This is a genomic window from Pseudoalteromonas sp. SR44-5 (assembly GCF_014163675.1).
Classification (GTDB): domain Bacteria; phylum Pseudomonadota; class Gammaproteobacteria; order Enterobacterales; family Alteromonadaceae; genus Pseudoalteromonas; species Pseudoalteromonas rhizosphaerae.
The window spans coordinates 6,233-57,623 of sequence record NZ_JACJDT010000030.1 but is presented as its reverse complement, the minus strand read 5'-3'; the positions used below and the strand labels follow the sequence as shown (position 1 = coordinate 57,623).

39 protein-coding genes are annotated in these 51,391 nt (G+C 38.7%); 19 read left to right on the top strand and 20 right to left on the bottom strand.

Annotation, left to right across the window (positions count from 1 at the left end; translation table 11 throughout):
• The 9 genes from H5154_RS15315 to H5154_RS15275 form a co-directional block, all read right to left on the bottom strand.
• On the bottom strand, positions 1-667 hold a 667-nt coding region (locus tag H5154_RS15315), incomplete at its 3' end, for a PepSY domain-containing protein (RefSeq protein WP_182718832.1).
• A 144-nt stretch (positions 668-811) separates the two neighbouring features.
• Positions 812-3,202, bottom strand: a complete 2,391-nt coding sequence (locus H5154_RS15310; protein ID WP_182718831.1) for a TonB-dependent receptor — start codon at positions 3,200-3,202, stop codon at positions 812-814.
• Positions 3,203-3,486: 284 nt separating this feature from the next.
• Positions 3,487-4,482 (bottom strand): FecR family protein, encoded by a 996-nt coding sequence (locus H5154_RS15305; RefSeq protein ID WP_182718830.1) that lies wholly within the window; start codon positions 4,480-4,482, stop codon positions 3,487-3,489.
• Positions 4,483-4,626: 144 nt separating this feature from the next.
• The gene (locus H5154_RS15300) at positions 4,627-5,163 is read right to left on the bottom strand and encodes an RNA polymerase sigma factor (RefSeq protein WP_182718829.1); all 537 of its coding nucleotides are present in this window, start codon (positions 5,161-5,163) and stop codon (positions 4,627-4,629) included.
• 152 nt (positions 5,164-5,315) lie between these two features.
• Positions 5,316-6,623 (bottom strand): DEAD/DEAH box helicase, encoded by a 1,308-nt coding sequence (locus H5154_RS15295; protein WP_182718828.1) that lies wholly within the window; start codon positions 6,621-6,623, stop codon positions 5,316-5,318.
• 337 nt (positions 6,624-6,960) lie between these two features.
• Entirely contained in the window at positions 6,961-8,112 is a 1,152-nt protein-coding gene (locus H5154_RS15290; protein WP_182718827.1) for an MFS transporter, read from the bottom strand.
• Positions 8,113-8,117: 5 nt separating this feature from the next.
• Complete coding sequence (locus H5154_RS15285; protein WP_259398521.1) at positions 8,118-9,722, bottom strand: ABC-F family ATP-binding cassette domain-containing protein; 1,605 nt, start codon at positions 9,720-9,722, stop codon at positions 8,118-8,120.
• Positions 9,723-10,154: 432 nt separating this feature from the next.
• Positions 10,155-10,769, bottom strand: a complete 615-nt coding sequence (locus tag H5154_RS15280) for a hypothetical protein (RefSeq protein ID WP_182718826.1) — start codon at positions 10,767-10,769, stop codon at positions 10,155-10,157.
• 361 nt (positions 10,770-11,130) lie between these two features.
• On the bottom strand, positions 11,131-11,835 hold the full coding sequence (locus tag H5154_RS15275) for a type 1 glutamine amidotransferase (RefSeq protein ID WP_064435637.1): 705 nt from the start codon (positions 11,833-11,835) through the stop codon (positions 11,131-11,133).
• Between the two features lie 211 nt (positions 11,836-12,046).
• On the opposite strand from H5154_RS15275, the gene H5154_RS15270 reads away from it, so the two are divergent.
• A complete protein-coding gene (locus tag H5154_RS15270; RefSeq protein WP_310736621.1) occupies positions 12,047-12,727 on the top strand; it encodes an AraC family transcriptional regulator in 681 nt (226 codons plus the stop codon).
• A 77-nt stretch (positions 12,728-12,804) separates the two neighbouring features.
• Here H5154_RS15270 and H5154_RS15265 read toward each other — a convergent pair whose 3' ends face one another.
• Complete coding sequence (locus H5154_RS15265) at positions 12,805-13,995, bottom strand: alpha/beta hydrolase-fold protein (RefSeq protein WP_182718824.1); 1,191 nt, start codon at positions 13,993-13,995, stop codon at positions 12,805-12,807.
• Between H5154_RS15265 and H5154_RS24050 the strand changes: the two genes are divergently transcribed.
• The 5 genes from H5154_RS24050 (at position 13,982) to H5154_RS15240 (ending at position 18,240) form a co-directional block, all read left to right on the top strand.
• Complete coding sequence (locus H5154_RS24050; RefSeq protein ID WP_310736620.1) at positions 13,982-14,635, top strand: excisionase family DNA-binding protein; 654 nt, start codon at positions 13,982-13,984, stop codon at positions 14,633-14,635. The genes H5154_RS15265 and H5154_RS24050 overlap by 14 nt on opposite strands.
• On the top strand, positions 14,635-15,117 hold the full coding sequence (locus H5154_RS15255) for a PIN domain-containing protein (protein ID WP_182718823.1): 483 nt from the start codon (positions 14,635-14,637) through the stop codon (positions 15,115-15,117). The genes H5154_RS24050 and H5154_RS15255 overlap by 1 nt, the downstream gene beginning before the upstream one ends.
• A gap of 254 nt (positions 15,118-15,371) precedes the next feature.
• Positions 15,372-16,262: a sce7726 family protein gene (locus H5154_RS15250; RefSeq protein ID WP_220493410.1), complete on the top strand. Its 891-nt coding sequence runs from the start codon at positions 15,372-15,374 to the stop codon at positions 16,260-16,262.
• Positions 16,263-16,289: 27 nt separating this feature from the next.
• Complete coding sequence (locus H5154_RS15245) at positions 16,290-17,219, top strand: sce7725 family protein (protein ID WP_182718821.1); 930 nt, start codon at positions 16,290-16,292, stop codon at positions 17,217-17,219.
• Positions 17,220-17,232: 13 nt separating this feature from the next.
• Entirely contained in the window at positions 17,233-18,240 is a 1,008-nt protein-coding gene (locus H5154_RS15240) for an RES domain-containing protein (RefSeq protein WP_182718820.1), read from the top strand.
• A gap of 496 nt (positions 18,241-18,736) precedes the next feature.
• On the opposite strand, the gene glmS is transcribed toward H5154_RS15240, so the two are convergent.
• The 4 genes from glmS to H5154_RS15220 all read right to left on the bottom strand — a co-directional run bounded on the left by glmS (position 18,737) and on the right by H5154_RS15220 (position 24,563).
• The gene (gene glmS, locus H5154_RS15235; protein ID WP_182718819.1) at positions 18,737-20,557 is read right to left on the bottom strand and encodes a glutamine--fructose-6-phosphate transaminase (isomerizing); all 1,821 of its coding nucleotides are present in this window, start codon (positions 20,555-20,557) and stop codon (positions 18,737-18,739) included.
• Between the two features lie 106 nt (positions 20,558-20,663).
• Positions 20,664-21,422 (bottom strand): DeoR/GlpR family DNA-binding transcription regulator, encoded by a 759-nt coding sequence (locus H5154_RS15230; protein ID WP_145240141.1) that lies wholly within the window; start codon positions 21,420-21,422, stop codon positions 20,664-20,666.
• A 117-nt stretch (positions 21,423-21,539) separates the two neighbouring features.
• Positions 21,540-22,181: a helix-turn-helix transcriptional regulator gene (locus tag H5154_RS15225; RefSeq protein WP_259398520.1), complete on the bottom strand. Its 642-nt coding sequence runs from the start codon at positions 22,179-22,181 to the stop codon at positions 21,540-21,542.
• 312 nt (positions 22,182-22,493) lie between these two features.
• Complete coding sequence (locus H5154_RS15220) at positions 22,494-24,563, bottom strand: winged helix-turn-helix domain-containing protein (protein WP_182718817.1); 2,070 nt, start codon at positions 24,561-24,563, stop codon at positions 22,494-22,496.
• Between the two features lie 188 nt (positions 24,564-24,751).
• On the opposite strand from H5154_RS15220, the gene H5154_RS15215 reads away from it, so the two are divergent.
• From H5154_RS15215 to H5154_RS15165, 11 genes are all read left to right on the top strand, one after another.
• Positions 24,752-24,946, top strand: a complete 195-nt coding sequence (locus H5154_RS15215) for a hypothetical protein (protein ID WP_182718816.1) — start codon at positions 24,752-24,754, stop codon at positions 24,944-24,946.
• A complete protein-coding gene (locus H5154_RS15210; RefSeq protein ID WP_182718815.1) occupies positions 24,946-26,058 on the top strand; it encodes a hypothetical protein in 1,113 nt (370 codons plus the stop codon). The genes H5154_RS15215 and H5154_RS15210 overlap by 1 nt, the downstream gene beginning before the upstream one ends.
• A gap of 92 nt (positions 26,059-26,150) precedes the next feature.
• Positions 26,151-26,339 carry a hypothetical protein gene (locus tag H5154_RS15205; RefSeq protein ID WP_182718814.1) on the top strand — a complete coding sequence of 63 codons (189 nt, stop codon included), beginning with the start codon at positions 26,151-26,153 and terminating at the stop codon, positions 26,337-26,339.
• A 61-nt stretch (positions 26,340-26,400) separates the two neighbouring features.
• Complete coding sequence (locus H5154_RS15200; RefSeq protein ID WP_182718813.1) at positions 26,401-27,435, top strand: radical SAM protein; 1,035 nt, start codon at positions 26,401-26,403, stop codon at positions 27,433-27,435.
• Positions 27,436-27,439: 4 nt separating this feature from the next.
• Positions 27,440-28,135 carry a hypothetical protein gene (locus H5154_RS15195; RefSeq protein ID WP_182718812.1) on the top strand — a complete coding sequence of 232 codons (696 nt, stop codon included), beginning with the start codon at positions 27,440-27,442 and terminating at the stop codon, positions 28,133-28,135.
• A gap of 10 nt (positions 28,136-28,145) precedes the next feature.
• Positions 28,146-30,260, top strand: coding sequence for a peptidase domain-containing ABC transporter (locus tag H5154_RS15190; protein WP_149982300.1), 2,115 nt, complete (start codon positions 28,146-28,148; stop codon positions 30,258-30,260).
• A gap of 36 nt (positions 30,261-30,296) precedes the next feature.
• Positions 30,297-31,523 carry an efflux RND transporter periplasmic adaptor subunit gene (locus H5154_RS15185; protein ID WP_182718811.1) on the top strand — a complete coding sequence of 409 codons (1,227 nt, stop codon included), beginning with the start codon at positions 30,297-30,299 and terminating at the stop codon, positions 31,521-31,523.
• 11 nt (positions 31,524-31,534) lie between these two features.
• The gene (locus tag H5154_RS15180) at positions 31,535-32,269 is read left to right on the top strand and encodes an ABC transporter ATP-binding protein (protein WP_149982302.1); all 735 of its coding nucleotides are present in this window, start codon (positions 31,535-31,537) and stop codon (positions 32,267-32,269) included.
• Positions 32,263-34,656: an ABC transporter permease gene (locus H5154_RS15175; protein WP_149982303.1), complete on the top strand. Its 2,394-nt coding sequence runs from the start codon at positions 32,263-32,265 to the stop codon at positions 34,654-34,656. Before H5154_RS15180 ends, H5154_RS15175 begins: the two co-directional genes overlap by 7 nt.
• Complete coding sequence (locus tag H5154_RS15170) at positions 34,649-37,018, top strand: prolyl oligopeptidase family serine peptidase (protein ID WP_182718810.1); 2,370 nt, start codon at positions 34,649-34,651, stop codon at positions 37,016-37,018. Before H5154_RS15175 ends, H5154_RS15170 begins: the two co-directional genes overlap by 8 nt.
• A 1-nt stretch (position 37,019) precedes the next feature.
• Positions 37,020-37,550 (top strand): sugar O-acetyltransferase, encoded by a 531-nt coding sequence (locus H5154_RS15165; protein WP_182718809.1) that lies wholly within the window; start codon positions 37,020-37,022, stop codon positions 37,548-37,550.
• Between the two features lie 365 nt (positions 37,551-37,915).
• Here the strand turns inward: H5154_RS15165 and H5154_RS15160 are convergent, their stop codons facing one another.
• The 5 genes from H5154_RS15160 to H5154_RS15140 form a co-directional block, all read right to left on the bottom strand.
• The gene (locus tag H5154_RS15160) at positions 37,916-40,333 is read right to left on the bottom strand and encodes an ABC transporter permease (protein WP_182718808.1); all 2,418 of its coding nucleotides are present in this window, start codon (positions 40,331-40,333) and stop codon (positions 37,916-37,918) included.
• 92 nt (positions 40,334-40,425) lie between these two features.
• Positions 40,426-42,855 carry an FtsX-like permease family protein gene (locus H5154_RS15155; protein WP_182718807.1) on the bottom strand — a complete coding sequence of 810 codons (2,430 nt, stop codon included), beginning with the start codon at positions 42,853-42,855 and terminating at the stop codon, positions 40,426-40,428.
• Positions 42,856-42,940: 85 nt separating this feature from the next.
• Positions 42,941-45,337 (bottom strand): ABC transporter permease, encoded by a 2,397-nt coding sequence (locus H5154_RS15150; protein ID WP_182718806.1) that lies wholly within the window; start codon positions 45,335-45,337, stop codon positions 42,941-42,943.
• Between the two features lies 1 nt (position 45,338).
• The gene (locus tag H5154_RS15145; protein ID WP_182718805.1) at positions 45,339-46,043 is read right to left on the bottom strand and encodes an ABC transporter ATP-binding protein; all 705 of its coding nucleotides are present in this window, start codon (positions 46,041-46,043) and stop codon (positions 45,339-45,341) included.
• An 11-nt stretch (positions 46,044-46,054) separates the two neighbouring features.
• Positions 46,055-47,308, bottom strand: coding sequence for an efflux RND transporter periplasmic adaptor subunit (locus tag H5154_RS15140; RefSeq protein ID WP_182718804.1), 1,254 nt, complete (start codon positions 47,306-47,308; stop codon positions 46,055-46,057).
• Positions 47,309-47,533: 225 nt separating this feature from the next.
• On the opposite strand from H5154_RS15140, the gene H5154_RS15135 reads away from it, so the two are divergent.
• Positions 47,534-48,952 carry a sigma-54 dependent transcriptional regulator gene (locus H5154_RS15135; RefSeq protein WP_182718803.1) on the top strand — a complete coding sequence of 473 codons (1,419 nt, stop codon included), beginning with the start codon at positions 47,534-47,536 and terminating at the stop codon, positions 48,950-48,952.
• Between the two features lie 2 nt (positions 48,953-48,954).
• Positions 48,955-50,271, top strand: coding sequence for a PAS domain-containing sensor histidine kinase (locus tag H5154_RS15130; protein WP_182718802.1), 1,317 nt, complete (start codon positions 48,955-48,957; stop codon positions 50,269-50,271).
• 90 nt (positions 50,272-50,361) lie between these two features.
• On the opposite strand, the gene H5154_RS15125 is transcribed toward H5154_RS15130, so the two are convergent.
• Positions 50,362-51,391, bottom strand: a 1,030-nt coding sequence (locus tag H5154_RS15125; protein ID WP_220493409.1) for a tetratricopeptide repeat protein, incomplete at its 5' end; no start/stop codon positions are given.

Here is a 51,391-nt window from a genome sequence, read left to right as displayed (position 1 = left end):
AATAGACTTGTTGTACAATAATCAACCCTGACAAAGTTATAACAAGAGTAAATGGTAGTAACACAACACCAGTTAAATTGTGCAGATCTAAATTAGCTCTGCTGAACTTACGAAATAAACGTAAAGAAAAAAAATCGGTAAATATTCGCCGATGAATAACAATGCCTGAAACTAACAGACAGAGCATTGCAATACTTGCAACCCCTACCAGCCATGCACCTAAATCATCTTTACGCAGCGTCAAGTTATGATGAAAAGGGTAAATAAAACTACTAGCATTAGGTCTATTCGCTTTTGTTAATGGTGCAAGCGTAACTGGATGAAAATACTCCCGAACATGGCGACGAGGCTTTTTATATGAAGCCGCTTTGATTACATATGGTATACGCTCACGCGGTAACACAATTGTCCAGTAAGCAGCTCCATTTTGCTGCTCACTCAATGGCTGAATAATATCTTTATCTACCGATAACGAAGATGTCACTTTCATTAAGTTAATGCGAGTATCTGGCATCATCCAGCGGTCTATTTCTTTGTCAAATACAGACAAAGTGCCAGTCCAAAATATTGCAAAAATAAGCCCACTTAAAATCAGCCCCACCCATGTATGAACAGGACCCATTCTTACTCGTATGTTAAGCTTTGCGTTTACTGCTTTTCTACTCATGCGCAAGACCAATTAATCAACCAGTCTCTAAACCATGTCGTTGTTAATGTGCAAGTAACGTCACATGGCATATTCAATAAAAAAGATGGAGTGTTTAAAAAGCTTACAGCCATAATCATTTTTCCAATTCGCTATAAGCCGTAATCAAAACAACACTTTCATGTTCATGAAGTAACTACGTCCACGCTCTGAAAACCTAAAAGCGCCAGTGTCTTCACGTACTTTAAAACGCTTTGCATCTGTAAAATTATCAATTGTGAAATTTAGACTAAGCCACTTATTAACGTCATAACTCAATCCAATATCTAAAGTCGCTAAATCTTTTTCACTTTTATCAACCGAGTTACGATCAAAATCAACTCGGGTAATTTGCCCTTCATAATTCGCTCTTATGTAACTAGATAACTTATCGGTTGGATAATAATTAAGGACAACGGAACCGGTGTGATCAGGAACACCAACTAACGAATTACCATCTAATTGCGCCAGAGTATCGCCAAAAGGGCGCGCGCCTGCAGGTGTATTAATAACAACATTACTGGCATCTATGGAAGAATCGGTATAGGTATAGTTAATTTTCAGCGCCAACTTTTCAGCTATATCCCAATTTCCCTCTAACTCAATACCTTGAATTGTTGCTCCATCAGCATTAAGCCACGTAGCCCAAGCTGGACATTCCTGCGAACCGACACTCCCAGAGTCGCAATACGCTGCAATAACGCCGTCATTGCCATCACTAAAGTAGTAAGATTGCGTGCTGAGTATTTTATTGGTGAAATCGTTGTAGAAAAAAGTTGTGCCAAAACTCAGGTTTTTATTGTTGTTATACATAGCACTAACCTCATAGTTGGTGCTTTTTTCTGGTTTTAAGTTTGGATTACCCATGATCACAAATTGATCATTACCGCCGCCGCGTGATGAGCCCGTAGTTTCATCAATTTGAGTGATTTTTGGACTTTTATAGCCCGTTGCAATACCGCCTTTAAAAGTTAAGTTTTCACTATAATTAAAAACAAAATAAGCACGTGGGGAAGTATGTTTGCCAAAAAATTCATTGTCAGTTAATCGAGCGCCTAACGTTAAATATAACTTTTGGCTAATAAGCTCCCACTCATCTTCAGTAAAAATAGCCCAATCAGTGACCTTTCTTGTGCCAAAACTACCTGAATGACCTCCGCCCAAATCACTATTGGCTTGTTCATCGTTAGTCCACTGCAAACCCGTAGTTATAAGGTGACGACCAAAACCGGTTAAAAAGCGCGCATCGGCAACTTTATTTTCCGAACTTGTGGTAAATTCGTAAGTTTTTGGATAACGATATCTTTCATAACTTTCTTGGTAATATTTGACTTCTAAATCACCCAGCTCAAAACGCTTATTGTAGGTTATACCCCAAGAGTCTCGTGTCCACTCTCGATCAACAGCGGACCGACTTGTTTGTTTTAACACGCCACCAGGATTGCTGGTATAACGCTGCTTTGAGGTTGAAAAATCAAATGTTAAATCGGTATCTTGATTGGCTATAAGGTTTAACTTACCGCCTAAAGTACGCTTTTGAGATTCTTGGTAACCGCCTAAATATTTATCCTCATCTTGCAGTATTTCACTACCCCATAAAGAAACACCCATAGTGTTTTTAATAATCGGCCCAGATAAGTAAAAATCCGCTTGGCGTTTATTCGACATCACACCACTATCAGGCGCTTGAAAGCCATACCCTACGCTGCCGCCCCATTTTTCAGGCGTTTTTTTGGTAATAATATTAATTACCCCACCCATAGCATCACTACCATATAGCGAGCTCATTGGCCCGCGAACAACCTCAACACGGTCAATAACTGATACCGGTGGTATGAAACTGCTATCTAGATCTTCATTATTTAATTCTCTTGGGTTAGCTGTTTCTGAGCGAACGCGTTTTCCGTCAACCAATACCAATGTGTACCCTTTAGGCATGCCCCTAATTGATATACCACTATTAGCACCTGAGCCAACAACGTTAACACCTGGCACTTCATTAGTAATATCTTGTAAAGAACTAAACGGGCGCTTTTCCAGAGTATCATTTGAAAGCACGCTAATACTTGCCGGTGAATTTTTGATTTCTTGAGAATATCCTGCAGCAGTCGTTACCGTTATTGGCCCTAAAGACAACGGCTGACTGTTAGTTTTGGCCTTTACTTTCTCTAACGTTACCGCATTTGTAGTGACAAACCGGTAACGTATATTAGTGCCAGACAATAAAACATTAAGCGCTTGAGCTGGGGTCAAATCACCTTTAACTTCAGCAGACATATACTGTGCTGTCGGTATCCCCGTGTATAAAACCTGAACGTTAGTAATAGCAGAAAAATCAGTAATAGCCTTTGACAATACTTTAGCTTCAAGATCAAATTGATAGCGTGCTGCGTGCTGGTGAGCAGTATTTTCAACTTGCGGTTTAACTGCAGTATTAGCCTGCAGTGAATGACTGGCTATGAACGCCAAGGTTAGTATTGAAAACAACCCAATACGTTTATTAACACGAAAATCCATTAAGCGCCCTTTAGTAAAAGTAATACGAATAATTTACACCTACAATTAAGACGTATCTCACTCACACTTTCCCCCAGTGCGGTTAAAAAAAATTATGCAGCTATTACAGCCAGAAAGAATTTAACTAGGGTGTGCGCTATTTGAAAGGTAAGAAAGAGGAGAAAAACTAACGCTTATTTAACCTGATCTTTAGTCAAGTTATTCACTCACACATTAATTTATTGTATTAATATTCGTTTTACTCTCAAGCCGGAGATAAATTTATTATTCGAAGTTCAGGTTCTTTAGTGCAACATGACTAAATAATCAGTTAGGCGAGTTTGTTTTAACGCTAAGGTTTCAGTGATCATTTCCAACGCAGCATCGGGGTCATTAATAGAAAACACACCACTAATCTGCAAATTATTAACTGAATCATCAGTAATAATTATTTTCCCTTTACGATAACGATTCAGTTTAGCAACAACCTCACTAAGCGCAGCGCTGTAAAAAACAAGCTGCCCACGCTGCCAAGCATTAACCACTGCTGCATCAAATTCACTAACGGCGCCAATGCCCGTTGAAAAAAGCTTAGCTTGTTGATTTGCAGATAAGTTTTTCCTAAGTTTTCTAGCTTGATTCGACGTCAGTGCAACGCTTCCTTCAAACAGACTGACAGTGGCTGAGTCGCTATACAAACTAACATTAAATTGAGTGCCAGTAACAGTGACCGTCCCTTGTGTTGTATTTACCACAAAAGGGCGTTCACTATTTTTAGCAACATTAAATCTAGCCTCGCCTTGAAGCAATACCACTTCCCGTAACTGTTTGGTATAATTAACTTTAATTGCGCTATTAGTATTAAGGATAATTTCGCTATTATCATCCAGTTGCACAACTTTTTGCTCACCAACGTTACTGTAATAGTCACTTTGTAAGCGCAGCGGCCAGTTTTGTTGCCAACCAACACCTGCTATAGCAACAAAAAGCGCAACACTTGCAACGGCTGCATAAAATGGCCGTGATACACGCTTAATGAAGGTTTTTTGAACGGTTGGCTCTAATATTAAATCGTTTTCAGATAGTTCCGAGTGCGTCAGTACATCCCATAACGAACTCATATCATCGTATGCTACCCGATGTAAAGGGTCTGCAAGTAGCCAAGTATTGAACTGTGCTTTTAACTGACAGCCTTGTGATTCTTGAAGATCACTGTCGTGCATGCGGGCATGCCATACTGAAGCTTGCTCTAAGATAGCCTCCGGTATCTCAGCTGTATACTTACTTGCCATCTCAACCATACTGATTAAGCCTTACAAAAATACAACTTAACAAAAAGCAAATACCAATCAGAAAGTTTATTATAAAAATAACTTTTACTTGGTTGACCAACTTGATAAATGCGTAGTTAAAAATCGTTAAAATGGGTGAATAAATAAAAAAACTCAAACCTGTCGCCCCGCCTCTCGCAAGCATTGACGACAATGAACCATAGCTTTTGCAATGTGCTTTTCAACCGTTTTAATACTGATACCCAATATCTGCGATATTTCTCGCATTGTTAGTCCTTGCCTGCGATAAAGTATAAATACTTCTCGGCATTTGTCTGGTAATTCGGCTATGGCCTGCTCTAATACAGCCAGTTGTTGTTTAGAAATTAATACATCAGTATGTGTAGGGGAAGGGCAAGCCACTTGCTCACATTGCCTTTGCTCTTGAGGCGACACTATTTGCGCTTGCCACTGCTGGGCTGTTTGTTGTTGACGAAATTGATCTACCAGCAGATTACTAGCCATGCGATATAAGTAAGCTTTTGGGTTACTGGGTAACTCAATATGCGTATTAACAGCACGTAGCCATGTTTCCTGAACGACTTCCTCTGCAACGTCAACAGAACCCGCACGCAAGCGAATGTGTTTTACAAGCTCACCATAATAAGTCTCAACGGCTTGTGCTAAGGTTTGAAAAGGAAATGAAGCCAAGGTCTACTACTCACCTTAAATGCAATGTTTCGTCAATAAACGCTAATAATAACTTTTTGCATTAGCAGATGTAAAGAACTCCAGCAATTAAAGGCCATACATAAGCAACAGTAGCTTACCCACTTATGCTTATGTATTTAACTATTTTGGCATTACTTACCTTTGCCTCGCCAGCCGCTCCATACATCATCTATATCATCGGCTTTATTTCTGTTCTTTTTCTTACCAGTACCTTCAGGCTTGGCCATTGGCTTGTCATTTTTAAGCGCCTCGGCGGCATCAAGGTTGGCTTGGTTTACGGCAAAGCCTGTTACTTCTTCACGCTCTAGGCGTAGTTTGTTTTTCTTTTCGATAATTTTAAAGTGATGAAAGTCTTCATAATCAATCAGTGATAACGCTAAACCTACTTCACCAGCACGGCCACTTCGGCCAATGCGGTGCATGTAATCAGCAGGGCTACGCGGTAAGTTAAAGTTAATCACTACTGGCAGTTTGGCAATATCTAAACCACGGGCCGCAATATCCGTGGCTATTAGTACTTCTATTTCGCCATTTTTAAACTTTTCGATTACCCGAGTACGTTCACTTTGGCCTTTATCGCCATGGAATACTTGCGCATTAACGCCACGTTTTTCGAGCTTACTGGCTAAGTGCTCACAATCTTTTTTAGCGTTTACAAAAATCAGTGCTTGGCGCCATTGCTGCTGTTTAATTAAATGCGCTAAAACCGTAGTTTTCTCGCCTTTATTAACCGTAAATACGCGCTGTACTAAGGTGCTTTCGTCTTTACTTTGAACTTGTATTTCAACCGGATTATTTAACAGCTCTTGCGTTAAAAGCGTTACTTGCTCTGGGAAAGTCGCAGAAAACAACATGGTTTGCTTTTTAGCAGGCATAAGCGCTAATAAATTAGCCAATTCTTCGGTAAAGCCAAGGCTTAACATGCGATCGGCTTCATCAAGCACCAATGTACTTACTTTATCGAGCTTAATCGCATTGCTTGAGATTAAATCGAGCAAGCGACCTGGGGTTGCCACAATAATATCGGCGCCACCACGAAGTGCCTGCATTTGGGTATTAACCGACACACCACCAAATACCGCCACGGTTTTAATCGCGCCATTAAAGTTTGCAGCGTATGATTTAACGCTATCAGCCACCTGCACTGCCAGCTCGCGTGTAGGCACTAAAATAAGCCCCGTTACAAAGTTACCTTTACTCGCTGCTTTTTTAGCGCCTTGCTCTAAAAATAGGGTTTGTAGCATAGGCAAAGCAAAGGTCGCTGTTTTACCAGAGCCGGTATTCGCCCCTGCAATTAAGTCACTGCCCGCCAAAATACTTGGAATTGCTTTTGCCTGAATCGGCGTAGGCTGGGTGTATTCAAGATCAGACAATCGAGCAATTAGCTCTGGGATAAGGCCAAGTTCGTTGAAATTACTAGGATTTGCGGCTGAGGTCATAAAAGGTGCGGGCTCATTACTAAAAATAGCCTGCAATTTTAGCGTATTTATTGCCCGTTAAGTAGAGATTAGTGATTTAAATGTAGTTTAGGTAACAGCTGAGCGCTTCGAGCTACAAATTACGAGCAGGTTTGTGATTTTTGTAAACTCGGATTTATCCCGCGCTTTTATTATTATGTTTAGAATAATCTTTTTAAACAAAGTATTTGGCTATGTTCCCAAGCTTTGTTGCAAAATAAAATCTGTAAGCCAGTAATTTGAAATTCCAGCCCCTTTAGAGCGGAGCTGGATTAAGTTTATTGATCTTTATTTATGTTAACTCCAGCGAATATCATGCTTACTTTTGGGCTTTGCTAATAGGGCGCAACACGACAATGGCCATTCCGAATAATAAGGTAGCAAGAATTACCATTCCTATTGCTCCAAAACTGTAAGCAAACCCTGCGATTCCAGACCAAATAGCGACACCAATATGCATCATGGTGATTCCCATAGACATTAATACGCCACGATGAGTTACCGATAATTCAGCGATATAGCTTTGTAAGGCCGGCGATCCGATCCCACCTGCCATCGACCAAAACGCTAACAACAAAAGCAGAATAGCCCAATGCTCTGTGGGATAAGAATAAAACCCGACACTAACAAGCAAACATACAATCAAAGCAACTCTCATTATTTGACGTCCATTGCCAAAACGCTGCATCAAACGGGGCATCAACATATTGCCAATCACACTTATTACCCCCAAAATGGCATATAAGCTCCCCACTAACCACATTGATACATTTAAGCTGTCACGTAAGTGCTGGCCAATAAGATTAAACAAACCAATACCGCCACCGAGACCAAAGCACATAGCAAGCAAGGCGCCTGCCGCACCTGGAATCGCCCATATTTTAACAGGTTGCTCTTTACTTATGTTTTGTGGACTCACCTTTTCAACTGGTAATTTGTTAGCAGCTAGTATTCCAAGTAAAGCAGCTACACACCAAGCACAAACTCCAAGAACGATAAATGCAGCGCGCCAAGAAAGCCATTCAGCTAAAATAGCTCCCACTGCAGGGCTCGCTATCATACCCAGAGTAAGGCCAGCTTGAACCCAAGCAATCCGTTTTACAGCATCTGCACCTGAAGAATCAGCGGCAATTGCAAAGGCAATAGGTAGCATACCTGCACTGGCAAGCCCTGTAAGTACTCGGGTCGTTAATCCCCATTCAAATGTATCTACTAATCCGGTCGCAATCGACGCAGCACCAAATAGCAATGCCGCAGGTAATAGCACCCACAAACGACCATGGCGATCAGATAATGCTCCCAATACAGGTGCAACCATTGCCAAAGCCACACTGTAAGCTGTAATAAATAAAGTGACCCGCTCTGGCTCAACTCCTAAATCGTTACCGATTGGAATCAAGATTGGCCCTAGCATCAGTTCATCCGCGCCCACTAAAAAAGCAATAAAGAATAATAATATTTTTAATAACATAGCATTTAACCTTTCACTACTTCTGCATATTGGGTATTAATAATAGATTGAATGTCCACTATTCGGTCTGGCCAATCAGCAACAAAGCTCTGCTCGTGTGAAACGATAATCACTGTTCCAGTGTATTCCATCAAGGCTTGTTTAAGTGCAGCTTTTACTTCCATATCTAAATGTGTTGTCGGTTCATCAAGCACTAATAAATTAGTCGGTTTTAATGCTAAACAACATAGCTTTACTTTAGTTTGCTCACCACCACTTAGCGATTCAATGGGCTGTATTGCTAATTTCCCCGCCACACCAAAACGCGCAAGCTGCTCTCTTGCGGTCTTATCATCCAACCCATCGCACACCGATTTGAGCAAATTTACCGGTGTCGCTTCAGGATAAGACCAATACAACTCTTGCTCAAAATAACCCAACTGCAAAACAGGTGATAATGCAATCACTCCCGATAATGGTGCTAATTCTCCGACTAAGGTTTTTAATAACGTTGATTTACCAATACCATTAAAACCTGTAATCACCACTTTTTCGCCACGCATAATAGTAAGAGAAATCGCTGGCAATAATGGCCTAGAGTAACCAATTACCAGATCCAATGTTTTAAGCATCTCTTGCGCATTAGAGGTTGAGCTTCTAAACATAAACGTTATTGGCTTATTTTGCTTAGGAGGCACCAGCCGTTCGATACGTGTTAGTTGTTTTTTGCGCCCATTAGCAATGCTGGCATTCACTCCAGCTCCATTTTTTGCAATGAACAGCTCCAACTTATCGATATGCTTTTTTTGAGCTTGGTATTGCTTAATATAAGCCGCATCATCATTGGCTTTCTGAGCCATAGACTTTGCCACATTACCTTTGTATTTTCGGATAGTTTGTCTATCTATATCGCATATATTAGTTGCGATACTATTCAAGAAGGCTTGATCGTGTGAAACCACCATAAACGCACCTTCAAACTCATTTAAGTACTCTGTTAGCCACTTAATATGTATAACATCTAAATAGTTAGTAGGCTCATCCAACAAAAGCACATCAGGTAAAAGTAATAATATCCTCGCCAACATCACCTTATGACGCTGTCCACCACTTAATTTAGCAAGTTGAGTCTGCATTCCAAATGCCGTGATCCCGAGCCCTTCAGCCATAGCATTAATTTTATTATCGATCACATAAAATGACTGACTTTCTAACTTTGTCTGGATCATTGCAGCTCGATTAAGCTGGCTTTGCTGAGTACTTTTTTTTGAGCAAGCATAAATATCTAACATTTGCGCTTCGAGTAAATACAGCTCAGAAAATGCTGTTCGCAAATAATCATATACCGAGAGCAAATCATTCATTTGAGCATGCTGATCAAGATAGCCAATTTTAATTGCAGGTTGCCAAATAATATCGCCCTCATCAGGTAATAACTCTGCTTGAAGCAGTTTAAGTAGGGTGCTTTTACCTACACCATTTGCACCGGTTACACCAACATGCTCACCAGCTAAAAGAGTAAACTCAGCATTTTGATATAAAGCTTTATCACCAATGTGGTAAGTAACACTTTTTAAATTTAATAAACTCATTGTTTTTACACCAAAAAAACGAGGGGCGGTATATGACATACCGGCCCCTCGTTTCAAGAATCATCGAAACTTTGTTTATGATTTTTTCTAACCATCAAAAACAAAAAAGGCCGACGATGAAGTTCATCGTCGGCCTTTTTCTGTAATGATCAGATACAACTACCCCTCCCTTATTTTAGAGGGATCACGTTATACCTGATGAAGATTCAGAAAACATCAAGCTCCGAGCAACACTTCATCGTGATAGTGCGCGGAGCAAAGCCTCCTGACAAAGTTCTTGAATAAGATGTAAAACATTACAGATAACTATAAAATTGAATAGTGCGGATTCTAGCTAAATATCTTTTTTCGGTCAATAGTTGAGCTGCGACGTATCCAAAGTATGCCTCTTTTACAACTGCCGGCTTTGGTTGATCCCGGTTCATTTTTGCTAATTTACTTTAAAATAAGACATACAAGCTCACACCAATGCTAGGCCTGCGTTTTTATCAATGGGGTATCTTGGCTTTTTAAGAACTCAACGGCCTTTGCTTGATATTCTTTAATAAAAGATTCTGAGGTTAATTTTTCTACCGTTGACAAAGAAGACCGCGCATATCCAACAACTTTACTAAAAGAGCGAGGGTGCTCTTTTCGCATTTGTTGTGCTTCCTTAACACCAAGTTCAAAAAATGCTGTTATATCGATTTTATCACTTGAAGAAAAACCTCTGTTCTGGAAGTTGATCCCTTCAAGAGAGCCCTTTACATCCATAACATCCCCCCAAAATGTTCCTCTGAGGCTTTCTGTGTTACCGCTTGCTCTTTGTGTATCCGACTCAAGTTTTCTCACCGCATCGACTATCCCTTTAAATTCATTGATCGACATATTACTAAAATCAAAGCCTTCAGGATTAAGCAGCGCACTATAGGGTGAGCTTTTTTGTGCTTCGCCAGTAAATGCAGCAATCGCTTCTGGCTCTGCCTCAGCCTCAGCCTCTATTTTAGCATCAGTATCTGTCACTTGCTGCTGAGGGGCTATCTGCGTTTTGGGCTGATTTATAGTAGTAAGACTTACCGCTTGATGGATATTAAAGTTAATAGTCATAAAAGTTCCTTTTTAGTTGTTCTGCATTCAAGTATTTCTGTATCGGCTGACTTACTTATTAGTTTAGGACTTATTTTGGGTACTTCACCTAAATCATTTTGCTAGACAGATATCGCCATATATACATTGTAGCCATGACGAAAAAAGCCTGTATTTCTGGCACGTTTATTAGCTACTCTGTAGGGGTTAGTGGTTTTAAAAATGGCTTTGATGAAAATATTCGACCCACTAGTTAGAACGAAGCGACGTTGTTCATTGATTTAGCTAGATAAAAACCATAGCACGACGGCTAAAGTAACTCTATCTGACTTCAGGTTAGAGAAAAACGATAGAAACAGGCAGCGCAGCACATACTTTTGAGCTAATAGGTATTTACTAATTTATCTAAAAATAAATAGATCTTTTGGTTCATAGCATCATAGTCATGAGCAAGTAATACTTCTGGCTCCTCAACAAAGCGGTATTTTGCAGTTTCACTAAGATCATCATGCTCAATTAGCAAGGCTACAACCTCTTTAGTTAGCTCCATATGACATTGAAAACCAAATACTCGCTCATTATAAGCAACGATTTGCCTTGGGCAGCCCTCGCTATATGCGATGATCTTTGCATCAGGTGTCAGCCCCGGCATATCATTGTGCCAATGACCGACTTCTAACACTTTATCGAAGTGCTCAAACAAGGGGTGCACTAAACCTGCTGGTGTTAAAGTAATTGGAAATTTACCAATCTCACGCTCAGGACTATGTTCATAATGAGCACCTAATGCTTCACCAATCAACTGAGCCCCTAAACAAACGCCAAGTACAATTTTCCCAGCAGCAATCGCTTTTAAGATTAGGGCTTGCTCACCTTTTGCATCAAAATAAGGGCATTGTTCAATTGTTGTATTAGGACTTTGAGGGCCACCCATTACAATTAAAATATCAATATCTTTAATCGCATCTAACAGAGGGCTACCTTCATACACCTTAGAATAACTAATAGTATAACCCTGCATTCTAGCCCAAGTTTCGTATGCACCTGGCGCTTCAAAATACTCATGGATAATAAAGTGAATATGCATTTTTTTGCCTTTTAAATAACAGAGGCTCACGATGATATACCAAATCAGAGCTATGCGTTTTATACTAACAGACACAAAACATCGATAAACCGCCACCATGCAAGCTAACGAGCTAATCCAAAGTTATACTCATAAACAGCTAATAACAAAAACAATTCATATGCCTGCTGGTTACGTTGATGATTTTCACTCACACCCATGGCATCAAATAGTGTTCCCATTTAAAGGTTTACTACAATCAAGCATTGGTGGTAAAAGCATAATCGTGCCTCACAATGCAATGCTATACATACCCGCAAACACGTCTCATAAATCTGTAGCAGTCACGAATACTGAGTTTTTAGCCGTTTATCTTAATCCTGATGTATGGGTAGAGTATGCAAGTGAAGCTAAATCCTGCCTTGTAACTCCATTCATTAAACAGCTCATATTGCTCTTGTTTGAAAATGATATGAGCCAACAATCAGAATCCAATACTACTCATTTATTACTCGTGCTCAGAGATCAAACTGTCATGGCTAATAGTTATGACATCCCATTATTACTGCCAACCGATAAACGCCTGCTAGCAATTTTCAAACAACTCAAGCAACAACCTGATTTGTCATTCACGCTAAAAGAATGGGCTAAAAAAGTAGGGGCATCAGAACGCACTTTATCGAGAGTTTGCGCAAAAGAATTTAATCAATCTTTCTCATTGTGGCGGCAAAATATAAGACTCGTTTTATCTTTACAACTTTTGGATTCAAAGAGGTCGATTCAAGATATTGCATTAGAGTTAGGCTATACCTCTGATTCAGCTTACATTTACGCATTTAAGAAATTATTTAATCAGACCCCGAGTAAATATCGTCGCGATAGCTTAGCTCATAACTTAACGTTGAAAATTTAAAAAATCATTTAGAACTACTGGATGCATAATAGGACTTTTTATCGATAAAATATCGAAAAATTAAGTACCTGCTTGTATTACAGGTTTTTATTAAGCTGAGCTTCTAGCCGAATGCGTGTATCTTGTAAGTAATCTACATAAGGGTATGAGCCGTCTGCAATCGCTAAAGCAGATTCCACCTTTTCAAGAGCTTGGCGAGTATCACCTTGTATTTCATAGCCATAAGATAAAGCTGAAAGCGCATCGACTGATTTGGGGTGGTTTTTTATATTGTACTTAAACACCTCAATAGCACGGGTAAACTGCTTGCTGCCCGTTAAGTTATAACCGAGTGATCTAACAGCGCGATCTGGGGGCGATATCTGCTCACCCCATTGTTGAGATAAGTTTTGATAATAAGCATCAATAGACGCTACATCGTCAGTTAAAGCACTGATTGGCATTTGTTTAGGTAAAAATAAGTTGTGATAGGCATTAAATGCCCCAGCAACGGAAGTCAGGTTATGCGACACACCATCAAACGCATCACTAAAGAAGCGTAGCCCCTGCACTTTATGCGATTGTATAGCTTGCTGCAATTCATCGTACCTTTCGCGCATGATGCCGGCTTCTTCGCCAATATTGATGTAAACGTAACTGTTAAGCTCTTTCGTTTTAGCTATAAACGACTTTGTGCTTTTTACCGATGCGCCATAGTTCCACCAAACTGCAGGGCTATAAGCAATATGCGCTTGGAATAACTCAGATTTGGCCTGCAACGCATATAACGCAAATACACCACCCGCAGATGCGCCAGAAATCACTTTATAATTATGCGTACGATAATTCTTATTAACTAAAGGAATGAGCTCTTGTTCAAAGAACGCTAAAAACTTATCAGCACCGCCCCCTTCACCAACTGGGCCCTGTGGCTCCTTGTTCACGGTAGGATACATATCTCTAAGTCGATTAGTGTTTTCAATAGCGACAATAATAACCTCAGGCGCACGATTATCATTTTGTAAACGCTCAATAACAGCACTGGCAAGCGGTATATTACCCGCTCCATCTAGGCGATATATAACAGGGTATACCTTATTTGGCTCAGCTTGATAGCTCTTTGGTAATTGCACTGTAACTGTGCGCTCTTCATTTAAAACAGCCGATTTAAATGTATGCGTGTGCACAGAGTAATCTGTACTTTGTTGTTTAGTGTTAGATTGTGCAAAGGTATTTTGTGAACTAAAAACAAAAAAGCTAACAAAACACAGAGTGGTGAGTAAACGCATAACTAATCCCTTAGAGAATAATGAGTTACTTAAGCTAACAGAGTTTCAGGCACAAAAAAAGCGCATAAAGCGCTATTTATCGTCTTTAGTTTTATTTTCGAATATTTCGAATGTTGACATTGTTGCGAATATTTCGGATACTTACGTCATTGCACAATTTGTACTCGTCAATAGTAAGAGAGAAAAAATGAATACAGCTACAAAATTACCCAGTGCTGAAGAAATAGCACTCGCTAAGCTTGGTAGCCAAGAGCTATCAGCTGTTATACAAGCCAATGGTGAGGCGCAAAGAATTAATGTGGTTGATCAACTAGGTAAATCTCATGAAGTAACGATCCCTGCAAGCGCATTAAATATGATGATCGAAGTACTTACTCAGCTCGGGCAAGGCAACTCCGTTAGCATCACCCCCATTCATGCAGAGCTAACAACGCAAGAAGGTGCCGATATGCTAAACATGTCACGCCCAACATTTATAAAACTCTTAGACTCACAAGAAATTCCATTTACTCGCACGGGGAATCGTAGGAAAGTCGCTTTTGCCGATCTTATGCAATATAAACAACGCTTAGAAGAACAGCGTTTAGCGTCACTTGCTGAATTATCAGCTTTAGATCAAGAAATGGATATGGGCTACTAATGTCATCATATACGGTAATCTTAGATGCATGTGTTATGTACCCCGCACCACTTCGTAGCTATTTGATGTATTTAGCCAATACAGGTTTATTCCGAGCTCGATGGACAGAGCAGTTACATGATGAATGGACTCGTAACCTCCTTAAGAACAACCCAAGTATTGAGCATAAAGCACTTGAAAGAATCAAAACGCTCATGAATACTAACGTTCCTGATTGTTTAGTTGAAGGCTATAAGCCTTTAATTAACGGACTAAGCTTGCCCGATCAAGATAATAGGCATGTAGTTGCAGCTGCAATTAAAGGCCAAGCAGAATCTATCATTACTTTTAATTTAAAAGACTTTCCAGCAAAAGAGCTTGAGCCGCTTGGTTTAACGGCGATCCACCCTGATGAATTCTTATGTGATATGTTCGAATTAGACAGTAGCGCTTGCGTAAAAGCCGCGCAGCAACAACGCAATTCATTGAAAAAAACCCCATGACAAAAGAAGAATTTCGAGCTGCAAGTAGTTTTGGCATCACTTTGTAGTGGCTGAGTAATTTTGCTCAAAGAGAATTAAAAAGCACTTCGCTTGAGGAAGCCTAGATTAAAGAAGAAAGAAAGGCACGATCTATTAATTTTATTCAATTTAAACCTTTAATATCATAAGGTTGATTTTATTTTAAAGTCCTTCCACTCCCAAATCACTTAATTATATAGTATAGTAATTAATAGAAAACTAAAAAAGTGACAGAAATGAAGAATTCCATAAGACCAATTAAAATTTTAGATTCAAGAAATGTTACAAGTAGTAGCCTTGCTCGTATTTTTTCTGCATCAATTTTTAATGAATTGGCAAATAAAGGTCACTCCCCAACACTAAAGTCTCTTACTTCAGAACTAGATATTGCTGTCAATGAATTCGAATCTCTAAGTGAACTATTTGATTATGCTTATAAACAACTTTCGAAATTTTATCGTAATGAATATCTTTACAAGAACTCTATCGCAAATAAAATTTTATTAGGAAAGCATTCTATAAATACAGCCTCGATGCTTTCCGAATTCAGAATTGCCAATAGTAAAGCTGATGCAATGATACTAAATGGAACAAGTCATATCTATGAAATAAAAACCGAACTTGATTCGCTAGAGCGTTTAGAACAGCAACTTTGCGACTATTTAAAATTTGCAGAATTCGTAAGTGTGATTGCTGATGGAAAGCATATATCTAAGCTCGAAACCTATATTCCAAAAAGCGTAGGTTTAATTGAGTTTACAAGTAAAGATACTTTAAAGGTATTGAGAAAGGCTGAATCCAACATAAACAATCTAAACCTGGATGTCATATTCGACTCGTTAAGGAAAAATGAATATTCCTCTATCATAAAAACATACTATGGGTATATACCTGAAGCCCCTAATACATTGCTTTATAGAGAGTGTAAGAAACTGTTTATAAAAATACCAATAGTTATCGTCCATAAGCTTGTACTGAAAGCACTAAAATTAAGAGCAAAAAGTAAATTAGATAAAAAGCTCGTGCTCAAAGCACCTAAGTCTTTAAAAGCAACTATGATTTGTAATGACTTTACGAAAAAGCAAATAAATAATTTGTCATCTGCTTTAGGAGAGTGCATAATTTAAGCAATTAGGATAAATCAAGGAAAGTCAATGTATTACCCCTACCTCCGAGGCAAGCAAAATGAATTAATTATGCTAAGGGAAAATGCTAAATTAATTGCAGCTTCAGATGTTTATCCAATTATCGAACCAGTTAAAAGCAATCTTAACCCATTAGTAAAGTCATTACGCATATTACTTGATGAGAGTTGTGAGTTTTCTATTATTATTAATCCATCATGCGGTGATCTTGAAAATGATACCACTGAATTAATTGAAAGGTTAAGTTCAGAAGAAATCTTATCTCACCCTAAAGTAAGAATAGCAATCATACTTGATGAATATTTAACATTAGAAGAAGTTTCAACGTATTTGGAAACCTACGCTGATAAAAATATAACTCTTATCCATTATGGTTTTACTCAAAGCAAACCATTAAAAAGCTTACTCAGTCAGAAAGTTTATAATATAGCTCATGTATTCATTGAAGATGCTCCCCAGAAAAGATACAGAAAGATTTTTCAAGATGATATAAGGATTTTGGTTCGGGACGGTTTCAAAAAAAGAGCAAATAGAGAACATCCAGAGAAAGAACATTTTTCAGATCTTCATATTATGTATGAAGATGAAGGAATGAATGGTTTCGGTGACTTCTTAATTAACGGTGACGAGTACTCAGAATCTGGTGGGCCAGCATATGCTGTTGCAATACACCTAACCTATCTTGATAAAGATGATGATAGTGATATGTTTATAAAACATTATGTATCAGATAGAAAAGACTCTCCTGCAGATCCTGGTGGTAAATTTTTAGAAGCTTTGGATAAGTTAGTTAAAGATAATGATCCTAATATTTTTCAATCTAATGCCCATAAAGAGTTTCAGAAGCTGGCTGAGAGGCAGCATTTCCCTGGTTTAGGTTATGTAAAAAAACTATCGATGCAGCATCATATTGAGCTAATCGCTGACTTCTTTAGTTAAAGGGTGCTTTAAAATGGAATTTTGTGAAGAGTGCTTGAAGAACGAATTTATTAAAGAAAGTATTGCTGTACAGTCAGAAAAAATTGGTGACTGCAATATTTGTGGGTCTGATAATGTCAGAATTATAGATATAGGCCATTTACATGAATTACTTACACCGATTCTTGACCTTTATATAGTTAACCCTGATGGTAAAAAGATCATCGAACTATTAAGAGATGATTGGCTCCTCTTTAAAAATATAGATAATGATAGATTATTAGAACTTCTTCGAAATGCAAAGTATGGTGATAATAATCTTGAATGGAATTATGTACCTTTGGTTGAACAACAGGATGTATTAGATTGGAGTTCATTTAAAAAAGAGTTAAAGCATAATAATCGTTTTTTTCCAAAATCTTTCCCTAACCATGATGAACTTGCATCTTTAATGAGCTACCTATCTTTTGTGATAGAGGCAAGAAATCAAACCTTTTATAGAGCTAGAATAATAAAAAGTGGCGATGAAATTTATGCCCCGGAAAATATGGGGGCTCCACCACCTGAACTTGCTAGTCATGGTAGGGCTAACCCATTTGGTATATCCTACCTATATGTAGCATCTACAGAAAACACTGCGGTATCAGAAGTAAGGCCTCATAATGGTGAAAGATTAGCTATAGCCAGGTTTAATAACTTAAACAGTTTAAAACTGGTTGATTTGCGAAACCCACGTCAAACCCTTGTACCGTTTAGGTATTCTGAAGATAGCCTCAAGAATATCTATAAAGGATTAGCTTTACTTGAAACTCTAGGAGTTGAGTTAACTAAACCTGTCTCACAAGACAAGGCTCCTCTTGAGTATTTATCTAGCCAATATCTCTGTGAATTTATAAAATCTCAACAATATGACGGTGTGATTTATAAAAGCTCGTTGGGGGACAGCGATAATTATGCCATATTTAACGAGTCACATCTTGAGTGTCATGAAGTAATAAAAGTTAAAGTAAGTGAAACAAAAATTACGCATGTAGCTTGCTAATATTTTTCTATAAAAAGACATTAGCTAGATCGCCATTTTAAGCACAAAAAGCCTTAGAAAAGATCAACAAAATTATAACCTTTTGATTTTACTCAACAGTAATTAATTTAGACCAGGAACAAGGTTGCTCAACGTCAGTGCCTTTAATAAACGCAATGTAGTACAACGCCAATGGCGAGGTGTTTACATTTTATAAAAAATTATACATAAGCTAGATTAGGTACATAGTTTTTCTGTTTATTTATACATTTCCTTTTACTTATTTTTTATTACTTACTGAAAATAAACAATCTTAAATTAATGAATACGCGTAAGCAATATAATCATAAAGCGTATAATGTGAAGTATGGGAGATAAACGTTCGCGGCTAAAGCTCGATCCTACGCATACCAGGGAGTGATCACTAAAATCAATGCGACAAAACCATAAATTGAGCTCAATAAAAAAGCGCATTAAGCGCTTTTTTGATATGAAAAAACATTATAACCTTTTGATTTTATTCAACAGTAACCGATTTCGCTAGGTTACGTGGTTGGTCAACGTCAGTGCCTTTAATTACTGCTACGTAGTACGAAAGTAACTGTAGTGGGATTGTATATACAACTGGAGCAATGATGTCATCAACATGATTTACGTTGATCACACGCATGGTTTCGTCTGACTCAAAGTGTGAGTCTTTATCTGCGAACACATAGATAATGCCGCCGCGAGCACGGACTTCTTCTACGTTTGATTTAAGCTTTTCAAGCAATTCGTTGTTTGGTGCTACAACAATAATTGGCATGTCTGCATCGATCAATGCTAATGGGCCATGTTTAAGCTCACCGGCTGCGTAGGCTTCTGCGTGAATGTATGAAATTTCTTTAAGCTTAAGTGCGCCTTCCATTGCGATTGGGTATTGCGACCCGCGACCTAAAAACAGTGAGTGGTGTTTATCAGCAAACTCTTCTGCAAGGTCTGCAATGCCATCAGCCAATAGTAGCGTTTCTTCTAATTTAGCTGGAAGCAATTTTATAGCGTTAACAATAGTGCCTTGATCTAGGCCTTTTTCTTGCGCGATAGACGCAGTAAGCATTAACAAACCAACTAATTGCGTGGTAAATGCTTTAGTCGAGGCTACGCCAATTTCAGCACCGGCTTTGGTCATAAACGCAAGATCTGATTCGCGCACAAGTGATGAGCCAGGTACGTTACAAATGGTCATTGATGCCATGTAACCTTGCTGTTTTGCTAAACGAAGCGCAGCTAAAGTATCAGCCGTTTCACCCGATTGAGAAATAGTAACCAGTAAGCTGTTTTCATGTACAAACGACTGGCGGTAACGGAACTCAGAGGCAATTTCTACGTTACAGCTAACACCTGCAAATTGCTCAAGCCAGTAGCGGGCAACCATACCTGAGTGGTAAGACGTACCACAGGCAATAATTTGTACGTGTTTTACGTCTTTAAATATTTGCTGAGCGCTTTCACCAAAGGCATCAATCGCTACGCGGTCGTCGTTTAAACGTCCTTCAAGGGTGTTACGTACAGCAAGCGGCTGCTCGTAAATCTCTTTAAGCATGTAGTGACGGTATTCACCTTTACCTGATGCATCTTGTGTGATGTTTGATTCAATGACTTCACGTTCAACGGCATTGCCGTCTACATCAAAAATTTCCACACTGTTACGGGTGATACGCGCTACATCACCTTCTTCAAGGTAGATAAAGGTACGAGTTACTGGTAATAATGCAAGTTGATCAGAAGCAATAAAGTTTTCACCAAGGCCTAAACCAATAACTAACGGGCTGCCTGAGCGCGCTACAATAATTTCGTTATCATTCGCTTTATCAAATACAACTGTACCAAATGCACCTTCAAACTGTTTAACAGCTGCTTGAACTGAGGCTAATAAAGTGGTGTGCTGCTGGCGAAGTTGATGAATTAAATGCACCATTACTTCGGTGTCGGTATCTGATAAAAACTCGTAACCATCGCCTTTCAGCGCTTCACGTAAGCTGGCGTGGTTTTCAATAATACCATTGTGCACTAAGGCAATTTCGCTGTTTGAAATATGCGGGTGCGCGTTTGCTTTCGTCACGCCGCCGTGAGTTGCCCAGCGAGTGTGTGCAATACCGGTAGTACCTTTTACGCCAGCTTCATCAAGCGCGTTTTCAAGGTTTACTACTTTACCCACTGCTTTTACAGTATTAAGTGTATTACCATCTAAAAGTGCTACACCAGCTGAGTCGTAACCACGGTATTCAAGGCGCTTAAGGCCTTCAACTAAAATTTTATTTACTGGGCGTTCTGCAACTGCCCCAACTATTCCACACATAATTTCTCCTTTTGTACATGCCAAAGCGTCAACTTTGGGTTTGTATGTGTTGTTTAATATTTAAATGAACATCACAGGTGTTGTCGGCCTGTAATAAACACGAATTTTATAGCTCAGCGCAGATCAACTGCACACCACACGCTTGTATTGCTTGGCGAGTATCGAGTGCTAAGTTGCTGTCGGTGATAAGCGTAGTCACTTGCTGCCAAGGTAATTCTAAATTAGGGATTTTTCGGCCGATTTTTTCTGACTCCACCAGCACTATAACTTCACGAGCAGCGCCTGCCATAACTTGACTTAGGCCTACTAGTTCATTAAAGGTAGTAGTACCACGCTCAACATCAATGCCATCTGCACCAATAAATAGCTGATCAAAATCATAAGAACGTAAAACACTCTCTGCAACCTGCCCCTGAAACGACTCAGAATGCGGGTCCCACGTACCACCGGTCATCAAAAGTGTTGGCTCGTTTTCCAGCGCCAATAAGCGATTAGCCACTTTAATTGCATTAGTCATCACCACTAAACCGCGCTTATTACCCAGTTCAGGGATCATTGCTGCTGTAGTACGACCACTGTCGATAATAATGCGGTTATGATCTTTGATTAGTGCTGCTGCGGCTTTTGCAATCGCCACTTTACGTTTTGAATCAATATCATCGCTTACAATTTCTTGCGGCAATGCTATCGCGCCACCATAGCGGCGCAGTAATAGTCCGCTTTTTTCAAGCGCTGTTAAGTCTTTACGAATGGTTACTTCAGAGGTTTGAAACTGCTCAGCTAAAATATCTACGGCTACTTCACCTAACTCATTAACTTGAGTAAGAATAAGGTGACGACGTTGCTGGGTGTTTCGTTTAGTCATTAAGCAAACCATTTAAGTTTCGTTTCGAAATTTATGGGATTTTAAACGAAACTATAAAAATGGCAAGGTGTAGATCAAAAAAAGCGCAATATGCGCTTTTAATTGGTCAGGGAAATTTTATTGAGGATTTAGCAATTCTCCACTCAAAATACATTTAACAATGGCATGCTGTCGGTTTGTACTGTTTGTCTTTCTAATACAATTTGTTAAATGGAAATCAACGGTTCTTTGGCTAATGCTGAGTATTTGGCTGATCTCCCAAGAGGTCTTTCCAATAGAAGCCCAACGAATACATTCTTTTTCACGTCGCGTAATTTTTACAGCCTCAAGATTTGTTGAGCGTCGATAAGCTTCAAATATTTCAACTAAAAAAATTCGCCAATAATCCCCTAGCATTTTCACTTTACGAGGTTCAGCGCCTAAATTTGACAATTCCAACACTAGACAAGCAAATTTATTTTTATGTAAACCCGTAGGAATTATTAATACCGACTCAAAGCTGCCAATTAACTCACTAAGCTGAATTGCTCTTGTTTCATTTAAGCAATAATGAAGCAACCCCTTACGGGAATGAACATCATTCAAAAAAGAGTCATCAAGTTCACCGAAATAATGAGTATTAAACTTAAATAAATCAGAGAAATCAAAAATAATAAACCCTGCTTGAACATAGCTATAACAATTTTTTATATCTTCAAAAAAACCATTAAAGCTATGTATTGAGTTTATAAGCTCAATTCTAGAATGTAGTTCATTCATATTTATCATATGCAAAACTCGATTTAGACTCATCTTTACAGAGTATAGGAAATACGACACAAGAAGAACTTGGCGAGTCATTACCAATAATTTGAGTGTTAATACCTATGTACGAGTCAGCGGAATATATTACTGTTAAGAAAGTAAAAATAGCTGTATAGATAAATGATGCCTTATATATATTATTCATCGTGGTGTAGCCCCTAATTCATGTTGTAGTTATATTGTTCACATTAAATTTGAGCTACACGATAGATTTTATCAATAATAATGAGATAACTTTTCTATAACTTTACAAAAACAAAATATAACCTATTGAATGTTAATGGAAATAATTTCACTAGTTCTACCACCTAAACTTTCAACGATAATTAAACCATTCACCTTGTCCACATAAAACCTTGGTCTAATCACACTAAAGTCAAACGTTTTTGACTTTAGGCTAGAAGTATCCACATCATTTAAGTCTATTTCATAGAAGGTTGTATTTATCAAATTATGATTACTCCATAATACTTTACCGTTTATTACAGCCCAATTCGTGTTTGTCTCAGTGGACATGCTTACCGGCATTGGAGTCATCGTTTCTTCATTCGCATCAAACCGTGATAACCTCCCCGTATTATCACCTAATACATATCCCCCTTCAAATTGTCGAATAAAGCGGTAACCTTTAAAGATAAGGTTTTTAGTTTTTTCTTCAATAACATACTCAAATACTTGCCATTCACCATTACTTTTTCGCGTATATAGAATGGATTTTTCATTTAATGAAAGAGTAACATCGCCAATCAACTCATCAGCCTTAGAGAGGTATGTCAGGCTATTATCAAACGTATTAAGAATTGTTATGCGGTCTTGAAGCTTTAATAATACATATTGTCCAGACAGAGAGGCGCCGAGCAACTCTAGTGGGTTTTCAGTGCTCATTAGTGTTGCTTTTTTCGTAACCTTACTTTTTTCATAAAAAATTAAGGAGCTAACACCTCCCTCATTTATTACCGTCCAGATTTTGTTACCTAAAGGTTGATACGCAATAATGCTACTATCTTGCTCAGGTTGTTTTTTTTGAATCATTTCAACATTTTTAAAATCACTTAATGGCAGCTTTTTCTCTATCAGAGTATTGATAATATCATTATCTCTGATAGCTAATAGTGTATTTGGGGTTACTCGTTCTAATGCGATAAGGCCTTTGTTTTTATCGATAATAATATTTGAATCACCTGTTTTAACATTTATTTTAGCTAGCTTTTTATCATCTAATAAAATGATATGCTCATCATCAAGCCAATGAACATCATAGATAGTTGTATTTTGATCATGGTGAAAAAGAGTTCTGCCAGTCTTTAAATCGTGTACTCGAATAGAATTACGCTTACTACCCAAATAAATTCGCAGTACAACCAACTTACCAGAGTCTGGAGAAATATCCGCACGACTATCATGAAATCCTTTTTGAGGAACAGAAGTAATCTCTTCAAGCAAGCCTTTTTCAGAGTTGAATTTATAGATAAGTAATGCACTTTGCTGATCTTTTTGCCCAGAAAAATAAATTACGTCATTTTCATTTTTGTCGATAAACACATCTGTGATGAAATAAAAATCAGCTACTAACGTACCTACTCCATGCGCTTTATTTGTTAGATCTATCTGCTTTAATAAAGCAATATCACCTAAATTATCGGAAAAGTACAAGCGCTCCCCATCATTAGAGAAAACCAAACCTGTAGGCAGGGTTGTATTATCTACAAGCACCTCTATAGTCTCTGTTTTCTGGTCTTTTAAATAAATATGATAATTCTTTTCATGACTTAATTTACTAGTGAATGCAATGTATCGACCTTCACTGGAGGCTGCAAAGGCTTTTTTGTCTGAGACGACAGTATTTACCACCCTAGCAGTAACTGAAACTTCATCGACATTGTATTTAAATAAAAGATAAGCTAACGAAAGAAAAAGAATCGCTATTGCAATAAGGTAAAAATAGACCTTAGCTTTTTTAACATTCTTGTGCTCTGTTTTTTCTATACTTGTTTGTTTTTCTTCTATAGGGGAAGGAATTGTTGATACAGGACAAATTAATTTATATCCACGTTTAGAGAGCGATTGAAGATACTTAGGATCTTTATAATCATCATTCAAAATTATGCGAAGTTTACTTATAATTCGCCTTACTGCGGCATCAGAAACACAGCGGTCTTTCCATAAGTTATCATGCAATTCATCCATTGAAATATAACGCTCATGATGCTCAATAAAATACATCAATACGGCAAATACTTTTGGTTCAAGTACAACTAACTGCTCATTAATTTGAATAGACATCTCTTCAGTGTCCAAACAGTACTCACCAAATTTAATCAACATAGCATTTGCCACTTACAAACCTTAACAGTCCCTTAACGTTCATTATAATAACGTACTGCAATAGTAATTACCATAAAGTTTAATGCATTGATTTAAATGAAAGTTACATTTTGGTTACGTAGATATCATCGCTTAATTATTGCAAAAAAAAAACGACCTTATACGCTCAATTTTAACCCCAACATTATAAGGTACAAGCAATGCAGAACAGCATAAAAAATGAAGAACATGCCATAGCAGCCCACAGAACAAATGATGGATTAATAGAAATCACCAATCTTGAGTTACTTGATGCGTTTGTTGGAGGATTTATAAGCCCTGAAGAAGTTTATTGTCACGTGAGTGATAATGATGAGAAATCTACAACCACGACAAGCCAAGAAGGCATCAGTTAATGAATACTGAAACTTGCAAGCCGTATAAACCAAAACTGAAGCGTTTGGGTGAAAAAAGAGCTCTAATCTCTTTATCGAACCTCGAAGACTGGTGTGAAGAAATGTGCCTTGCGTTTGATAGGGATGTTCTTAATCAAAACTCAAGCTCCAACAAAACCCTACATTGGTTGTTTAATGCCTATCCTCTTATTTTAGCCTACCAAGGAAAAACACAAGAAAGTGAATTGTTTTTACACAGAGTAATAACTTATTGGTCAGATAAATTTTTACAAGATAAAAACAATCAAAATCTTATCAACTTAATAGATCCCACAATCAACTTATTACGTCTTTATAAACTGACAAATAAACACTCAGCATTCCTAAAGCTGATGGGTGAAGCCGCTATTCTAGATAATACAGGCAAAGCAAAACTAGGGCCTATAAGTGTAAACAAAGAAATACTAGGTGAGCAATGGAATACATTGTATGTAGCTACACTCGATGAAACTTTAAAACATTACCTCTTAAAATCAAAATATAATGAAGTTCTTAAACTTAAAGAAACGATACCGCAATATTACAGGGAAAAAAATTTATATATAGAAGCTGAAATTGTAGCCCTAATCAGCTTAGAAAGATTTGAAAACGCAATGCAACTTTGCTGGCGTCAAATAAATAAAAGTACGTGTATAAAAAGTGGCGTATATAGCTATCGTTTATATGAAGCTTTCAAATCTATGGGGCTAGCAGTTAAAGCTGAAACAGTAATGAAACACTTAATTTCAAATATGGAAAAGACCCCCTTAGATTCTTTGTCTAAACTAAATTTCTCTTCATGTATTATCGAGGAAAAAAAGCTATCTATTGAATCTCTATTAGTAAAAAAAACACTGAATCAATATGAAAATATAAAAGATGAATTTAATTACGGGATGACTCTTTGTAATTTGCAATCTAATCACCCAACTAATAAAAATAAAGAAAAAATACTTAAACTATATGAGAAAACGGATTATAAAATATTAAAAAATAGAATTGAAATTTTATTTAACATCAAAAACAAAAAAAAACCGACTTCGAACGTTTGGCTACCTAAAATATCAAACCATTTAAATGAGATTATTGTATAAACCTCGTAGTTATTACAGTTATCTATTTCTTTTTTTAAGCTCATACTAACTTCACCCCATTAAGGGGAAACAACAATTTAAAGGAGCATAAAATGAGCAATAAATTTGAAAATATAGAAAGTGAAGAAATCAAGCTAAATGAGTTAGGTGAAGTAGAGCTAAGTGAAGAACTTACAGATGCTGTTGCAGGCGGTTTCTCTCCAGAAGAAGAAGACGAAGAAGGTGATACAGGCTGTGGTAACACTATAAATGGCAGCTGTGCTGCTCAAAAAGAGCTGTAACTATCACGCAGACTACTTCTTCATAAAGGTAGTCTGCGCAAGCAAAACAATAGGGGGAAAAATGACAACTTCAATAGATCAGATTAAAGGTTTTTCTAAACAACAATTAGTAAACAGCCTCAGTAATGAAAAGTTTCAACTCATTATTTTTCCAACAGAGCAATGCAACTTTCGCTGTGTATATTGTTATGAGGATTTTAAAATAGGAAAAATGCCTCGTTGGTTAGTTGATGCAACTAAAGTTTTAATCAAAAACAAAATGCCTAAGTTAGAGTTTTTATCTTTAAGTTGGTTCGGCGGTGAGCCTTTATTAGCAAAAGAGATACTTTTTGAAATTGCTGAATATAGTCAGTCATTAGCTAAGGAAAACGGCTGTAAAGTCTATGGTGATTTAACAACTAACGGCTTTCTCCTTGATATAAAAACATTAACAAGACTTGTTGAGCTAAAGCAAAATAGCTTTCAAATATCCATAGACGGTGACAAGGAATCACACGACACAACTCGCTTAACTCGTAACGGGAAAGGTAGCTTTGACAAAATATGGGGACGCTTATTAGCTGCATCTGCAACAGATCTTGATTTTCATATAACCCTAAGGATTCATATTACCGACTTAAACCATGAAAGTGTTTTAAGCTTTTGTGAGCGTTATGATAAAGAACTTAAGGAAGATAGTCGATTCAGATTATTTTTTAAAGAAATTTCTAACTTAGGTGGTGACAATCAAGAAAAAATAAATGGCCTAATATCAAGAAAATCTGCAAAAGTATTAGCAAAAGAGCTCACAGAACGTTATTCAGGTAATAGCAAAAAAATAAATGAACTAGGTCATTACATCTGCTACGCAGGAAAGCCTAATTCATTAGGAATTAGAGCCAATGGTAATATCAATAAGTGTACCGTTGCTTTAGATGATGACAGAAACAATATTGGTAAAATTAATCCTGATGGCACACTAACATTGAACAATGAAAAATTTAGTACCTGGATAAAAGGCTTTACGACTCTTGATAGCTGGCAAATGGGTTGCCCGCTAAGCTATATGAATAACAATAGTGTTGTTGGTGATATTCCCATCAAGAAAGTAAGTTAATAATATGTCTATTGTTAATATGTTCCGCAAAGAAGCGCTTAGAAATCAATATAAATCGAGTGATATTGGCAAATCACTCATAAAGCAGCCTAAAATTATAAATAATTCTATTGCAGCTTTAATAGCAATTTTCGTATTTAGCTTTTTAGTTATTAATGTTCTAACTTTATCAACAAAAAGAAGTCTTGACGCCAAGGTCTCATCTGAACACTATACCCCGCTTATTTATAATGAAGTAGTGGTTATAAATAAGCACTTTGCGATAGATGGTGAGAGCGTTAAAAAAAATCAACAGCTACTTACTATCTCTAAGTTTGATAGTAATAGTAAGTTAGAAAAAGAGGTTATTCGCTCTCCTTCCGATGGTTTGTTTTATCATTCTTTAATCGAAAAAAATATAATACAACCATTTGAACCTCTTGGTTACGTTTTAAGTACCACTTCAGAAAATGAGTTATCTTTTTGGATTTCTAGCAATAAAAATATGAGTATTAATGTAAAGGATAAAATTACCTTAATCGTCAATAATGATGAATTAAAAGGTATAGTCACTATGGTTATTGGTAGTAATAAAAATAATAAAGAACAAAAAATACATTTAAAATTAGAAACTAACAATTATTCAAAACTGTCACCTAACGCAGATATAAAAATACTACTCACTCAGCAATCAGAAAAAGCCCTTAACTTAATTAAATAGTGAAATTTAAATGCGTCTCACAGACTACATTGACTTTAAACCATCAAAACTACCTCTTTTCTTACAAAGTGAAGTAGCTGAATGTGGTATCACATGTATAGCTATGATTGCTTTTTATCATGGTTATAAAGTAAACATGCTTGCTATGCGACAACGTTACCCCGTTGGTACTCAAGGAATAACAGTTAAGCACATTTTAAAAATTGCAGATGATATTGGCCTATCTGGGCGAGTATTAAAATTAGAGCTTGGACAGCTATCTAAGCTAAGGGGACCTGCAATATTGCATTGGAACTTTAATCACTTTGTTACGCTTGCTTCAGTAAATAGAACTGGCATTGTTATCCATGATCCCGCAAAAGGAAAAGTTAAACTAGATTGGCAACAAGTCTCTGAAGCATTTACCGGTATTGCAATCGAGTTAACTCCAACACCTGCATTTACTGTAGCCGATGAACGAGTGAAGATGCCGCTCAGAGCATTCATTGGCAATATTGAAGGACTCGCATCCTCATTATTTAAGATATTCGTTGTCGCCTTGATTCTGCAATGCTTCCTCTTAATATCCCCCTACTATATTAGAATTGTGATAGATCATGGAATTCCACTCTCCGATAGTGGAATGTTAATATGGTTGCTAATCGCATTTATTGCCGTCACCTTACTAACAACTTTTAGCAATATTATTCGCTCTGCTGCAATTTTATACTTAGACAAAAATTTGGGCTTTCAAGTAAAAGCGAACATCCAGCGACACCTATTACATTTACCCCTTTCGTTTTTTGAATCTCGCCATGTTGGCGATATTAAATCTAGGTTTGAAGCATTTAATGAAGTCCAAAGAATGATAAGTCGTGGTTTTATTTCTGCCATTGTCGAAGGCTTGCTAGGCATAACAACTTTAATCATTATGTATACTTACTCACCAGCTCTTGCTTTAGTATCTTTATCATTCCTCTTATTCACATTATTGCTTAGGTTATATTTAACCAACAAAGAAAATAAGCATTTAGAGCAAGTTTTATCTAAACAAGCAAAAGAAAACAGTCATTTTTTAGAAACTATCAGAGCAATTATGCCCATAAAATGCTATGTAAAAGAAAGTACCCGACTTTCTTCATGGCTCAATTTATTTGCAGATACTACAAATGAAAATATTAAACGTGAAAAGGTCACGATTACTGCAGAAATTAGCCAAGATTTAGTAAGTAAAATAGAGTATCTAATTGTTATATTTATTGGCGCGACATTAATAATCAATAAAGAATTTACTATAGGGATGTTTATTGCTTTCCTAGCTTATAGACAACAATTTTCGAGCAGCACACAAACTCTGGTAGATCATATATTTAAGTTCAAGTTAGCCTCAACTTATTTACGGAGAATGTCTGATATAGTGATGCAAAACCAAGAGCAAGAAAATACCTCACTGACAATAACCAAAGAACAAGCAAAAGGCCACATTGAAGTACGCGACCTGCATTTTCGATATTCAACATCCTCTCCTTGGTTATTTAAAGGAATAAACTTTAAAATTGATGCCGGAGAATCGGTGGCTATCATAGGTCGCTCTGGGTTGGGTAAATCATCGCTCCTAAAATTAATGACTGGATTAATCAAAGCAGAGCGAGGTGATTACTTGTTAGATGGACACTCGATAAAAATGCTTGGCATGAGAAACTTTCGCTCAATGTGTGCAACGGTAATGCAGAATGATCAATTACTAAATGGTTCCTTAATTGAAAATATCTGCTTCTTTGAGCCAAAACCTGATCTAGATAAAATCACAGAAGCCATTAAAGGTGCTGCTATATGGCATGAGATTCAAAGCATGCCTATGGGTTTACACACTCAAGTTGGTGATTTAGGTAGCTCATTGTCAGGTGGTCAAAAACAAAGATTGCTTTTGGCAAGAGCGCTTTACAGTCAACCAATCATTTTATTTTTAGACGAAGCAACAAGCCACCTTGATGCTGCTACTGAATTGCAAGTAAATAAATATTTAAAATCAAAAAAAATAACTAGGGTCAGTGTTGCTCATAGGCAAGAGACAATACAAGCAGCAGATAGAATAATTGATCTCGAAGAATTAATTAAGAACCAAACGTTAGCCCAAGCTGTGTGATTAAATACCATGGTAAGAATAACAAAAGGAATAACTATGAAATTTACATCCAAACTAATCTATCAAGGGTTGATAGGTTTATCTGTCGTTATGCTTATCTCTGGCTGGCAATTAGGCTTTGCAGATAATGCCGAAGTTATATCAAAAGACTCTGTCACCATTGCGAAGGTTGAGCGCGGTGATTTTTCAATTAAGGTTGATGGCTATGGCTCATTGCAATCAATCAATAAACGGCTTCTCACAGCTACAAGTAATGCGGTGGTTGACGAAATAAAACTAAAAGCGGGTGCTGTGGTTAACCATGACACTGTGATCCTCACTTTAAATAACCCCGAGCTAGAAAGTAAGCTCCGCTTGGCGTTAGCAAAGCTTAAAAATGCCAAAACCCAAAAACGGCAAACCGTATTACTGCAACAGCGTGAGTTGTTAAATAACGAGTCAACCGTGTCAGAGCTAAAAGCACAATCTGAAATAGCCATGCTGCAAGTTGAAGCAGAACGTACACTGGCTAAATCAGGTATTGTATCGGGGATCAGCGCGAAGAAAAATGAGCTCGAAGCCAAACAGCTATCAAAGCGTATTAACCTTGAAGAATCTAAGCTTGATAAATTAGCACAGATGCAAAAAGAGTCGCTTTCAATTCAAGATGACTTAATAGCCCAAGCGCAAGACGAGTTTGATGTCGCCAAATTAATGGTAGAGCAACTTTCAGTTAAAGCGGGAATGAATGGTGTTATTCAACGCTTGCCTTTAAGTTTAGGGCAAAGTGTCAGTGCAGGCTCTGAACTGGCACTAATAGGGAGCCTCTCCCCTCTAGTTGGTGAAATAAAAGTACCGCAAATTCAAGCTCATTTAATTCAAATAGGTATGACAGCCCAAATTAGCACGTTGAATGACCAGGTGCGCGGCCAAGTAGTGCGTGTAGACCCTGTGATCAGCGAAGGTGCTGTACAAATTGATATTGAGCTCGAGGTTTCTGAATCAGACACCATGAAACCCATGCAACAAGTAGATGCGACTATTTTTGCCGATGTACAAAAAGAGGTGAATTATATAAAACAACCAACAGGTGCAAGCGAAGGCAGTTATGGCTCATTATTTAAACTCACAATGGATAACAAAGCCGTTAAAGTTGAAGTGCAATACGGCAAAGCATCTGGCCAACTCATCCAAGTGTTGTCAGGGCTTGAGCCTGGTGAACAAGTCATTATTTCTACATTAGATATCCCCGCTGAAACAACAACAATAAAAATTGCTGGTTAAGGAAGAATAATATGAACACTGAAATTTTAAGAGTTAATAACCTAAGCAAGTCTTTTTCTAATGGCGAACAAGTCAGTCAAATTTTAAAAGGGATTAGCTTTACCGTGTACGACGGCGAGTTTATTTCTATTTCTGGGCCTTCTGGTTGCGGCAAGTCAACACTCCTTAACATTATGGGGCTGCTCGACACCCCTCAAAGTGGTGAATATTACATTGACGGTTTACTCGTCTCTGATATGGACTCAAACCAACGTGCGAAAGTACGCGGTAATCGCATTGGCTTTGTGTTTCAATCGTTTAACTTAATTGATGAAATGACCGTACTTGAAAATGTCGCTTTACCATTAAAATATCGGGGAGACTCGCTATCTTCACGTCACGCAAGAGCGTTAGATTGCCTAGAAAAAGTAGGTTTGGCTGATAAAGCTGATTTACATCCGAATCAAATTTCTGGTGGTCAACAACAACGCGTATCGATTGCACGCGCACTAGCTGGCGATTCTGGCATCATGCTGGTCGATGAGCCCACAGGTAACTTAGACTCAAAAAACGGCGATGCAATCATGGCGTTAATAAAAGATCTTAATCAGCAAGGCACCACCATTGTATTGGTTACCCATGATCCCCGTTATGCCGATATGGCTACGCGCAATATCCAGTTAAGAGACGGTACTGTAGTTGCCCAAAACGATGAACTCGTGCCAAGCACACCTGCAAATGTAGAACAGGTTGCTCAGTCATGTTAAAAACTGCCTACAATACTTTTAAACGTGCCAAACAATACTATTTCACCACCGTTTTTACACTGGCACTTACACTGTCCATGGTGCTTAGTTCATTTAGCTTGGTTGATCTAGTGTTTTTCGCCCCACTACCTTATCAGCAGAGCGATAACTTATATTTGCTTGAAGGCACAATTAATTCTAAAGGTTATTCAGGGCCCGCTAGTAACTCAAAAATAATGAGCTACATACAGAGTGAAAATACCGTTTTTACTGATGTTGCTGCTTACCATCGATGGACTGACTACAAGCTACTAGATAAACCAACAAGACCTGCTGTGGACGTAATACTTGCCACACATAATTTATTTGATCTACTCGGCGTACAACCCAAACTTGGTCGGTTATTTAACAAAACAGAAGCACTCGGTACTCAGCAAATGTCGGTCGTATTAGGCTACCGCGCTTGGCAAACCCACTATAGTGGTGACCCGAATATTGTTGGTAAAAAAATACAGCTCAATCAACGTCGCTTTACCGTTGTTGGTGTCGCCCCCGATGATCTTATATTACCCACTTATAGCAATATAAATGATGCAATATGGCTTCCTATTGATGCAGACGAAGCTTTTAACCCTAAAACATCTAACGGTTTCATGGGCGCGTATAAGAGTGTTGTTAGATTTAAGCCCACAGCCTCAGAGCAAGAGATCACGGAACAATTAGCTGACTTATCACTTAAAGGTGCACAGTTACATGCCGCTGATATTTTAAAAGATTTTACTGTCAATGCGCGTGTTATTGCATTTAATGATGCACTTAGGGGGGACAGCGGTAAAATTGTATTAATGCTATTATTGGGTGTGTGCTTATTAATGCTCATTGCACTTATCAACCTTTCTAGTATGCAGCTCGCTAAAGCCATTACGCGCATCAAACCCCTTGCAATCAGCTTTGCATTTGGGGCAAGCAAAAAACAACTAATTATTGAAACGTTAAAACACAATATTTTACTTATTAGTATTGCAGTGTTACTTGCTTTAACACTTACTCAAATCGGCTTTATCGTTATTCAAAACCTAGCAGCTGACGCCATTCAACGTTTAGACACGCTTTCTCTTAGCTTTAATACTTTGTTATTTTCAGCTTTTCTAATTATTAGTATTGCCTCACTCTATTCATTTATAGAACTTAGTGTAGTGAAAGAGCAAAACTTAATGAGCAGCCTACAAAGCAGCGGTAAAGGCACGGGCAAGCAAATGAGTTCAGCCACCAGCCATTTACTTGTTGGTCTGCAAATTTTGTTTTCGTTTTTAGTATTAACCACTGCTAGCCACGTAGTTTTAGTAACACTTTCGGAAGCACTCAGAGATAACGGACTGGATACAGAAGGTAAATATTCATTAACAATAAACTATAGTAATGTCGATAAATCCGGCGAACGTATTAATTTACACAAAGCAATTAACCATAGGTTGCTGGCGCTTAATAATGTGAGCAGCTTAGCTGTGTCATCCGAAATGAGGCTGCCAAAAACGGTTAATGTCAATCAAATATATAACGAAGCTGGACAGTATATTGCCCAAGCACGTAATAGCTTAGTAACTGCCAATTACTTTACTGAACTTAACTTAACGATAACGGGTAATGGCTTTGCCAAAGGGGATGAACAATTAGAAAACCCACCGATCATTATCAATCAACGCCTTGCAGATTTACTTAATAAAAACAGTAATGAAGTACTAAACAGTAAAGTGAGTTTTGATAATAAAAGATATTACTCAATCATAGGTATTGTCAGCAACACCTATGTACCGGGCAGCCCTGAAAGTGAAGACTTTGAAGTTTTTACACCTAAAGATTACCCTGGTTGGCAACAATTTACATATTTGATTACTGTTGCAGATGAAAATAATGCAATTGCCCATATTCAACAAGCAGTATTAGAAGTAGATCAACGATTAGACATTAATAACATAGCCTCTTTAACAAGTATGTTTGATGAAAAAAGGCAACGTCACTTAAATGCAGCATGGCTGGCTATTGTGTTGGCATCAACATCGCTGCTGATGGTGTGTATTGGCATAAACGGTATTGTTAGCTATTTAGTTAAAGTGCGCAGATATAGCTTAGGCGTAAAACTTTCTATGGGGGCTGACAATTATAGGTTACTAAAAGAAAGCTTATTAGAACTCATGCAACCCATAATAATGAGCTTAGTGTTAGCCTTTTCGTTGGCATTTTTAATTATAGGCTATTGTATGTCATTACCTGGGGTTGACCTGCCTATAGACTGGTGGTTAACAACGGTCATTTGGCTGGGTTTATTAGCGATATCAGTACTTGCCAGCTTTTTTCCGATCAACCAAACGTTACGACAAGATCCAATAAAGGCATTACGAAATGAGTAAACTTTATCTTATTATAGCGTTATGCTTCATTGCCTCATCATCCGTTGAAGCTATTGAAATAGATAATAGTAAGTGGGCTAATCTCATAGAGTCTACAGGGCAAGAAACTATTTCATTATCACCAAATGGGGAGCTGGTTTTATTTTTACACCAAATTGAATACCCATCTATTGAATATTTATCTCAACAGCGCGTCGCATTAGCTGGTCTGGATTTTTATACTGATTTATCGAGCAGAGTTGATACTGAACAATATAGCCGCGCAACTTTATTTAATCTTGCAACAAACGCTAGAGAAGAAATTAAGATTCTAGAAGGAGTGATTGTCGATTTTAATTGGTCTCCTGATGCTAAAAAAGTCGCATTTTTAATTCAGCAGGGTGCCAATACAAACCTATGGTTGTACGATATAAATAACAATGTATCTAACAAACTAACAGATCTCAATTTATCCACAAGTCTTGGCGGAAGACATCTGCGATGGCTACCTGATGGCCAAAGTATTGTCGTCAAGCAGCGAAATTTGCCAATAAAGACATCTGAATATATACGTAAAAAACCCAATTTGTTGTCATCTGAGCTGCAAAAAGATCAAGGGCGGACCCATCAAAGCTTATTAATAAATGACGAGATGAAGAATCAGTTTACATCTATCAATCAAACCAAATTAGTGAAGATAGACCTCAATGGTAAAGTTTCTACATTAACTAAAAGTGGCTTATTTAATGATTTTTCCGTCTCTCCTGATGGTAAGTATTTACTGTATTCGATGCCACCGAGTGAGCTGTCATCTTATTTACCTTATAAAAAATGGGGGAGCGCTTATAATATCGTTAATATAGAAGAGCCAACTACCACATACAGCTTACCCAATTTAAACGATAAAATTAATCTACCTAAATCTAAAGATAGCGTACCTATTGGCGCTAGGTTAGTTAAATGGCTACCATCAGAAGACTCAACTGTGACTTGGGTCGAAGCGAGTGATAGAGGTGACATGTCTTTAGCTCAAACTTACCATGATCACATCTACAAACTGGTAAGTCCATTTGACGAGAATAAAAAACTGGTGCATCAAGTAAAATGGAGAATTCACGATGTATTATGGGGCGTTTCAGGAATAGGTGTACTTCAAGAATGGCGCTATGATAGCAAACAGGCAAGAACTACCTTAATCAACGCCGAAACTTCTGTGAATTATTTAATCCATGAAAGAGATTATCGTGATAAGTTCAACGACTTTGGTGATCCACAGACTCTCCGTACGCCTGAAGGATATGAAGTTTTAGTTGAACAAGATAATTATTTATTTTTCTTTTCCTCAGGACAAAGTAAAGAAGGTATAAAGCCAATAGCTCAATCCTTTAATACATCGAATCACGTTGTTGAAACTATATTTTTAAGCAATGCTGACAATATAGAAATGCCCCTAAGAATCGCTAATGACACCTTAATAATAGAAAAGCAAAATAATACAAGCGCACCTCAATACTACGCATTAACGAGTAAAGGTTTCAAAAAACAGATTTCACTTTTATCAAGCGAAAATAAAAATAGTTTTGTTAACCAGCCACTTACTATCAATTACAACAGAAGCGATGGATTAAATCTGGTTGGAACGCTGCATTTACCTAACAATTATAAAAGGAATAAATCAGATAAAATCCCTGCTATTTTATGGATTTACCCCGATGAATTTAAAAACAAAAAACTGAGCCAGCAAAATACAGTACGCACGAATTTATTTAGAGAGTTTGATCCGCTAAGTCCCTTGGTATTTCTTCATGACGGTTTTGCCGTTTTCGAATCTCCCTCAATGCCAATCACTTCATTTAATGGGGGAGAGCCTAACGATGACTTCATTAATCAGATTCGTTTAAATGCCGAAGCTGCAGTCAATGCTTTAGAAGATACTGGCTCTATTGATATTCAAAGATTAGTTGTTATGGGGCATTCTTATGGAGCCTTTACTGTGGCTAACTTACTCGCGCATACAGATCTATTCAAAGCTGGTATTGCTCGAAGTGGTGCTTACAACAGGACTCTTACCCCTTTTGGATTTCAGGGTGAAAAACGTAATCTATGGCAAGCAAAGGAAACATATATTAATATATCCCCTCTAATTTATGCGGACAAAATAAATGAGCCTTTATTGTTAGTTCATGGTGAAAGCGATCAAAACTCGGGCACTTACCCAATGCAATCAATGAGAATGTATCAGGCACTAATTGCTAATAAAAAGACGACTCAGCTAATTATGCTTCCGTATGAAGGACATACATATCAAGCTAAAGAAAACCTATCTTACTTGCTCGTTCACCAGTCTGAATGGGTAAAGAAATGGCTAAACACTTCTGAATAATATGCTAAAACTATTTAATCCACGCCAAAAAGAGCTGCTTGAGCAACGCAAAACCGCCCATGAGACTTGCCGCTTGTTTAACAAAAGCCCCAGCAAAGGTAATTTAAAACGCATTAAGAGTTTATTTACTCAATGTGGTGAAGGCGTGATTATTGAGGCAGGCTTCCACTGTGACTATGGCTCGCAATTTGAAATTGGTGATCGTACTTTTATAAACATTAATTGTACGGTGTTAGATGCCCCCATTAGTGAGGGGGCAATTACGATTGGCAGTGATTGTTTAATTGGCCCGAACGTTCAACTATTGGCCGTATCTCATGCAGTCAATCCAGCCGAGCGACTCAATAAAGAGAACTTTGCAGCACCGATTACTATCGGTAATAACGTGTGGATTGGCGCGGGAGTTATTATATTAGCTGGCGTTACCATTGGCGAAAACGCTGTTGTGGGCGCAGGGTCGATAGTGACCAAAGATGTGGCTGCGAACACTGTTGTTGCCGGTAACCCTGCTGTAAGAATTAAAGATATTTAAACTTTACAGCTCAAGTTTGCGAGCAAAAAGCTCGGTTTAAATTCCTGTCGCGGGATAAACCCGCTGCTACCTATCCCCCTCAAATTGTAGGTCGTCATTTATGGCGACAAGAGGCCTCAAGATAAACAAAAGGCCTTGGTGGGTGGTTGTAACTAATTTCTTAACTAACCTGAACCCTGGTTAAGAGATGTACTTACTGTATTGATATTAAAAAACAAATGTATTTCTCTGTCTCCAGCCGGAGACTTTTAGTGATAACAAGGCGAATTTACGCGTCAATAGCGGGCCTATTGCAAGTAAATTCAACGCAGTTAGCGTTAAAAGTAGCCGCTGGAGATAGATTTATTATCCAGAGTTGAGGTTAACTACTCATCGCGTAAAACAAGTGACGGTCGTGTACTTGCAGCTTTATAAGCAAGGCTTGCTACTGTGAGCCAAGTAATAGCTGCTATAACCAATGCAGCCAAAACATAAACCCAGATAGGCTGTCCTATACGGTCGTTAAAACTGCTTAACCAGTTATTCGTTAACCAGTAAGCTAGGGGTATACTTACGAGCAAACTCAATAACACGAGCTTTAAATAAGACACGCTCACGGCTGTTACTAACTGAGTGACTGTTGCCCCCAAAACTTTTTTAATCGCCAACTCTTTTTGCTGTGAAAGCACAGTTTGAGATACTAAGACGGCAAGGCTAATAACAGTTAGCGAAGTGCTCAAAATTAATAACCATTGTGATAACGTTGTTATCCTCTGCTCATTTTTATAATTTTTTGCATAATCATCGCTAAGCCTATTTACTTCGACATCAAGAATTGCAAAGCGCGATTTTAATAAACTGGGGATCTGTGTTTTTAAATCCGTAAAAGAAGCGTTATCACTTAGCTTTATAACTATATTGCTATTACTATTAGGCAAGTAATTTCGGCCAAGATTGAACGATAGCGGTGTCATTTTATGTTTAGCCGAGCCAACTTTTACGTCAGCGACAACACCAACAACCGTGGCATTTAAGTTAGCATCACCATTGCTAAGCGTCATACCGATCACATCCTGCACGGACTCATACCCAGCTAATCTCACCATAGATTCCGTCACTATTAGCGCAATATGCTCAGAACCATCCGCATGCTTTTCAAACCTATCACTTTGATGATCGCGACTAAAGTCTCTACCGGCTAACAATTTAAGTCCCAATGCATCTACCACATCAAAGCTCGTTACAACTGAGGGTGCAACACCATCAACTACCTGGCCATTTGGCCAAGTTAATTGCACACCGCCTCGCACTTGTTCTGTAAGGTTTATGTCAGTTGCACTGAGCGAAGCAACGCCAGGTAAATCGGCAATTGCTGATATAACACTAGTGTTATCTTTATCAAAAAGTTGTGTAGTTGGAATGTTTTTAACTATGAGTCTATTTTTGGTTTGATAGCCCACATCCATGTTAGCAACAAACTCAAGCTGCAACTGAGCAATAACAAATACAATAAATATGAAAGTGGCTAAACCTGCTTGAAAGCTCAGTATACCTTTGACAAGTAACCCCAAATGATACTGATAATGTGTTCTTACCAATAGTTTTACATCAACATTTGCAACCACTAAGCCTGCATATACGCCATTAAATAAACCTATCACAAGGGTTATCAAAATGGCCATCAACACCATTGATTTGTTAAGCACAAACGAGATATGCGACTCAACGAGCTGATTAAAATAATCATGACTCAACTCCACAAATGCCAAAGATAACACTACAGCAAAGCCAGTAAGCACAATTGACTCAACTATAAATAGGAGAAACAATTGACCTCGACTGGCACCTATCGCCTTCTTAATCGCTATTTGCTTGGCAGCCTTGCCAACACTGACTAAATTAAAGTTGATAAAATTACAGGTTATTTGCAAAAAGATAATAAAAATAAGTCCGCAAGCAATGGCAACCGCAGTGATTGACCCAGGCGCTTTCATTTCATAAGTGGAGCGACCTTTTAAATAAATATCAGTGATATTTATTAATTTATATTGCACTGTTTTATGCTCTGCTGACTTTGTTGTTAAATATTGCTCAAACAACTTGTTTTCAAGCGCAGCAATATCTGTGTCGACTGCTGTTTTTATATAAACGTAACCATGGGGTTGTTTCTCAAGTATGGTTGGAAAAGCGGTCAATACGTCAAACGCAAAGTGAGTTTGCGCAGGTAAGTCTTTAAATACAGCGCCTATTGTGTAGTTTTGTTCATTTGCACTTAGCCGCTTACCTATCACATTAGTACCAGCAAACAGCCTGATAGCTTCAGATTCACTGATCGCGAGTTGATTAGGCGTATTCAACACCACATCTATATCACCACGCAGAACATCTAAGCTAATAAAGTGAGATAAGTTATTTGATGCAAAATATACGTTTTTTAGCTTCACTTTAGTGTCGCCATTGCTTGTGCCTACATGGCTTACTTCTGTATTAAAGTGGTGACCTACATACCCCATAAATTCAGCAGGTATTAAACCAAACACATCTTCAACATCAGTATCGTTTAGCAATGCTTGCGCCACCGCTAAATCCCGCATCGGCATTAATGTATCGAAACCAAAACTTGTAAAGTCTACGTGTGCCCTATAAACCTGCTGTTTATCCGGCTGCTTACTATCATAAGAAAGTTCATACTGCACAAATAAAGCCAGCAATATTACTGCTGCTAACCCAGCACTATAACTAACAAAGTGGAGCCAAAATAATCGAGTCGCTTTTGTTCTTATTGAGATAATTAATTGTTCCAAAATGATCATCCTTTTCAGTTTGCTAATTGCTGCTAAAATTTAACTACGTACTTTGGCAGCGTTAACATTTTCATCTAAAGCATCACTTTTTATTATTCATAACGTAAAGTAAGTGATGGTCGTGTACTTGCGACTTTGAAAGCAAGGCTTGCGACGGTCAGCCATGTGATGGCGGCAACGGCAACGGCGGCTAAGGAATACACCCAAATACTTTGTATTATGTGTTCATGAAAACCTGATAACCAATCTGCCAGAGTGAAATAAGACACAGGCCACGCAATCAAACAGCCAAAAAACGTCAGCACTAAAAATTCTTTTGCTAAAGCATTAACAATACTGATGCGGCTTGCACCGAGCACTTTTCGAACAGCTACTTCTTTTTGCCTTTGTTTTACAATAAAACCCGTTAAACCAAACACACCTATTAAAATTAGAGCCATCGATATCAGGCTACCAATCTGCACTACTTCTGCCAAACGCTGCTGCTCTTGATATAGCGCTTGATAGTTATCTTCTAAATAGGAAATCGCCACCGGCGCTATATTTAAACGCGCACGAATAAATTCGGCCAACGCTTTTTGGGTTGAGTGCGCACTTGGTTCTGCAACTTTCACAACCAGTGAATACCTGCCGCCAATACCTAAACCACAAACAAATACCACAGGTGCGCCTTGATAATTAACTGGGCCAACTTTTATGTCTTTAACCACACCAACAATAACGCCTGTAGCACGAGAAACGGGGCCTGCTGCAAACGTAACCTGTTGTGAAACAGCGCTTTGTGCATCCTTAAAACCAAGCACAGACAATGCAGATTCAGGCAAAATAATACTGGCCTGATTGGTTTCTTTACTGTACCAATCTGATGCATGCTCAATCGAAAAATCTCGACCTGCAACAAGTTGTAAATCCAGTGCCGCAACCACATTACCGCTCACACCCGCCAAAGACATAGATAACGGATTACTCGGGTCTAGTTTGTCTTCAATAAAAATGCCGGCATTGGTTGATTGAGTAATATCAAAGTCCATTGCGGTACTGGCTATCACCTCTGGTATCTGTTGCAATGCGTCAAAAAAGGCAAATTGCTGCTCACCGTATAAGGTACTTGCGGGCATATCATCAATCACTAGTTGCTGCGATTTGCCATAATTAACCGGCAACGACTGCAAAAATGCTAACTGCTTCGCCAAGGTTATCGCGCCAATCAACAGGCTGATTGATAAGGTAATTTGTACCAACAACAATGATTTTCTAATCCATACACCTTGCCGACCTTGTTTAAATGCACCACTTAAAATGGCTTTGGCATTAAAATTTGCCATGTAAAAACTCGGATAAATACCCGACAATACGCCAACCACAGTGGCCAACCCCATGACAGGCCAAATCACATCATGCCAACCGTTAAAGGCAATGGGCCGGCCTATTAGTTGATTAAAAAAAGGAAACGCCAGCTCAACAAAAACACAAGCAACAACAAGTGCAAGCCAAGCTAACAAAACCGACTCACCCATAAATTGAGTGATTAGCTGCCTTTTACTTGCACCTAACGCTTTTTTCACCCCGACTTCTTTGGCTCTATTAGCAGCTTGCGCAACGGTAAAATTCACATAGTTCACACATGAAATAAGCAGCAGTAACCCACTCATCAGCGCACAAATCATCACCGAACTCATTGCGCCACCTACTTTCATGTCTTGCGCAAAATTTGGCCCTAAATGAATATCCTCAATAGCTTGCAAACGGTAGTAAATGTTTTTCCATTGCCAAATTTGGTTAAATACTTCAGTAACCTGCGCCGCGATTTTGCCCTTGTCAGCCCCTGCAGACAAAGCAACATAGGTGTGTGCAACATTGCCACCAATATGTTGATAGGGCGCAAAACTCATTAAAGATTCAAAATAAAAATGACTATTGATGGGTAAATCTTCAAATACGGCAGCCACGGTAATCAATCGATTGTTATGCTGTAATCGAATGGTTTTACCTATAATATTTTTAAAATCTGTAGTATTAACTCTCTTTTTCGAATCAATATCTGAACCAAATAAGCGCAGTACCTCGCTGCGAGATAGCGCAATTTTTTCAGGAGCGTTTAACGCATCCTGTAAATTACCCGCCAGAACATTGATATTGACCAACTGCGTAATATTAGGGGTGACCGCGACATTTGCGAGCAGCTGAAACGCATTTTGCCCAACTAATACTTTATCGTCGCTAGCCATTTGCGTTTTAAACACATAAAACACATCGTCAACACCTGCAATATTAGCTAGCTGTTGATACGCTCTCGGCGTTGTTAAAATGTATTCATTGTTATTTTCTTGAGCATGCATCACTAACCGATAATGGTTATTTACATTGGGCTGATTGCGCTCAAACGAAAGCTCATTGCGAATAAACAACCCCATCAGAATGACAATCGCCATTCCTAAGCTCAAACCCATAACGCTTAAAGAAAAATGCAATTTGTGCTGAGCAAATGAGCGAATAGTTGTAATAAAACTAAGACTAAACATCACATAACCCTAATATTAAGTGAGTAACCACCTTACAAGCGATATTGAGTCGCTTTATAAGGTGACTTTGAGTATCACAATGTTATTACTCATATCGCAAAATTAAAGACGGGCGAGTACTGGCGGCTTTAAAAGCAAGGCTTGCCACGGTTAACCAGGTAATTCCAGCAACAACTATTGCTGCTGCGCCATATACCCAAAACACTTGCTCAATGCGGTCGTTAAAGTTAGCCAGCCAATCACCCACTAGGAGATAAGTGAGTGGAAAAGCAATCGCGACACTTAGCCCAACTAACACTAAGAACTCTTTGGCTAAAATATTCACAATACTGAGACGCGATGCACCAAGCACTTTACGGATCCCCACTTCTTTTTGACGACGAACTGTCGCAAAAGAGGCTAAACCAAACGTCCCTAAACAGGTTAAGAACACCGCAAGGCCAGTAAAAATAAGCACCACTTGTGAGATACGCTCATCGCCTTTTAATAGCGCTTTATAGTTATCAGCTAACAAGTTGATTTTAGGTTGATAAATATTCGATACCTCTGCCAATGCAGTAATCACTTGTTGCTTGATATAAGGTAATTGTTGCTGATTAACCGTTAAGATGACTTCTGAGACAGGTGCCAAATAGTTAAAGCCACATAAAAACATAATGTTAGAGTTTGCATCTTGCACATTGCCGACTTTCACATCTTCCACAACACCTACTACTCGCATGTCGACATTGCGCCCTGTGTCTTTAATTGTTTTCCCTACAATATCAGCGACATTGCTGTAGCCAGCCTGCTTAGCGACTGTTTCGGTTATAATCGTGCCAACAGTGGTAACCCCATCAATACGTGCCGCCCAATCACCCGCAAATTCTTGGCTAAAATCTCGACCCGCTAACAGTTTTAGTCCTAACCCTTTGACGACATCAAAGCCAGACCCAATCACAGGCGTAATCCCTCCTGATGATTCTCCATTAGGCCAAGTCGGTTGTAGGGTGTTGTTAATTGAAACCGTTAAACGGGTGTCAATAATGGTTGCTTGCTCAACGCCATCGATTGCAGTCAGACGATTAATCAGTGCGCTGGGCTGTTTGGTAAAGACTTCTTGAACTGGGAGTTCAGAAATAACTAAACGCTGCTGCGTTTGATACCCTAAGGGCAAGCTTTGTAAGTACGCTAATTGATTAAATAATGTCACTGACGCAATGATCAAACCGATTGCAAGCGAAGCCTGTAGAGTCAACAAACTTTTACGCACCCAAATAGCGGTATTTCCACGCTGTAAATCGCCACTTAAAACACGCTTTGCGCTAAATGATGAAATAAATAACGCAGGATACAAGCCTGCCAAAACACCAACCGTCAACGCAACAACCACAATAGCCAAACCAAATTCAGAGGCATAATTGACAACTAAATCACGACCCACCAACAGGTTAAACTGTGGTAATAAAAACTCGACCAAAACACATGCAATAGTCATCGCCAACAATGCAACCAACACTGACTCGGCTAAAAACTGAGTGACCAACTGGGCTTTACTTGCGCCAAGGGCTTTGCGTACACCCACTTCTTTGGCACGTTTTGCCGATTGCGCCACAGTCATATTGATAAAGTTAAATCCAGCAATCAAAATAAGCAGCACACTCAAACCAGCACAAATCATCACAACTTGTTTGGCTCCGCCTGCTTTCATTTCAAATGGCGACTTCGCGGTAAAATGTAAGTCTAATAATGGATGAAGTTCTATGGAGATTTTTCCTGACATTTCTTCATAAAAATACTGCTTAGAAAGTGCATCAGCCAGAGCGATTGGATCGGCCTGTGGCGCTAAGCGCATATAAACATAGCTACTATTAATCATCAGGTTATTTGGATCATGTTTTACATAAACGAGGTTTTTAAATGCAAAGTGAGTATTGCTTGGTAAATCTGCAAACACCGCCCGTACAGTATATTGCCCTTGTTCGTGCTGTAGCGTGTTACCAATAACATTTATTGTACCGAAAATACGCAGTGCTTCAGATTCACTAAGAGCCAAGCTCTCAGGTGTACTCATTGCATTTTTTAAATCACCAGCCAATGTGTTTATATTGATAAAGTTCTCAATATTTGGCGTTGCCCCATACAAGTCATTAAGTTTAAAACCCTGATCCCGATACTGCACGTCAACCATAGCTTCTCGAGTCAGCGATACCATCGTCAAACCAAACACTTCTTCAACTTGACTATATTCAGTGGCTTTTGCCGCTTGAGAATAATTAAAAATAGGAATGACTGATAAGCCCAACTTTGAGAAATCTTGGCCTACACGGTAAACACGTTCAGCGTGAGGCTGCTGACTATCGTACGATAGCTCGTTTTGTGCAAATAGTGCCACTAAAATAGCCGCAGCTAAGCCAATACTTAATCCTAAAAGGTTTAGGATAAAGTGCTGTTTTTGTTGCTTGAATGATCTTAAAGCAGTGACTAAATAATTAATAAACATATTAAGCAACCTCAACAACGGCTTGCTGCGCAACATTTGCTTTATCAAGCATCACTTGGCCATCCAATAGGCGCACTAAGCGATCAGCATAGGTCCCCTCTTTTTCTGAGTGAGTCACCATAATTACCGTGGTGCCTTCTTTATTTAATTCGCGCAGCATCGCCATCACTTCATCACCATTTTTAGAGTCGAGGTTACCGGTTGGCTCATCGGCTAAAATTAGTTTAGGATTAATCACTAATGCACGCGCTACTGCAACCCGTTGTTGCTGACCACCTGATAACTGCTGGGGTAAATGCTCGCCTCGGTGATCAATACCTACGCGTTTTAAAATGGCTTCAACGCGATCTTTGCGCTCGCTTTTGCTTATTTTTTGATACTGCAATGGCAGCTCTACATTCTCAAATACTGTTAACTCATCAATCAAGTTAAAGCTTTGAAATACAAACCCTATTGAGGCTTTACGCAGCTCTGCTAACTGCTTTTCGCTATAGCCTGCGATGTCTGTTCCAGCAAATTCAAAGCTACCTGCACTTGGTGAATCCAACATACCTAAAATAGACAGCAAAGTTGATTTACCACAGCCAGATGGCCCCATAATCGCTAAAAAATCGCCTTCGGTTACGGTTAAGTTAATATTGCTTAGCGCTGTTGTTTCAACATCTTGAGTACGAAACATACGGCTTAAATTAGTTAGTTTGATCATTGTTATTTTCCTTAAAATTGTAATTGCTGTGCTTTATCAAAGTTGCTGTAGCTTGAGGTAATCACTTGATCCCCAGCATTGAGCCCTTCAAGCACTTCAAAATAGTTTTGATTCTTTTTGCCTAAGCGAATATCACGACGCACTGCTTTATCACCACCTTGCTCAATAACATAAACCCAGTTACCGCCCGAGTTGGTAAAGAAAGCGCCACGTTTAAGCAGTAAGGCATTGTTTTTATCGCCTCCCAGCATTAACTCAATATCAATACTTTGGCCGCGCTTAATGCTTTTGGTGTTACTGGGTAAATCCACTTCAATTTGAAATTGCGACTGCTGTACGCGGCTATCAATTTTGCTCACCTTGGCGTTCACTGTGCCGCTTTCAAGTTCAATCATCACGGTCATGTCACGCTGTACTTGGTTTAAATAAAACTCATCAAGGCGTACCACTAATTTATATTCATTTGGAATATCAATTTGGCCTAATCGCGCGCCACTGTTTTTAGATTCACCAATTTCCACATCAAGCTCGCTTAGGTAGCCTGAAACAGGCGCTTTGATTAATAAATTGTCGAGATTTCGACGCGCAAACTGCAGGTTTTTTTCAAGCATTTTAGCGCTGTCTGATAACTGTGCGACTTGCACCTCACGGATTGAGTTTTCTTGCTTTTGACGCTCAAGCGTGAGCTCTTTACGAGCGTGGTAATAATTTAAATCTTCTTCTAACTCTGCAAGTTGCTCCTGCGCTAATACGCCACTTTTAACCAAAGGTTTAGTTTGCTGTAAACGACGGGTGAGGTGCGTAATTTTTAGCTCTATTTCTAATAAGTCACGGCGTAAATTTAACCGGCTGGTTTCCATAGTCATTTGCGTATTGCGTAAAAAATTTAGCTGCTCAGTTACTTGGGCTTCGCGACTCATTACATCTAGTTGTAAGTTGGTATTGCTCAAACGCACTAGTGGTTGGCCTTTCTCAACATATTCGCCTTGCTCCACTAAACGCTCCTCAACTTGCCCACCGGCGATGGTATCAAGGTAAATACTGGTTTTTGGTACCACTTGACCGCGTAAACTTAAGGCATCTCTAAATGCACCTTGTTTCACCGTGCTAACGGTTAAGCTACTGCGTTCAATATTCTGGCTACGACCTGTATTACCTGTTTGTGTAAACCCATACGCAGCGGCAGCAACACCCAATGCCAATGCTGCAAAGGTGAATTTCTTTAAATACTTTTGAGTAAATGAGCGTTCTATTTTCTTATCCATGTTGGCCACCTTGATACAGGTTTAATAAACTAATTACCGATAATTATTACAAACGCTGTGCCAACTTTATTTAATATTAAAATTCAATACCTTATAATTAAATGAAATTATTATTATGTTTGTAGTGTCCGTTAATAGAACACTTTTTTATTTTATAAACGTCCATTTATGGACACTGTTCCTTTTTTGTTTTAGGCTAAATAAAACTCTATAAAAATAAAAATCATGAAACACACAGGCTCGCTTTTAATCGTTGATGACAACCCCGATATTCTAATCGCCGCACGGTTATTGCTAAAGCAGCATTATCAAAGCGTTAAAACCACTGACAACCCATTTGAAATTGCAGGCATCATTAACGAGCAACGCAAAGCTGATCAGCCAATTGATGTGATCTTACTCGACATGAACTTTACCCAAGACTCCATCAGCGGCAAAGAAGGTTTTTATTGGTTAAAAAAAATCATCGAGCAAGACGCTAATATCGTTGTTTTGTTAATGACCGCCTACGGCGACATTCAACTCGCGGTGGATGCTATTAAAGCAGGCGCATCTGATTTTATTGCTAAACCTTGGCAAAACGAGCAACTACTTGGGGCTGTGGCGGCGGCTTTTTCACATGCCAAAGACAAACAGCAAGTGGGTAAGCTTACCCGTCAAAAGGACGGCCTTAATCAAGTACTCAATAATCAACCATTTGAGTTTTTAGGTCAAAGCGCCGCTATGCAGCAGGTATTCACCACCATTGAAAAAGCCGCACAAACTGATGCCAATATACTGATCACCGGCGAAAGCGGCACAGGTAAAGAACTCACCGCGCATGCCATTCATCAAGCAAGTATGCGCCATAATCAAACCTTTATGAGTTTAGACATGGGTGCTGTGGCACAAAACCTATTTGAAAGTGAGCTATTCGGCCATAAAAAAGGCGCATTTACCGATGCCAAAAGCGATCGAATTGGTAAATTTGAGCTCGCCCAAGGCGGTAGTTTATTTTTAGATGAGCTGGGTAATTTACCCCTAGAGCATCAAGCTAAACTGCTTGCCGCATTACAAAACCGCAAAATTACACCTGTTGGCGGCAGCAAAGCGATTGATATTGATATCCGCCTAATTTGTGCCACTAACGACAATCTTGATCAAGCTGTCGCCGAGGGGCGTTTTCGCCAAGATTTGTTATACCGAATAAACACCGTTGAAATTCGCTTACCGGCTTTACGTGAACGCAGTGATGACATCCCACTGCTAGCAGATTATTACCTCAATCATTTCGCACAAAAGTACAAGCGCAACTTAACCATAAAAACACACGATATAAGCTTACTTTGTCAATATGCATGGCCAGGCAATGTCCGTGAATTGGCTCACGCTATAGAGCGTGCGGTTATTTTAACTGAAGGGGATAAACTCGATATAAGCTCAGTGGTTGGTAATTCAGCATCAGTTAGTACTGACGAGAATACACAAAGTACAGGGTTTTTAAACAATGTAGCGCAGTACGACACCTTTGATCTTGAGATACTCGAGCAGCGCACTGTGCGTGCAGCGCTAACACATTACCAAGGTAATGTTAGCCATGCGGCCAAAGCCTTAGGGTTAACGCGTGGTGCTATGTATCGCCGTCTTGAAAAGTATGGGCTATAACAATGCGCCCTCATTTATTATTAACTATTAATATTGTGGCACTTATTAGCGCCAGCGCACTCGTTAGTTATCTATTACAAAATAATGGGCTTTCAGCAACTTCGCTGTTAATTATATTAGTCACTGCGGCCTTGATAACGCATATTTTTACGCTCTTTAAGCGCCAGCAAAAACAAGCAGAAATGGTGATCCGCGCCTTAGCCAATGGCGACAGCACCTTAGGTCTTGGCCAACAACACCCAATGCTTAAGCAATTTGAGCAAGTAAAAACGCAAATGCAAACAGCACGCTTTAATGCCGAACAACAAGCGCAGTTTTTGCAAGCATTGCTTATTCATGTTGATTTAGCGGTTATGGTATGTGACGACAACGGCAAAGTGATTGAATCAAACCCAGCAGTCAGCAAACTACTGGGTAAAAGCTTCCAGCATCTACGAGAATTAGGCGCTGTTGGTGAACTAATTTTGAACGCCAAGAACAATATGCGCAGCACCACCTATTGGCAAAATGGCGAGCAGCACGACACGCTTTCTATCCAACTCAGTATCGCCGAAATACAAGGCAAAGTGCGTCGCGTAGTAAGCCTACAATCAATTCATGACCAACTACAACTCAAAGAACAACAAGCTTATAAGCGCTTAACTAAAGTACTTACGCACGAAATTGCCAACTCTATTACCCCGCTTTCATCGTTAGCTGATACGTGCAGCTATTTACTGCCACAAGAACTGTGTTTTATTAATATTGAAGATAAACAAGACTTACAGCTTGCACTAAGCACCTTAGCATCAAGAACGGCACATTTAGGCGACTTTATTGCTCGTTTTCGTCAAGTTAGCAGCTTACCTAAACCCAATTTAGCGCCTGAAAATTTAGCCGATATGCTAGCGCGTATTGTCACCTTGCATCAACAACAGTCGCGTGAGCTGCAAATCAATATAGAACTTACAATTCAAAGCCAGCAATTAGTGATGCTAGACAGTAGTCAAATAGAGCAAGTATTAGTAAACCTGATAAAAAATGCACTTGAAGTGTTAAGCAGCAACAAAAAATATAACGCGCAAAGCCCCGCTCAGCCAAACATCAAACTCAGCTTGGCACAAAACGCCAGCCAACAACTCTATGTTGAAGTCAGCGACAACGGCCCAGGCATCAGCGAACATGTGATAGATATGATCTTCGTCCCATTTTTTACCACCAAGCAACAAGGTTCAGGTATTGGCTTGAGCCTATCAAGGCAAATTATGCTCAACCACGGCGGTGATTTAATTTATGTACCAAAACCACAAGGTGCATGTTTTAGATGTGTGTTTGGTTGAGGGGCTAATTGAGGCATAGAGATAAGAAGATTAGCTCAACGTAAGTCGGCATTTATGCCGACAAAATAAAGAAATTAATCATGAATAAAACTAACGTTGAATCCCTAACGCATTGCGCAGTGTTTCGATATTCTTATGCTGCTCAAAAAAGGCAACTACCGCTTGAGTTTGTTGTTGTTTTTCACCCGTGAAATTAGCTGCTAAATACTCTTTTATTTCATCAAACTGCCATGTTAATTCCGTTTCTTTTGGAATTACAGCTATAGCCGTTAAAACATCATTAATGGTTTTATCATTCAATAAAAAGCGAATAAACGTCATCACAGATAAAACCTGAGTGTTTTCATTAGTATTTTCTACTTCAGCGATACGAATACATACTTGCTCCGGTGTTTCAAAAAATAAAGCCAGCTCTGCAATATTAGCTTGCGCTGTTTTTACTTGTTCTTTAATTTCAGCATTATTGGTATCCTTAAATAACTCTAATAATTGCGAATGCAGATTCAGAGCTGTGGTAAAGTCTTTTTGTCTTCCATAAATAATGCCTTGGTTAGACATCGCTTTAGCCACTTTAATTTGAATCGCTTCATTCGGAGAGTTTTTGAACTGCTCAATCAAAGCCGCATAGCTGTTGAGCTCGTCATCAGGTTTGCCTTGCTGACCATAAGTAATGCCTTGATTAAACATCGCGTTAGCCACTTTAATTTGAATCGCTTCATTCGGAGAGTCTTTGAACTGCTCAATCAAAGCCGCATAGCTGTTGAGCTCGTCATCAGGTTTGCCTTGCTGACCATAAGTAATGCATTGATTAAACATCGCGTTAGCCACTTTAATTTGAATCGCTTCATTCGATGAGTCTTTGAACAGCTCAATCAAAGCCGCATAGCTGTTGAGCTCGTCATCAGGTTTGCCTTGCTGACCATAAGTAATGCCTTGATTAAACATTGCGTTAGCCACTTTAATTTGAATCGCTTCATTCGGAGAGTCTTTGAACTGCTCAATCAAAGCCGCATAGCTGTTGAGCTCGTCATCAGGTTTGCCTTGCTGACCATAAGTAATGCCTTGATTAAACATTGCGTTAGCCACTTTAATTTGAATCGCTTCATTCGGAGAGTCTTTG

Coding starts and splice junctions, on each gene's coding strand:
- H5154_RS15310 (WP_182718831.1), bottom strand. CDS start 3,202: ATGGATTTTCGTGTTAATAAACGTATTGGGTTGTTTTCAATACTAACC.
- H5154_RS15305 (WP_182718830.1), bottom strand. CDS start 4,482: ATGGTTGAGATGGCAAGTAAGTATACAGCTGAGATACCGGAGGCTATC.
- H5154_RS15295 (WP_182718828.1), bottom strand. CDS start 6,623: ATGACCTCAGCCGCAAATCCTAGTAATTTCAACGAACTTGGCCTTATC.
- H5154_RS15290 (WP_182718827.1), bottom strand. CDS start 8,112: ATGTTATTAAAAATATTATTATTCTTTATTGCTTTTTTAGTGGGCGCG.
- H5154_RS15285 (WP_259398521.1), bottom strand. CDS start 9,722: ATGTCATATACCGCCCCTCGTTTTTTTGGTGTAAAAACAATGAGTTTA.
- H5154_RS15280 (WP_182718826.1), bottom strand. CDS start 10,769: ATGACTATTAACTTTAATATCCATCAAGCGGTAAGTCTTACTACTATA.
- H5154_RS15275 (WP_064435637.1), bottom strand. CDS start 11,835: ATGCATATTCACTTTATTATCCATGAGTATTTTGAAGCGCCAGGTGCA.
- H5154_RS15265 (WP_182718824.1), bottom strand. CDS start 13,995: ATGCGTTTACTCACCACTCTGTGTTTTGTTAGCTTTTTTGTTTTTAGT.
- H5154_RS15255 (WP_182718823.1), top strand. CDS start 14,635: ATGTCATCATATACGGTAATCTTAGATGCATGTGTTATGTACCCCGCA.
- H5154_RS15250 (WP_220493410.1), top strand. CDS start 15,372: ATGAAGAATTCCATAAGACCAATTAAAATTTTAGATTCAAGAAATGTT.
- H5154_RS15245 (WP_182718821.1), top strand. CDS start 16,290: ATGTATTACCCCTACCTCCGAGGCAAGCAAAATGAATTAATTATGCTA.
- H5154_RS15240 (WP_182718820.1), top strand. CDS start 17,233: ATGGAATTTTGTGAAGAGTGCTTGAAGAACGAATTTATTAAAGAAAGT.
- glmS (WP_182718819.1), bottom strand. CDS start 20,557: ATGTGTGGAATAGTTGGGGCAGTTGCAGAACGCCCAGTAAATAAAATT.
- H5154_RS15230 (WP_145240141.1), bottom strand. CDS start 21,422: ATGACTAAACGAAACACCCAGCAACGTCGTCACCTTATTCTTACTCAA.
- H5154_RS15225 (WP_259398520.1), bottom strand. CDS start 22,181: ATGAATGAACTACATTCTAGAATTGAGCTTATAAACTCAATACATAGC.
- H5154_RS15215 (WP_182718816.1), top strand. CDS start 24,752: ATGCAGAACAGCATAAAAAATGAAGAACATGCCATAGCAGCCCACAGA.
- H5154_RS15210 (WP_182718815.1), top strand. CDS start 24,946: ATGAATACTGAAACTTGCAAGCCGTATAAACCAAAACTGAAGCGTTTG.
- H5154_RS15205 (WP_182718814.1), top strand. CDS start 26,151: ATGAGCAATAAATTTGAAAATATAGAAAGTGAAGAAATCAAGCTAAAT.
- H5154_RS15200 (WP_182718813.1), top strand. CDS start 26,401: ATGACAACTTCAATAGATCAGATTAAAGGTTTTTCTAAACAACAATTA.
- H5154_RS15195 (WP_182718812.1), top strand. CDS start 27,440: ATGTCTATTGTTAATATGTTCCGCAAAGAAGCGCTTAGAAATCAATAT.
- H5154_RS15190 (WP_149982300.1), top strand. CDS start 28,146: ATGCGTCTCACAGACTACATTGACTTTAAACCATCAAAACTACCTCTT.
- H5154_RS15185 (WP_182718811.1), top strand. CDS start 30,297: ATGAAATTTACATCCAAACTAATCTATCAAGGGTTGATAGGTTTATCT.
- H5154_RS15180 (WP_149982302.1), top strand. CDS start 31,535: ATGAACACTGAAATTTTAAGAGTTAATAACCTAAGCAAGTCTTTTTCT.
- H5154_RS15175 (WP_149982303.1), top strand. CDS start 32,263: ATGTTAAAAACTGCCTACAATACTTTTAAACGTGCCAAACAATACTAT.
- H5154_RS15170 (WP_182718810.1), top strand. CDS start 34,649: ATGAGTAAACTTTATCTTATTATAGCGTTATGCTTCATTGCCTCATCA.
- H5154_RS15165 (WP_182718809.1), top strand. CDS start 37,020: ATGCTAAAACTATTTAATCCACGCCAAAAAGAGCTGCTTGAGCAACGC.
- H5154_RS15155 (WP_182718807.1), bottom strand. CDS start 42,855: ATGTTTAGTCTTAGTTTTATTACAACTATTCGCTCATTTGCTCAGCAC.
- H5154_RS15150 (WP_182718806.1), bottom strand. CDS start 45,337: ATGTTTATTAATTATTTAGTCACTGCTTTAAGATCATTCAAGCAACAA.
- H5154_RS15145 (WP_182718805.1), bottom strand. CDS start 46,043: ATGATCAAACTAACTAATTTAAGCCGTATGTTTCGTACTCAAGATGTT.
- H5154_RS15140 (WP_182718804.1), bottom strand. CDS start 47,308: ATGGATAAGAAAATAGAACGCTCATTTACTCAAAAGTATTTAAAGAAA.
- H5154_RS15135 (WP_182718803.1), top strand. CDS start 47,534: ATGAAACACACAGGCTCGCTTTTAATCGTTGATGACAACCCCGATATT.
- H5154_RS15130 (WP_182718802.1), top strand. CDS start 48,955: ATGCGCCCTCATTTATTATTAACTATTAATATTGTGGCACTTATTAGC.